63 protein-coding genes and 1 tRNA gene (2 of these 64 cut by a window edge) are annotated in these 53,298 nt (G+C 63.8%); 34 read left to right on the top strand and 30 right to left on the bottom strand.

All coding sequences use genetic code 11. From position 1 onward, the window contains the following. A protein-coding gene (locus AC0L2O_RS01915) for an SOS response-associated peptidase (protein ID WP_473368487.1) crosses the window boundary here: on the top strand, nucleotides 1-673 show its 3' portion. The gene continues 86 nt to the left of window position 1, outside the view; 673 of the gene's 759 nt are visible here — the last part of the coding sequence; its start codon lies beyond the left edge, outside the window; the stop codon is at nucleotides 671-673. Between the two features lie 106 nt (nucleotides 674-779). Here AC0L2O_RS01915 and AC0L2O_RS01910 read toward each other — a convergent pair whose 3' ends face one another. The 6 genes from AC0L2O_RS01910 to AC0L2O_RS01885 form a co-directional block, all read right to left on the bottom strand. After that, nucleotides 780-1,973 (bottom strand): CaiB/BaiF CoA transferase family protein, encoded by a 1,194-nt coding sequence (locus AC0L2O_RS01910; RefSeq protein WP_473368486.1) that lies wholly within the window; start codon nucleotides 1,971-1,973, stop codon nucleotides 780-782. Nucleotides 1,974-2,009: 36 nt separating this feature from the next. After that, entirely contained in the window at nucleotides 2,010-2,939 is a 930-nt protein-coding gene (locus AC0L2O_RS01905; protein ID WP_409189905.1) for a glycine/sarcosine/betaine reductase selenoprotein B family protein, read from the bottom strand. Between the two features lie 159 nt (nucleotides 2,940-3,098). After that, nucleotides 3,099-3,680 (bottom strand): NUDIX hydrolase, encoded by a 582-nt coding sequence (locus tag AC0L2O_RS01900; RefSeq protein WP_369725804.1) that lies wholly within the window; start codon nucleotides 3,678-3,680, stop codon nucleotides 3,099-3,101. 9 nt (nucleotides 3,681-3,689) lie between these two features. Then, the gene (locus AC0L2O_RS01895; RefSeq protein ID WP_369725803.1) at nucleotides 3,690-4,136 is read right to left on the bottom strand and encodes a GNAT family acetyltransferase; all 447 of its coding nucleotides are present in this window, start codon (nucleotides 4,134-4,136) and stop codon (nucleotides 3,690-3,692) included. Between the two features lie 8 nt (nucleotides 4,137-4,144). Further along, a complete protein-coding gene (locus AC0L2O_RS01890; RefSeq protein WP_473368485.1) occupies nucleotides 4,145-5,572 on the bottom strand; it encodes an FAD-binding oxidoreductase in 1,428 nt (475 codons plus the stop codon). Nucleotides 5,573-5,588: 16 nt separating this feature from the next. After that, complete coding sequence (locus AC0L2O_RS01885; RefSeq protein ID WP_369725801.1) at nucleotides 5,589-6,578, bottom strand: L-threonylcarbamoyladenylate synthase; 990 nt, start codon at nucleotides 6,576-6,578, stop codon at nucleotides 5,589-5,591. A 68-nt stretch (nucleotides 6,579-6,646) separates the two neighbouring features. On the opposite strand from AC0L2O_RS01885, the gene AC0L2O_RS01880 reads away from it, so the two are divergent. After that, nucleotides 6,647-6,723: transfer RNA gene (locus tag AC0L2O_RS01880), tRNA-Pro, on the top strand. Nucleotides 6,724-6,954: 231 nt separating this feature from the next. Here the strand turns inward: AC0L2O_RS01880 and AC0L2O_RS01875 are convergent. The 4 genes from AC0L2O_RS01875 to AC0L2O_RS01860 all read right to left on the bottom strand — a co-directional run bounded on the left by AC0L2O_RS01875 (nucleotide 6,955) and on the right by AC0L2O_RS01860 (nucleotide 8,298). After that, nucleotides 6,955-7,104 (bottom strand): hypothetical protein, encoded by a 150-nt coding sequence (locus AC0L2O_RS01875; RefSeq protein WP_473368484.1) that lies wholly within the window; start codon nucleotides 7,102-7,104, stop codon nucleotides 6,955-6,957. Between the two features lie 88 nt (nucleotides 7,105-7,192). Beyond that, on the bottom strand, nucleotides 7,193-7,417 hold the full coding sequence (locus AC0L2O_RS01870; RefSeq protein ID WP_473368483.1) for a hypothetical protein: 225 nt from the start codon (nucleotides 7,415-7,417) through the stop codon (nucleotides 7,193-7,195). Nucleotides 7,418-7,595: 178 nt separating this feature from the next. Continuing rightward, nucleotides 7,596-7,856, bottom strand: a complete 261-nt coding sequence (locus tag AC0L2O_RS01865) for a hypothetical protein (protein WP_369725798.1) — start codon at nucleotides 7,854-7,856, stop codon at nucleotides 7,596-7,598. Between the two features lie 115 nt (nucleotides 7,857-7,971). Further along, nucleotides 7,972-8,298, bottom strand: a complete 327-nt coding sequence (locus AC0L2O_RS01860; RefSeq protein ID WP_473368482.1) for a hypothetical protein — start codon at nucleotides 8,296-8,298, stop codon at nucleotides 7,972-7,974. A gap of 276 nt (nucleotides 8,299-8,574) precedes the next feature. On the opposite strand from AC0L2O_RS01860, the gene AC0L2O_RS01855 reads away from it, so the two are divergent. The 6 genes from AC0L2O_RS01855 (at nucleotide 8,575) to AC0L2O_RS01830 (ending at nucleotide 13,106) form a co-directional block, all read left to right on the top strand. Beyond that, nucleotides 8,575-9,009: a hypothetical protein gene (locus tag AC0L2O_RS01855; RefSeq protein ID WP_369725795.1), complete on the top strand. Its 435-nt coding sequence runs from the start codon at nucleotides 8,575-8,577 to the stop codon at nucleotides 9,007-9,009. A gap of 191 nt (nucleotides 9,010-9,200) precedes the next feature. Continuing rightward, entirely contained in the window at nucleotides 9,201-10,160 is a 960-nt protein-coding gene (locus AC0L2O_RS01850; protein ID WP_473368481.1) for an N-carbamoyl-D-amino-acid hydrolase, read from the top strand. 230 nt (nucleotides 10,161-10,390) lie between these two features. Further along, nucleotides 10,391-10,945, top strand: coding sequence for a TetR/AcrR family transcriptional regulator (locus AC0L2O_RS01845; RefSeq protein ID WP_473368480.1), 555 nt, complete (start codon nucleotides 10,391-10,393; stop codon nucleotides 10,943-10,945). Nucleotides 10,946-11,011: 66 nt separating this feature from the next. Further along, nucleotides 11,012-12,205 carry an MFS transporter gene (locus AC0L2O_RS01840; protein WP_473368479.1) on the top strand — a complete coding sequence of 398 codons (1,194 nt, stop codon included), beginning with the start codon at nucleotides 11,012-11,014 and terminating at the stop codon, nucleotides 12,203-12,205. A 135-nt stretch (nucleotides 12,206-12,340) separates the two neighbouring features. Then, nucleotides 12,341-12,760, top strand: a complete 420-nt coding sequence (locus AC0L2O_RS01835; protein ID WP_473368478.1) for a DUF4118 domain-containing protein — start codon at nucleotides 12,341-12,343, stop codon at nucleotides 12,758-12,760. A gap of 136 nt (nucleotides 12,761-12,896) precedes the next feature. After that, nucleotides 12,897-13,106, top strand: coding sequence for a hypothetical protein (locus AC0L2O_RS01830; protein ID WP_369725790.1), 210 nt, complete (start codon nucleotides 12,897-12,899; stop codon nucleotides 13,104-13,106). 217 nt (nucleotides 13,107-13,323) lie between these two features. Here AC0L2O_RS01830 and AC0L2O_RS01825 read toward each other — a convergent pair whose 3' ends face one another. After that, on the bottom strand, nucleotides 13,324-14,301 hold the full coding sequence (locus tag AC0L2O_RS01825; RefSeq protein WP_473368666.1) for a LysR family transcriptional regulator: 978 nt from the start codon (nucleotides 14,299-14,301) through the stop codon (nucleotides 13,324-13,326). 117 nt (nucleotides 14,302-14,418) lie between these two features. Between AC0L2O_RS01825 and AC0L2O_RS01820 the strand changes: the two genes are divergently transcribed. The 11 genes from AC0L2O_RS01820 (at nucleotide 14,419) to AC0L2O_RS01770 (ending at nucleotide 26,021) form a co-directional block, all read left to right on the top strand. Continuing rightward, nucleotides 14,419-15,456 carry a class 1 fructose-bisphosphatase gene (locus tag AC0L2O_RS01820; RefSeq protein ID WP_473368477.1) on the top strand — a complete coding sequence of 346 codons (1,038 nt, stop codon included), beginning with the start codon at nucleotides 14,419-14,421 and terminating at the stop codon, nucleotides 15,454-15,456. Nucleotides 15,457-15,469: 13 nt separating this feature from the next. Further along, entirely contained in the window at nucleotides 15,470-16,345 is an 876-nt protein-coding gene (locus AC0L2O_RS01815) for a phosphoribulokinase (RefSeq protein WP_473368476.1), read from the top strand. Nucleotides 16,346-16,361: 16 nt separating this feature from the next. After that, nucleotides 16,362-18,383, top strand: coding sequence for a transketolase (tkt, locus tag AC0L2O_RS01810; RefSeq protein WP_473368475.1), 2,022 nt, complete (start codon nucleotides 16,362-16,364; stop codon nucleotides 18,381-18,383). 13 nt (nucleotides 18,384-18,396) lie between these two features. Further along, nucleotides 18,397-19,476 carry a class II fructose-bisphosphate aldolase gene (gene fba, locus AC0L2O_RS01805; protein WP_473368474.1) on the top strand — a complete coding sequence of 360 codons (1,080 nt, stop codon included), beginning with the start codon at nucleotides 18,397-18,399 and terminating at the stop codon, nucleotides 19,474-19,476. A 31-nt stretch (nucleotides 19,477-19,507) separates the two neighbouring features. Beyond that, a complete protein-coding gene (locus AC0L2O_RS01800; RefSeq protein WP_473368473.1) occupies nucleotides 19,508-20,968 on the top strand; it encodes a form I ribulose bisphosphate carboxylase large subunit in 1,461 nt (486 codons plus the stop codon). Nucleotides 20,969-20,979: 11 nt separating this feature from the next. Further along, nucleotides 20,980-21,387, top strand: coding sequence for a ribulose bisphosphate carboxylase small subunit (locus AC0L2O_RS01795; protein ID WP_473368472.1), 408 nt, complete (start codon nucleotides 20,980-20,982; stop codon nucleotides 21,385-21,387). A gap of 97 nt (nucleotides 21,388-21,484) precedes the next feature. Continuing rightward, nucleotides 21,485-22,417, top strand: coding sequence for a CbbX protein (gene cbbX, locus AC0L2O_RS01790; RefSeq protein WP_473368471.1), 933 nt, complete (start codon nucleotides 21,485-21,487; stop codon nucleotides 22,415-22,417). Next, nucleotides 22,414-23,151, top strand: coding sequence for a ribulose-phosphate 3-epimerase (gene rpe, locus AC0L2O_RS01785; protein ID WP_473368470.1), 738 nt, complete (start codon nucleotides 22,414-22,416; stop codon nucleotides 23,149-23,151). Before cbbX ends, rpe begins: the two co-directional genes overlap by 4 nt. Before the next feature lie 277 nt (nucleotides 23,152-23,428). Continuing rightward, on the top strand, nucleotides 23,429-23,641 hold the full coding sequence (locus tag AC0L2O_RS01780; protein ID WP_369725783.1) for a hypothetical protein: 213 nt from the start codon (nucleotides 23,429-23,431) through the stop codon (nucleotides 23,639-23,641). 209 nt (nucleotides 23,642-23,850) lie between these two features. Next, nucleotides 23,851-25,389: a Do family serine endopeptidase gene (locus AC0L2O_RS01775; RefSeq protein ID WP_473368469.1), complete on the top strand. Its 1,539-nt coding sequence runs from the start codon at nucleotides 23,851-23,853 to the stop codon at nucleotides 25,387-25,389. Between the two features lie 269 nt (nucleotides 25,390-25,658). Next, nucleotides 25,659-26,021 (top strand): hypothetical protein, encoded by a 363-nt coding sequence (locus AC0L2O_RS01770; RefSeq protein ID WP_369725782.1) that lies wholly within the window; start codon nucleotides 25,659-25,661, stop codon nucleotides 26,019-26,021. 9 nt (nucleotides 26,022-26,030) lie between these two features. Here AC0L2O_RS01770 and AC0L2O_RS01765 read toward each other — a convergent pair whose 3' ends face one another. After that, the gene (locus AC0L2O_RS01765) at nucleotides 26,031-26,342 is read right to left on the bottom strand and encodes a DUF6496 domain-containing protein (protein ID WP_409189886.1); all 312 of its coding nucleotides are present in this window, start codon (nucleotides 26,340-26,342) and stop codon (nucleotides 26,031-26,033) included. Between the two features lie 84 nt (nucleotides 26,343-26,426). Next, a complete protein-coding gene (locus AC0L2O_RS01760; RefSeq protein WP_473368468.1) occupies nucleotides 26,427-26,621 on the bottom strand; it encodes a DUF3072 domain-containing protein in 195 nt (64 codons plus the stop codon). 115 nt (nucleotides 26,622-26,736) lie between these two features. Between AC0L2O_RS01760 and AC0L2O_RS01755 the strand changes: the two genes are divergently transcribed. Together AC0L2O_RS01755 and AC0L2O_RS01750 are read left to right on the top strand one after the other, a co-directional pair. Continuing rightward, complete coding sequence (locus AC0L2O_RS01755; RefSeq protein ID WP_473368665.1) at nucleotides 26,737-26,958, top strand: hypothetical protein; 222 nt, start codon at nucleotides 26,737-26,739, stop codon at nucleotides 26,956-26,958. Nucleotides 26,959-27,006: 48 nt separating this feature from the next. Beyond that, complete coding sequence (locus AC0L2O_RS01750; protein ID WP_473368467.1) at nucleotides 27,007-27,177, top strand: hypothetical protein; 171 nt, start codon at nucleotides 27,007-27,009, stop codon at nucleotides 27,175-27,177. 117 nt (nucleotides 27,178-27,294) lie between these two features. On the opposite strand, the gene AC0L2O_RS01745 is transcribed toward AC0L2O_RS01750, so the two are convergent. Then, the gene (locus tag AC0L2O_RS01745) at nucleotides 27,295-27,531 is read right to left on the bottom strand and encodes a hypothetical protein (protein ID WP_409189884.1); all 237 of its coding nucleotides are present in this window, start codon (nucleotides 27,529-27,531) and stop codon (nucleotides 27,295-27,297) included. Nucleotides 27,532-27,623: 92 nt separating this feature from the next. Continuing rightward, nucleotides 27,624-27,881, bottom strand: a complete 258-nt coding sequence (locus tag AC0L2O_RS01740; RefSeq protein WP_369725778.1) for a hypothetical protein — start codon at nucleotides 27,879-27,881, stop codon at nucleotides 27,624-27,626. 36 nt (nucleotides 27,882-27,917) lie between these two features. Here AC0L2O_RS01740 and AC0L2O_RS01735 point away from each other — a divergent pair, with 36 nt between their 5' ends. After that, the gene (locus AC0L2O_RS01735) at nucleotides 27,918-28,244 is read left to right on the top strand and encodes a hypothetical protein (RefSeq protein WP_473368466.1); all 327 of its coding nucleotides are present in this window, start codon (nucleotides 27,918-27,920) and stop codon (nucleotides 28,242-28,244) included. Here the strand turns inward: AC0L2O_RS01735 and AC0L2O_RS01730 are convergent. Together AC0L2O_RS01730 and AC0L2O_RS01725 are read right to left on the bottom strand one after the other, a co-directional pair. Beyond that, nucleotides 28,241-29,734 (bottom strand): HWE histidine kinase domain-containing protein, encoded by a 1,494-nt coding sequence (locus AC0L2O_RS01730; RefSeq protein ID WP_473368465.1) that lies wholly within the window; start codon nucleotides 29,732-29,734, stop codon nucleotides 28,241-28,243. The two genes, AC0L2O_RS01735 and AC0L2O_RS01730, sit on opposite strands and share 4 nt — an antisense overlap. A gap of 13 nt (nucleotides 29,735-29,747) precedes the next feature. After that, a complete protein-coding gene (locus AC0L2O_RS01725; protein ID WP_473368464.1) occupies nucleotides 29,748-36,041 on the bottom strand; it encodes a HAMP domain-containing protein in 6,294 nt (2,097 codons plus the stop codon). Between the two features lie 285 nt (nucleotides 36,042-36,326). Here AC0L2O_RS01725 and AC0L2O_RS01720 point away from each other — a divergent pair, with 285 nt between their 5' ends. Then, nucleotides 36,327-36,617, top strand: a complete 291-nt coding sequence (locus AC0L2O_RS01720) for a hypothetical protein (RefSeq protein ID WP_409189881.1) — start codon at nucleotides 36,327-36,329, stop codon at nucleotides 36,615-36,617. Nucleotides 36,618-36,622: 5 nt separating this feature from the next. Here the strand turns inward: AC0L2O_RS01720 and AC0L2O_RS01715 are convergent, their stop codons facing one another. Then, on the bottom strand, nucleotides 36,623-37,135 hold the full coding sequence (locus AC0L2O_RS01715; RefSeq protein WP_369725773.1) for a DUF4142 domain-containing protein: 513 nt from the start codon (nucleotides 37,133-37,135) through the stop codon (nucleotides 36,623-36,625). 95 nt (nucleotides 37,136-37,230) lie between these two features. Here AC0L2O_RS01715 and AC0L2O_RS01710 point away from each other — a divergent pair, with 95 nt between their 5' ends. Both AC0L2O_RS01710 and AC0L2O_RS01705 read left to right on the top strand, forming a co-directional pair. After that, nucleotides 37,231-37,425, top strand: a complete 195-nt coding sequence (locus AC0L2O_RS01710; protein WP_369725772.1) for a hypothetical protein — start codon at nucleotides 37,231-37,233, stop codon at nucleotides 37,423-37,425. Nucleotides 37,426-37,752: 327 nt separating this feature from the next. Beyond that, nucleotides 37,753-37,959: a hypothetical protein gene (locus tag AC0L2O_RS01705; RefSeq protein WP_369725771.1), complete on the top strand. Its 207-nt coding sequence runs from the start codon at nucleotides 37,753-37,755 to the stop codon at nucleotides 37,957-37,959. Nucleotides 37,960-38,154: 195 nt separating this feature from the next. Here the strand turns inward: AC0L2O_RS01705 and AC0L2O_RS01700 are convergent, their stop codons facing one another. Beyond that, complete coding sequence (locus AC0L2O_RS01700; protein ID WP_409189880.1) at nucleotides 38,155-38,415, bottom strand: hypothetical protein; 261 nt, start codon at nucleotides 38,413-38,415, stop codon at nucleotides 38,155-38,157. Between the two features lie 178 nt (nucleotides 38,416-38,593). Between AC0L2O_RS01700 and AC0L2O_RS01695 the strand changes: the two genes are divergently transcribed. Next, nucleotides 38,594-38,752: a hypothetical protein gene (locus tag AC0L2O_RS01695; RefSeq protein ID WP_369725769.1), complete on the top strand. Its 159-nt coding sequence runs from the start codon at nucleotides 38,594-38,596 to the stop codon at nucleotides 38,750-38,752. Nucleotides 38,753-38,782: 30 nt separating this feature from the next. On the opposite strand, the gene AC0L2O_RS01690 is transcribed toward AC0L2O_RS01695, so the two are convergent. The 7 genes from AC0L2O_RS01690 to AC0L2O_RS01660 form a co-directional block, all read right to left on the bottom strand. After that, nucleotides 38,783-39,268, bottom strand: a complete 486-nt coding sequence (locus tag AC0L2O_RS01690) for a DUF3147 family protein (protein ID WP_369725768.1) — start codon at nucleotides 39,266-39,268, stop codon at nucleotides 38,783-38,785. After that, on the bottom strand, nucleotides 39,268-39,615 hold the full coding sequence (locus AC0L2O_RS01685) for a DUF3147 family protein (RefSeq protein WP_369725767.1): 348 nt from the start codon (nucleotides 39,613-39,615) through the stop codon (nucleotides 39,268-39,270). The genes AC0L2O_RS01690 and AC0L2O_RS01685 overlap by 1 nt, the downstream gene beginning before the upstream one ends. Further along, nucleotides 39,612-40,199, bottom strand: a complete 588-nt coding sequence (locus tag AC0L2O_RS01680; RefSeq protein WP_473368463.1) for a phosphatase PAP2 family protein — start codon at nucleotides 40,197-40,199, stop codon at nucleotides 39,612-39,614. Before AC0L2O_RS01680 ends, AC0L2O_RS01685 begins: the two co-directional genes overlap by 4 nt. 90 nt (nucleotides 40,200-40,289) lie before the next feature. Continuing rightward, nucleotides 40,290-41,291, bottom strand: coding sequence for an SDR family oxidoreductase (locus tag AC0L2O_RS01675; RefSeq protein ID WP_369725765.1), 1,002 nt, complete (start codon nucleotides 41,289-41,291; stop codon nucleotides 40,290-40,292). Nucleotides 41,292-41,401: 110 nt separating this feature from the next. Continuing rightward, nucleotides 41,402-41,953: a DUF4142 domain-containing protein gene (locus tag AC0L2O_RS01670; protein ID WP_473368462.1), complete on the bottom strand. Its 552-nt coding sequence runs from the start codon at nucleotides 41,951-41,953 to the stop codon at nucleotides 41,402-41,404. A 90-nt stretch (nucleotides 41,954-42,043) separates the two neighbouring features. Next, a complete protein-coding gene (locus tag AC0L2O_RS01665; RefSeq protein WP_369725763.1) occupies nucleotides 42,044-42,271 on the bottom strand; it encodes a hypothetical protein in 228 nt (75 codons plus the stop codon). Nucleotides 42,272-42,332: 61 nt separating this feature from the next. Then, nucleotides 42,333-42,551: a hypothetical protein gene (locus tag AC0L2O_RS01660; protein ID WP_409189878.1), complete on the bottom strand. Its 219-nt coding sequence runs from the start codon at nucleotides 42,549-42,551 to the stop codon at nucleotides 42,333-42,335. Nucleotides 42,552-42,694: 143 nt separating this feature from the next. Between AC0L2O_RS01660 and AC0L2O_RS01655 the strand changes: the two genes are divergently transcribed. The 5 genes from AC0L2O_RS01655 (at nucleotide 42,695) to AC0L2O_RS01635 (ending at nucleotide 47,653) form a co-directional block, all read left to right on the top strand. Beyond that, entirely contained in the window at nucleotides 42,695-43,069 is a 375-nt protein-coding gene (locus tag AC0L2O_RS01655) for a PRC-barrel domain-containing protein (protein WP_369726497.1), read from the top strand. Between the two features lie 198 nt (nucleotides 43,070-43,267). Then, nucleotides 43,268-44,428: an HlyD family secretion protein gene (locus AC0L2O_RS01650; protein ID WP_473368461.1), complete on the top strand. Its 1,161-nt coding sequence runs from the start codon at nucleotides 43,268-43,270 to the stop codon at nucleotides 44,426-44,428. Further along, nucleotides 44,425-46,044: a DHA2 family efflux MFS transporter permease subunit gene (locus AC0L2O_RS01645; RefSeq protein ID WP_409189876.1), complete on the top strand. Its 1,620-nt coding sequence runs from the start codon at nucleotides 44,425-44,427 to the stop codon at nucleotides 46,042-46,044. The genes AC0L2O_RS01650 and AC0L2O_RS01645 overlap by 4 nt, the downstream gene beginning before the upstream one ends. 178 nt (nucleotides 46,045-46,222) lie before the next feature. Beyond that, nucleotides 46,223-46,642 (top strand): hypothetical protein, encoded by a 420-nt coding sequence (locus AC0L2O_RS01640; protein ID WP_473368460.1) that lies wholly within the window; start codon nucleotides 46,223-46,225, stop codon nucleotides 46,640-46,642. A 192-nt stretch (nucleotides 46,643-46,834) separates the two neighbouring features. Continuing rightward, nucleotides 46,835-47,653, top strand: coding sequence for an aldo/keto reductase (locus AC0L2O_RS01635; protein ID WP_473368459.1), 819 nt, complete (start codon nucleotides 46,835-46,837; stop codon nucleotides 47,651-47,653). A gap of 72 nt (nucleotides 47,654-47,725) precedes the next feature. On the opposite strand, the gene AC0L2O_RS01630 is transcribed toward AC0L2O_RS01635, so the two are convergent. Then, entirely contained in the window at nucleotides 47,726-47,947 is a 222-nt protein-coding gene (locus AC0L2O_RS01630) for a hypothetical protein (RefSeq protein WP_369725759.1), read from the bottom strand. 94 nt (nucleotides 47,948-48,041) lie between these two features. Continuing rightward, a complete protein-coding gene (locus AC0L2O_RS01625; protein ID WP_369726496.1) occupies nucleotides 48,042-48,482 on the bottom strand; it encodes a hypothetical protein in 441 nt (146 codons plus the stop codon). Nucleotides 48,483-48,652: 170 nt separating this feature from the next. Between AC0L2O_RS01625 and AC0L2O_RS01620 the strand changes: the two genes are divergently transcribed. Then, nucleotides 48,653-48,925 (top strand): helix-turn-helix domain-containing protein, encoded by a 273-nt coding sequence (locus tag AC0L2O_RS01620; RefSeq protein WP_409192963.1) that lies wholly within the window; start codon nucleotides 48,653-48,655, stop codon nucleotides 48,923-48,925. A 2-nt stretch (nucleotides 48,926-48,927) separates the two neighbouring features. On the opposite strand, the gene AC0L2O_RS01615 is transcribed toward AC0L2O_RS01620, so the two are convergent. Both AC0L2O_RS01615 and AC0L2O_RS01610 read right to left on the bottom strand, forming a co-directional pair. Further along, entirely contained in the window at nucleotides 48,928-50,163 is a 1,236-nt protein-coding gene (locus AC0L2O_RS01615; RefSeq protein WP_473368458.1) for an aminotransferase-like domain-containing protein, read from the bottom strand. A 64-nt stretch (nucleotides 50,164-50,227) separates the two neighbouring features. After that, entirely contained in the window at nucleotides 50,228-50,755 is a 528-nt protein-coding gene (locus AC0L2O_RS01610; RefSeq protein ID WP_473368457.1) for a DUF3124 domain-containing protein, read from the bottom strand. Nucleotides 50,756-51,103: 348 nt separating this feature from the next. On the opposite strand from AC0L2O_RS01610, the gene ribB reads away from it, so the two are divergent. Both ribB and AC0L2O_RS01600 read left to right on the top strand, forming a co-directional pair. Next, a complete protein-coding gene (ribB, locus tag AC0L2O_RS01605) occupies nucleotides 51,104-52,180 on the top strand; it encodes a 3,4-dihydroxy-2-butanone-4-phosphate synthase (protein WP_369725756.1) in 1,077 nt (358 codons plus the stop codon). A 128-nt stretch (nucleotides 52,181-52,308) separates the two neighbouring features. Then, nucleotides 52,309-53,298, top strand: partial view of an acyl-CoA dehydrogenase gene (locus AC0L2O_RS01600; RefSeq protein WP_473368456.1) — the 5' portion only. It continues 225 nt past the right edge of the window; only the first 990 of its 1,215 coding nucleotides appear in the window; it begins with the start codon at nucleotides 52,309-52,311; its stop codon lies off the right edge, out of view.

The raw sequence follows: 53,298 nt of genomic DNA, 5'->3' as shown, positions 1-53,298 counted from the left end.
GTACAATGTGGCCCCGACACAACCGATTCCAGTCGTGCTGATCGAGAACGGCGCTCGCCATTTCCGCCTGATGCGCTGGGGCTTGCTGCCGACCTGGGTCAAGGATCCCCGCGGCTTTACCTTGCTGATCAACGCCCGCTCCGAGACGGTGCTGGACAAGCCCGCGTTCAAGAACGCCATTCGCCGGCGCCGCGGCGTGATCCCGGCCGACGGCTATTACGAGTGGAACGCCGTCGACGGCCGCAAGCAGCCCTTCTTCATCCATCGCGCCGACGGCGCGCCGCTCGGCTTCGCTGCGATTTTCGAGACTTGGGCCGGGCCGAACGGCGAGGAGGTCGACACGGTCGCAATCGTCACGGCGGCGGCGAGCGAGGATCTCGCCGCGCTGCATGACCGCGTGCCCGTGACCATCAGCCCGCGCGATCTCGAACGTTGGCTCGACACCCGCGGCGACGAGATCGATGCGGTCCTGCCGCTGATGACCGCGCCGCGCATCGGCGAATTCGCCTGGCACCCCGTGTCCACCCGCGTCAACCGTGTCGCGAATGACGACGAGCAGCTATTGCTGCCGATCAGCGCGGAGGAGATGGAGGTCGAGGCGTTGAAGCCGAAGAAGGTGATGCGCAAGGCGGCAGCCGGTTCGGCGGATGACGGGCAGGGGTCGCTGTTTTAGTCGTGGCCACAGAGCACCGTGTCGTCCGGGACAAGCGAGCTCCAACGCGAAGCCTTGTCAGAGCGAGAGCAGATCCGGGACGACGTTGGAGTTTGTCGCGCCGCCCTCACACGATCTCCCTTGCCCTCAGCTCCGCAATGTCCGCCGCATCAAACCCCAGCTCGGCCAGCACCGCGTCCGTATCCGCACCCAACTCCGGCGCCATCCGGTCCAGCCTGCCGCCGCCATGCGCGAGCTTGAATCCGCTGCCGGCAAAGCGCAGGCGACCGTAGGGGGTGTCCAGCTCCTGGATCGCACCGCGCGCCTTGATCTGCGGATGCTCGATGACCTCCTCGATCTTCCAGATGCTGGCGCAGGGCGCGCCGGAATCTTCCAAAATCGTCTCCCATTCGCGCGCTGGCCTTGCCGCGAGCGCTTCCTCGATGATGGCGCGCAGAGCCGGCTCGTTCTCGTTGCGCGAGAACCAGTCGGCAAAGCGCGGATCGGACAGCGTGTCCTCGCGGCCGAGCGCGGACATCAGCGCGCGATACTGCTTCTCGTTGTTGACGGCGAGCAGGATGTAACCGTCGCCGGCCTTGAAGAGATTGGCGGTGGTCTTGCGGCTCACCGCCTGATTGCCGGACAGCTGCTGGCGGTGGCCGGCGACCGACCAATCGGCGATTTGCCCCGATAGAAACGCCATCGTGGCTTCCAGCATCGAGACGTCAATGAGCTGGCCCTTGCCGGTGCGGTCGCGCTGGTACAGCGCGCTCGATACGCCGAACGCGGCGGTGGCGCCCGACAGCACGTCGCACACCGCAAAGCCCGCGCGCGTCGGCCCGGTCTCGGGATGGCCTGTGATCGCCATGATGCCGGACAACGCCTGCATCTTGCCGTCATAGCCGGGCCGCAGGCGATCCGGGCCGGTCTGGCCGAAGCCGGACACCGCGCAGTAGATCAGCTTCGGGTTGACCGCGGACAGCGCCTCATAGCCGATGCCGAGCTTGTCCATCACGCCGGGGCGGAAGTTCTCCATGACGACGTCGACCTGCGCGGCCAGCCTCTTCACGACGGCGATCGCATCGGGCTTTTGCAGGTCGAGCGTCAGGCTGCGCTTGTTGCCGTTGATGGCCTGGAAGGCAGGGGCGAGCCCGCGTTCGGCCCATTCGCGCGACAGCGGCGTGCGGCGCATATCCTCGCCCTCGCGCCGTTCGACCTTGATGACGTCGGCACCGAGCAATGCAAGCTGGTAACTCGCATAGGGGCCGGCCAGCACTTGCGTGAAATCCAGGATCTTCACGCCCTCGAACGGTCGCGTCACGTCTCTCTCCCCGATGTTGTTTGTTGCTGGAGGACGTCAGGCGGCGCGATTGCCGCGCGCGATCTCCTTCTGCTTGTCGAATTCGGCGCGCCGCCGCGCCAGCTCTTCCGGGCTCATCTGCGCGACATTGTTGTAGTCGAGCTTCCAGGAGGCGTCCTCGCTCCAGCGCAGCGGCGATTGCATGGTGGTCTGCGGGCCGCTCGCGGCCTCCAGCAGTTTTAGCGCCAGCTCCAATGTCTGCGCCTGCGAGGCGAGATCGTGCGGCTTGCCGGCGGAATTGCCGAGCGGGAAGTCCGAGAACAGGAACCGCGGCACGGCGGCATGCTCGATGATGTCCTTGGCGCAGCCCATCACTACGGTCGGAATTCCATGGGCCTCGAGATGCCGCGCCACCAGCGCCGTGGTTTGGTGGCACACCGGGCAGTTCGGCACCAGCACGGCGGCGTCGACCTTGTCAGCAAGGCAGCGCGCCAGGATTTCCGGCGCGTCGATATCGAGCGTGACGCGGTGGCTTCGATTGGTCGGCGCGCCGAAGAAGCGCGGGGCCACTTCGCCGATGCGCCCGGCGGCGGAGGCTTTCAGGAGCTGCGGCAGCGGAAACCAGGTGCCGTTGTCCGTGGCCGTGGTGTGCTTGCGATCGTAGCCGATGTGCGAGATACGAAGGTCGTGCTGTTTCGCGGTGTCGCCGTCATAGACCTGGTAGAATTTGGCGCCGCCATTATACGCCGCGCCGGGTCCCTGGTCGCCCTTGGCCGGATCGTATGGCGCAGCCGTGGTGATGAGGGTGATCCTGGATTGCGAAAGCTTCTTCGTCAGCGGCTGGAACGGCGCCTCGGTGTAATGCGCCCAGCGATACGGCGTGGTGTAGCCGATCGCCGCATAATAGTCGCGCGTGCGCTGCATGTAGGGGACGGGGGCGTCGTAGTCGGGCGCAAAGCCGAATTCATCGTCGCGCGGAGCGGACATGGGCGCGTCTCCTGGTTTGTCGAGTCCAGATTAGAGATAGTCGGTGGCTAGCTCAACAGCGGGCGTTGCGGCGCAGGTCAGAATTGCAGGCATATTAGAGCGGATTGCGTTGGTTTTTCCCTTCTCCCACGGGGGGAGAAGGGAAGAAGGCAGCTGCGCCTACCGAAACAGATGCAGCGCTGCGTATTGCAGCAGCATGATCGCCTTGGCGTCGATAATGCGTCCGTCGGCGATCATGGCGAGCGCTTCGTCGATGCCGAGCTCGATCACCTCGATGTCCTCGCCCTCATGCTCCAGGCCGCCGCCGTCGCTGACCCGCATCTCCGGCTCGTATTCGGCGACGAAGAAATGCAGCTTCTCGGTGATGGCGCCGGGGCTCATGAACGCCTCGAACACCTTGTGGACGTGGTGCAGGCGATAGCCGGTTTCCTCCTCGGCTTCGGCGCGGATGCGCACCTCGGGAGAAGCATCGTCCAGCACGCCGGCGGCGGCTTCGATCAGCAGATCGTCGTAGCCGCGGATAAACACCGGCAGCCGGAACTGGCGCACCAGGATCACCGTGCGCCCGACGCGGTTGTAAGGCAGCACGGCTGCGGCGTTGTCGCGCTCATAGGTTTCGCGGTGCTGCGTCTGCCATTCGCCATTGGCGCGCCGGTAGTCGAACGTCGTCTCTTTCAGTGGTGTCCAGTTGTCCGAGAGCACGCGGACGTCCTTGATGCGGACGCGGTCGGAAATGGTCATGGCTCGATCTCAGTTGTTGGGAGTGGTATCGCGGCCGTCGAGCCACTTCTGGAACATCACCGAGGTGGATTCCTCGAATCCGAGCGAGACGTAGAACGCATTGGCCTGCTCGTTGCCGCGCCGGACCAGGAGCTGCAGCTTGGCAATCCCGGCCTGGCGCAGCCAGTCTTCCACCGCCGCCATGAGCACGCGGCCGTAGCCGCGCTTGCGGCAGTCGGGATCGACCGCGACGTAGTACACCCAGCCGCGATGGCCGTCATGGCCGACCATGGCGGTCGCGACGATGGCGCCGGCCTCGCGTCCGACCATGATGGTGGAATTGTCGCGTCGCCGCGCCAGTGCGATGTCGGCATGCGGATCGTTCCAGGGCCGCGTCAGGCCGCAGCGCTGCCACAGCGCGACGACAGGCTCGACGTCGACATCGGTGATCTCCTCGATCGTCAGGGCAGAGGACATAGACACGTTCACAGCACTTTCCCCGGGTTCATGATTCCAAGCGGATCGAGCATCGCCTTGATCGACCGCATCAGCTCGATCGCGGTCTTGTCCTTGACGTCAGGCAGCTCGTCGCGCTTGAGCACGCCGATGCCGTGCTCGGCCGAGATCGAGCCGCCCATGCGCAGCACGATCGCGAACACGACGGCATTCATCTCGTGCCAGCGCGCCAGGTAATCCGCGGTGTTGGCGCCAATGGGCTGGCTGACATTGTAGTGCAGATTGCCGTCGCCGAGATGGCCGAACGGCACCGGCCGTGCGCCGGGGATCAGCTTGACCACGGCGGCATTGGCCTCCGCGATGAAGGCGGGTACGGCAGCGACCGGCACGGAGATGTCGTGCTTGATCGAGCCGCCCTCCGGCTTCTGCGCCGACGACATCTCGTCGCGCAGCTTCCAGAATGCGGCGCGCTGGCTGAGATTGGCCGCTATCACGGCGTCGTCGACGATCTCGTCTTCCATCGCGCGGGACAGGATGGTCTCCAGCGGCGCGCGGGCATCATCGCCGGCTGAGGACAATTCCATCAGCACGTACCAGGGATGCTTCGCCTGAAGCGGATCGCGCACGTCGATGCCGTGGCGGATCGAGAAATCGACCGCCATCTCCGACAGCAGCTCGAAGCTGGTCAGCGCATTGGCGGCCTCGCTTTGCGCGATCGTGAGCAGGCTCAAGGCCGCCTCCGGCGACTTCAGCCCGGCGAAGGCGGTCTCGATCGCCCGCGGCTTCGGAAACAGTTTCAGCGTCGCCGCCGTGATGATGCCGAGCGTGCCTTCCGCGCCGATGAAGAGGTTGTGCAAATTGTAGCCGGTGTTGTCCTTCTTCAGTTTCGACAGCGCGTTGAGCACGCGCCCGTCGGCCAGCACGACCTCTAACCCCAGCGCCATCTCGCGCGCGACGCCGTAGGCGAGCGCGGCGGTGCCGCCGGCATTGGTCGAGAGATTGCCGCCGATCGTGCAGCTGCCTTCGGCGCCGAGCGACAGCGGAAACAGCCGGTCGACGTCTGCCGCCTTCTGCTGCGCGACTTGCAGCACCACGCCGGCCTCGCAGGTCATGGTATTCGAGGCGACGTCGATTTCGCGGATCTTGTCGAGGCGGCGCAGCGACACCAGGACCTCGCCATTGTGCGGCGTCTGGCCGCCGACGAGGCCGGTATTGCCGCCCTGGGGCACCAGCGCGATTGCATGCTCCGAGGCGAGCTTGCAGATCGCGGCGACTTCCGCCGTCGAGCCTGGACGCAGCACCAGCGGCGAGCGGCCGTGGAACAAATTGCGCTCCTCGGTGACATAGGCCTCGATGTCGGCCGCATCGGTGATCGCATGCTTCTCGCCGACGATCTTGCGGAATTGTTCGATCAGCCCGGGCTCAACCGGAGGGGTGGCAGTCTTGTTGATGTTCATGTCCTCGTCTCTTGATTCACCGCGCAACCGCAGCCCGCCGCAGCCGGTCGTTGATTGCCTCGCCCAAAGCTTCCTCGGGGATCGGCATCACCGCGATCGCCCGCGGGCTCTTCGCATCGAGCGCCCGAAGATAGCCGAACAGATTGGCGGCGGCTTCATCGAGATCAGCCGTGGGCGACAAATTCATGACACTCGAAGCAGCGTCCAGGCCGGTTGGAAGCGCGGGGCCGAACGCCAGCAGCGCTTCGCCCGGGGCGATGTCGCGCACATTGAGCCGCACGGTCGCGCGCGGCGCGTAATGCGACGCAAGCATGCCCGGCGCCAGCGGCTGGCTGTTGTCGCTCTCCGCTTCCGCAGGCGGTCGCGCCAAGGCAGCGCCGAGCACGGCCTCGATCCGCTCGCGTGAAAGTCCGCCGGGACGCAGCAGCATTGGCGCGTCGAAGCAGCCGACGATGGTTGATTCGACGCCGACCTCGACCGGTCCGCCATCGACGATCAGGTCGATCCGCCCCGAAAGGTCGCTTTCGACATGGGCAGCGAGCGTCGGCGAGACGTGGCCGGAGATATTTGCGGACGGCGCCACCACCGCCCCGCCAAAGGCGCGCAGGATCGCCTGCGCCATCGGGTGCGCCGGGATGCGGATCGCGACCGTATCGAGGCCCGCGGTGGCGAGCTCGGCCACCGGGCAGCCCTCCGTCTTCGGCACCACCAGCGTCAGCGGCCCCGGCCAGAACGCCTCCGCAAGCCGCAAAGCGCGCGCGTCGAACCGGCCGATCGCCTGCGCGGCCGCGAGGTCGGCGACGTGCGCGATCAGCGGATTGAACGCCGGCCGGCCCTTGGCGGCATAGAGATGGGCGATCGCCGTCGCATTGGCGGCGTCCGCTCCGAGTCCATAGACCGTCTCGGTCGGGAACGCGACCAGCCCGCCGGCCGCCAGCCTCCGGGCGGCCATCTCGGCGGCGGCCGGGCCAGCCGGCAGAATCAGCGTTTCAAGCCTCGTTTTCACTGGGACGAAATTCCTCAAATCGGCCGCTTGCGGTGCGCCAAACCCAACGCTATAAGCCGGCCTCTTGTCGGAGTGTGGCTCAGCCCGGTAGAGCACTGCGTTCGGGACGCAGGGGTCGCAGGTTCGAATCCTGCCACTCCGACCATTATCTCAAAAGTTGACGTTTTCCAGAGGCTTGGCGGACTAGCCGCCAGCGCCTCGGGAGCGCCTTTTTGCAACGATTTTCGAGACGGGTCCACGGCCGATTTGGCCGGGCAGGGCAGCCTGTCGTGGCGGCATGGCTATTCGCAGAGCGATGGCGCAGGCCGCAGCTCGAAGGAGACGACAACCCGCTTCGCTTTGATCCGGCCGTGCACGCCGTAGCTTGAATCGAAGCTCAGGGTCGTATCCTCGCTATTGGTGCGGACGAAATATCTCGGCGAAGCTCCAGCTCCTGCAGTGTCGCATCATGGAATGTAGGCCCATCTTTGAACCAGGAGCACAACGCTTCCCCGCCTTCCAGATCGGCGATCGTCGCTTTGGTCATCAGTCGACTCTCCTGCAACAACTGCGGTGTCTCGACGGACAACTAAATGCGTTGTTTGGGTCGTTACAACTCCGATCACCAACCCCACCTACTTCCGCAGCAATTCGCTCAGCGCCTCCGTTGCCTCGGCGCAGCGGATATCGTCGATCTCTCGCGACAGGCTGAGCGCGCTCGATCTCAGTTCTTCGACCTTGGAGCTCTCGGGATGATGGCTTTCGAGCTGGCTGAGGCGCTTGTTGAGATCGTCCAGTCTGGATTGGAGCTGCCCGATGCTGGCCGCCCCATTCACTTTCCAAACGCGTTGTGCACGCATCGTCGTTCCCCTGGTAGTCTCACGGCGTTGTGAGCGGGGTTCGTGGCTGGAATGGGAGTTTCTTTTGTCCAGCTTCAGACCGTGGGGAACCGTTGCATATTGGCAACGCAAATCTGCCCCGCCGCCCTATGCCTGGCAGCGGAGCACGTCGCGTTGCCAGCCCGTCAGTACCATTGCATCAGGCGGCACGTGACCATTCGAGCGATTGTTTCTCAAGGCGGTTTTCCAGGATCGTGATGCTCATCCGGATATTGTCGCGCCGGGCCCTCAGGTTCAGCGCGAGCATCGGGTAGGCAAGGTTCTTCGGGTCGGAGATTCCCGCCTTCCGCTCTTCCTCCAAAATGTCGGCGTCGAGCATTTGCGTCCGCCAGCGCAGATCGGAAATCAGCGCGTGGAGCTGTGTCGGGATAGTCGCCTCAAAACGGGACGTCGCCTGCATGTCATCGCCTCACTGTGAGACAGACCCACTGCGGGTCTGAGCAATTGACGGCAACTCAGCAAGGAGGATGCCAGCGCGTCGGCTGATGCAGCAAGCCGCCGTTCGGCCGGGTCCGTCACCGCCGCGCCACCACCACACCCGCAAGGAACGCAACCATGAGCGCCGGCAGCGGTGCCTCGCGGACCATGCCGCGGACGATCTCGGGCCAGCGTCGATCGGTCTCGCGCGCCCGGGACCTGATTTCACCCGCCGATTCGATGCCCCAGTCCGATGCGAGCTCGGCGATCTCGCCCGAGGCCAATCTCTCGCCGTCGCGAATCCGGAAGACAGCGGTGCTTGATCGGTCGCGTGGCTCCAGCGCCATCCACGTCGCAATCGCCGTGCGCAGCGTCATCTCGCCATAACCTTGCAGTCTGACCAATTCCTCGGGGTCAGATGTCATGCGAACCTCTCCTCAGACCGCAAAATGATGCGCGGCGCCAAAGGCGGCGATCGCGCAGAGAACCAGCGCCGAGATTGCGCCGGTGACGCCACGCGCCAGACGCGCTCGTGTCAGATGTCTCGCCATGTTCGTCTCCTCCGCTCTTCGCCTCCTGGAACAATTGAGCCCGAGGCATCTGGTTCCTCGCCAGCCAAATTGCCTCCATGCGGAGCCGGAACGATTGCCACTCCTTCCCGTTGCCGCAGGGGCCTCGATGACGAGGCGATCGAGGCACCCATGCCGCTCATCCGCTACTTCGTCTTTGTCGGCGGCGCTTTGCTCGCGCTCCTGTTCGTTGCAGACCGCTACATGGACAGTCCGGTGAGTGCGGCCGCCGGGATGGGCCCGGACGTCTCGATAGCGCGCATTCATTCCGCGCAGACATGGCCGGAGAAGATCGTCTTCGACACCAGCGTGCGGCAAATTTCACTGTCCAGGACGGTCTCGGATGTGCCGCCGTCCGCGCCGGTCGCGACGGTGGCACCGGCCACGCAGGACAGTACGCGCCAGGCTTTTGCGATGGTGACGCAACCTGCCCCGGAGCTGAAGCAGGCCGTGCCGGCCGTTCCCAACAAGCGCGTCGCGGAGCGGCACCGTCGGCGCCAACCGTCGCGCTTGGCGGCGCGCGGCCCGCCGATGTTCTTCAACGAGCCCTTCTCGGCGGGATGGTAAGTCGCACTCCGTGGCAATCCGAACGGCCGCCGCGTGGGCCCGCTATATCACAGTTTGTCGTCATGGCTTGCTGCGCGGCGCAAGGCCTGCCGCGTAGCTGGGCATCCGTGCCGGCCAGCGAGGCTATGCCCACGGCGCCACGCGCGATAGGCTTGGCTCGGATACGATGCGGGGAAGCGAAGGGCAGACGCGTGGCGAGATTTGTCAATGTTGCAGCCGGCCAGCTGGGTCCGATTGCGAGAGCCGAGACGAGAACTGAGGTCGTGGCGCGGCTGATGGCGTTGATGCGCCAAGCCAAGGCCAATGGCTGCGATCTGATCGTCTATCCTGAGCTCGCACTCACCACGTTCTTTCCGCGCTGGTACTTCGAGGACCAGGCCGAGATCGACGGCTTTTTCGAGCGCGAGATGCCTGGCGCGGAGACGCAAGCCCTGTTCGACCTCGGGCGCGAGATCGGCATCGGCTTCTATCTCGGTTATGCCGAGCTGACGGTCGAGGCCGGAGTTACCCGCCGCTTCAATACCTCCATCCTGGTCGACAAGAGCGGCACCATCCTCTCCAAATACCGCAAGGTCCATCTGCCCGGCCATGCCGAGCACGAGCCCTGGCGCACGTTTCAGCATCTGGAAAAGCGTTATTTCGAGCCCGGCACCGGCTTCGGTGTGATCGACGTCTTCGGCGGCGTGATGGGGATGGCGATCTGCAATGATCGCCGCTGGAGCGAGACCTATCGGGTGATGGGACTCCAGGGCGTCGAAATGGTGCTGATCGGCTACAACACCCCGGTGCACAACCCCCCGGCGCCCGAGCATGACGACCTCTCGCTGTTCCATAACTATCTGGTCATGCAGGCCGGCGCCTATCAGAACGGCACCTTCGTGGTCGGAGTCGCCAAGGCCGGCGTCGAGGAGGGCGTGGACCACATCGGCGGCAGCTGCATCATCGCGCCCTCGGGTGAAATCATGGCTGCCTGCACGACGAAAGGCGACGAGATCGCACTGGCGCGCTGCGATCTCGATCTCTGCAATTCCTACAAGCGCACCACCTTCAATTTCGACGTCCATCGCCAGCCGCGCGCCTACGGACTGATCGTGGAGCGCAAGGGCGTGAGCATCATGGCGGACGGAACGCCGGTGCGGTCGAAGCGGTGATCTCGACCTTGTAGCCCGGATGGAGCACAGCGCAATCCGGGACGTCTGTTGGCGAGGTTCGCGGCGGCCCCGAAGCAGCCCAGAGTCTTTCCGCGGAGGAATTCTGGAGCCCCATCACAACCACGTGTCTTTATTCGGGAACGATCATTCCCTATTGTCCCGCAATGCAAAAAGCTACTCGAAAGTCCAAGCCTGTTGCCCATTCACCCGGTCGGCCCCGCGAGTTCGACATGGACACTGCCCTGGACGGGGCGGTCAGGGTGTTTTGCGAGCGCGGTTATCATGCCACGTCGATCGGCGATCTGACCGCCGCGATGCGGCTTGCCACCGGCAGCGTCTATAAGGCCTTTCGGGACAAGCATGCCGTATTCCTGGCCGCGTTCGAGCGCTACATCGCGGTGCGCGGTGAGCAGACTCGTAGCGCGGCTGCGCGCGGGGCAAACGGCCGTGAGCAGCTGCGCAACGTGCTGCTGTCCTATCTCGATCACTCCCAGGGCAGCGAGGGCCGCCGCGGCTGCATCGTGGTCGGCAGCGCGGTCGAGCTGTCGGCGGTCGATCCGGTGATCCGCACGCGCGTCACTGCGCAACTGAGGAGCAACGAGACCTTCATCGCCGGCCTCATTCGCGAAGGGCAGGCCGATGGTTCGATTCCTGGCCATATCGACGCCGATGACACCGCGCGCCTGATGATCTGCCTGACGCAGGGCCTGCGCGTGGCCGGCAAGGCGCGCCTGCCGCTCGATGGCGAGCGGCTGGTCGGCGTCGCGATGAAGCTGCTCGCCTGAATTTTTGTCAAATTAGGAAATGATCATTTCCTATCTGTGGAGACTTGAAGTGCCGGAGAATCTGGAATGACGATGAATGCCACCATCGATGCCGCGCCCGAGCCGGATGCGGTGTCGCAGCGACTGACCTTCGTGCTTGCCGCGGCCTGTGGCATGGTCGCCGCCAACATCTATTATGCCCAGCCACTGATCGCGCCCATCAGCGCCGCGCTCGGCCTCTCGCATGCCGCGGCCGGGTTGATCGTTACCATGACCCAGATCGGCTACGGCACGGGCCTGCTTTTCATCGTGCCGCTTGGCGATCTCGTCGAGAACCGCGCGCTGATCTGCACCGTCATCACGCTCGGCGCGGCAGCCCTGCTTGCGGCCGCCTTTGCGACCCATGCGCTGCCGTTCCTGATTGCCGCGCTGTTCATCGGACTTGGTTCGGTGGCGGTGCAGATTATCATTCCCTATGCGGCGCATCTTGCGCCGGAAGCCATTCGCGGCCGCGTTGTCGGCAACGTTTCGACCGGCTTGATGCTCGGCATCATGCTGGCGCGCCCGGTGTCGAGCTTCGTCACCGCGGTCCTGTCCTGGCATGCCATCTTCTTCGCCTCCGCCGCGCTCATGATCGTGCTCGCAGCAGTGCTCTGGATGACACTGCCGAAGCGCAAGCCGGTCGCGCGCATGCATTATGGTGCGCTGTTGATGTCGATGCCGCATCTGGCGCTCGCTACGCCGCTGCTGCGGCGCCGCGCGCTCTACCAGGCGGGGCTGTTTGGCGCCTTCACTCTGTTCTGGACGGTAGTACCACTCCAGTTCGCGACTGAATTCGGCTTCAGCCAACAGGGCATCGCGCTGTATGCGCTCGCCGGCGTCGCTGGTGTGTTCTCCGCTCCGATCGCGGGACGGCTCGCTGATAGCGGCCATAGCCGCATCGCCACGATCGTTGCGATGATGCTGGTGGCCGCGGGCTTCCTGGTGACGCATATCGGCGCGGCAGGATCGGAGCTCAATCTCGCTTGTCTCGTGATCGCCGCGATCGCCATCGATTTCGGCGTGCAGGGCAACGTCGTGCTCGGATTCCGCGCCATTTTCCTGCTCGGGCACGAGCATCGCAGCCGTCTCAACGGCCTGTACATGACGACGTTCTTCGCCGCCGGTGCGGCGGGCTCTGCGCTCGGCACCTGGGCGTTCGTGCAGGGCGGCTGGACCCTCGCCTCCAGCATCGGCCTGGCGCTTCCCGTCGCCGCCTTGCTCTATGCCGCTACCGAATAATAGCGGTGTCGTCCGATGTTGCGTTGCGGCGGGTTTACCAAGCCCGCGGCCAAGCTATTTCCGTCTCGCGATTTCGGTGCGGCTGTAGTACTTTGGTCGCAATCGGGCTTGGTGAACAGGCGGCAGGGGAGGCCCATGAGGCGTGCGGGACTGTTTGGCGTACCGCGGGTACGGCCATGGTCGTGGCAGGCATTTCTGCTCGGCTTTGCAATCGTGGCGGCCTCGGCCGCAGTTCAGGGCGTCTGCGTCGCGCTAGGCGCAAAGCTTTATTTTGCGGCGTTCATTCCCAGTATCTTCCTGGTCGGAATTCTGGCCGGCGCGCCCGCGGCTGCATTCGCTTTGCTGCTCATCATTCCGCTGGTGTGGTGGGCATTCATGCCGCCGTTCTTCGAGTTCAGTGCGTTGACCAGCGCCCATACAGATTCCATCAACCTGTTCTTCCTGCTTGCCGTGCTCCTGATCGGCCTCGCCGATCTCTGCCGCGAGACGATTGCGATCATCCGCCGCGGCGGGCTGAAGCCTTCCGGCAAGAGCGCGGCAACGAATCCGCAATAGATGGCGGCACGACAGGCCTCGCGTTGCGCAGCCGCAACAGTCCGGCAACCATCGGCGCGCTTCCCGCGCGCCGCTAACGTTTCGAAAAAGATTTGACCGCAAATTCCCCCACGGGAAGGACGAGGGAGTTTTCGACATGAACGGCCAAATGAACGGTCACGCCATCTTTGAGAACGTGCGCCGCTACCGCGGTATCGCATCGCTCTATCGCCAGACCGCAGCATTTCGGCCGCGCCAGAGCTGGTCGCTGCTGGAGCAGGCGAACCAATGGGAGGCGCGAGCGCTGATGGAACTGGAAGCCTATTTCGCCAGCCGGGCGGATCATGCCGTCCAGCTTGCTGCCTGATCGTTAACCATCGGCGTTCCAGCTCGATTCGGTGCCACTACGGAATTGCCTCGGTGTCCACGTGTGCTAGCAACGCGCCGAACGAGATCTCTCACGTCAGCCGGGGGCCAACAATGATCACCTTTAATCGCATCTTCACAACCGAGCGCCTGCTCCAGATCATTGTCATTCTGGCCGCAACGGTCGCCATGAAGCTCATGGCCTGAACGCTAACAGTCTATCGTCCGACGAGTTCGGGCATATCGGGCAGATAATTCGCGCCCTCCGAGCCCAGAAAATCGAACATCGCCTGCGCCGGCGGCAGAAGCACCTTGTCGCTGCGGCGGATCACGTACCATTGCCGGACGATAGGCAAGCCGGCGACGTCGAGCACGACGAGCCGGCCTTCGGCGAGCTCATGCGCGACCGTGTGCGCCGAGATGAAGGCGATGCCGAGCCCGGCGATCACCGCCTGCTTGATGGTCTCGTTGCTGCTCATCTCCATGCCGATGATCGGCTCCAGGTCCGACTTCTGGAACATGCCCTCCATCAGCGTGCGGGTGCCTGACCCCGGCTCGCGCGTGAGGAAAGTCTCGTGCACAAGATCGGTCAGGCTGAGGCCGGAGTCCTTCTCGAGCCAGTGCCCCTTACGCGCAATGATGATGTGGGGATTGCGCCCGAGCTGACGGACGTCGACGCTGACATCGGCCGGTGGCCGACCCATTACCGCGAAATCGAGATCGTAACCGTGCATGGCGTCGCGGATCTCCTCGCGATTGCCGACGGTCAGCTTGATCTCGATCTTCGAAAAGCGCTTGGAGAACGCCGCGATCGCGTGCGGCACGAAATACTTGGCGGTCGAGACTGCGCCCAGATGCACGGTGCCTCCGGTGCGCCCTGCAAGGAGGTCGAGCGCACCCTGGCAGTCGGCGATTGCAGCCTCGACACGTTCGGCCAATGACAGCACCTCCTTGCCCGCTTCCGTCAGCAGCATGCCGTCGCCGGTCCGTTGCACCAGCGGCAGCCCGGCGAGATCCTGAAGCTGTCGCAGTTGCTGCGTCACCGCCGGCTGCGTCAGCCCGAGTTGGGTCGAAGCTGCGGTGACGCTGCCCTTGGCCGAGAGCGCCGCAAGCGAACGCAATTGCCGGATCGTCAAATGCCGGAGCTGGGTCGCCGCATGGCTAGGACTATTATAAGGAAATTTTTTGGCATCCATCATGAATAGAAATTTTCCTTATTAAGCCGGCACTGTCAATCTCCTCGTACTGGGACCGACCGCACCGAACCTCCGCCGAGGGAATTGGATGCGGCGCCCGCAAGGGGATGGACGCAGATGACCGGGCAACTCAGGCTGGACGACCACCTTCAACGGTATTCCGAGACGGCGGCGCATGCGCTGGCAGTAGCGGCCGCGGTCGATGCCATCGCCGCAGCCGCGATCGAGATCGCCGAGCTCATCGGCACCGGGAATCTCGCGGACGCCTCGGGCCTGACCACGAGCCGCAACAGCGACGGCGATCTCCAACGCAATCTCGACGTCCAGGCGGATGCAATCCTGCGCCGTTGCCTCGGCAAGCTGCCGATTGCGGCACTGGCGTCGGAAGAGATGCACGAGCCGCAGATCAGCGATCGCGCGGCAAAAATCTGCGTCGCTATCGATCCGCTCGACGGCTCTTCCAACATCGACATCAACATGACGGTCGGCACGATCTTCTCGATTCTGCCGGCGCCCGACGATCTCGCGCTCGCCTTCCATCAGCGCGGCTCGGCCCAACTTGCCGCGGGCTTTGTCACCTACGGTCCGCAGACTTCGCTGGTGCTGACGCTCGGCGACGGCGTCGACATCTTCACGCTCGACCGCAAGTCCGGTTGCTTCCGTCTGGCGCGCAGCAGCGTGCAGATTTCCGAGGTGTGCGACGAGTTCGCTATCAACGCCTCCAACCGCCGGCACTGGGATCCGCCGGTGCGCGCCTTCGTCGACGAATGCCTCGCCGGCGTCGATGGGCTCGCCAACCACAATTTCAACATGCGCTGGATCGGCTCGCTGGTCGCGGAGGCCTATCGCATCCTCACGCGCGGCGGCGTGTTCCTCTATCCGTCCGACGCGCGCCCTGGCTATGGCGACGGTCGTTTGCGGCTCACCTACGAGGCCCATCCAATGGCGATGATCATCGAGCAGGCCGGCGGCTCCGCCTCGACAGGGCGCGAGCGCATCCTCGACCTATCGGCGGAGAGCCTGCACCAGCGCGTGCCGCTGATCATGGGATCGAGCAACGAGGTGAGGCGCGTCGCGGAACTGCACTGCGATCCGCTGCTCGCCGCCAGCATCTCCGCGCCGCTGTTCGCGCGGCGCGGCTTCTTCCGGCTGTGATGGGAGGCGATTCATGTCCAGGAAACACCCGATCATCTCCATCACCGGCTCTTCGGGCGCCGGCACGACCTCGGTCAAGAAGACGTTCGAGCAGATATTCTTCCGCGAACGCGTCAACGCCGTCTACATCGAGGGCGACGCTTTCCATCGCTACGACCGCACCGAGATGCGCACGCAGATGGCCAAGGAGGCTGACTGCGGCAACAAGCATTTCAGCCATTTCAGCCCCGAGACCAATCTGTTCGAAGAGCTGGAGCGGGCGTTCCGCGACTATGGCGAGACCGGTACAGCGGTCACGCGGCACTACGTGCACGACGCCGAGGAAGCCGCGCTGCATGGCGCGGCTCCCGGCACCTTCACCGAATGGGAGCGGCTCCCGGAAAATTCGGACCTGCTGTTCTACGAAGGCCTGCACGGCGCCGTGGTCACGGATAAGGTCAATGTCGCGCGTTATGCCGACCTCAAGATCGGCGTCGTGCCCGTCATCAATCTCGAATGGATCCAGAAGCTGCACCGCGACCGCAGCGCGCGCGGTTATTCGACCGAGGCCGTCACCGACACCATCCTGCGACGCATGCCGGATTACATCCACTACATCTGCCCGCAATTCACCGACACCGACATCAATTTTCAGCGCGTGCCGACGGTGGATACGTCGAATCCGTTCATCGCGCGCTGGATCCCGACGCCGGACGAATCGATGGTCGTGATCCGCTTCAAGAATCCGCGCGGCATCGACTTCCCCTATCTGCTCTCGATGCTGCCGCACAGTTTCATGTCACGCGCGAACTCGATCGTGTGTCCCGGCGCCAAGCTCGATCTCGCGATGCAGCTGATCCTGACGCCGCTGATCATGCAGCTGATCGAGCGCAAGCGAAACCTGAAGTGAAGAAGGGCAGGATCCGATGAACATCTCCGTCCACGCCGAAGCCGACCTTACCGCGGTCACGCACAACGATCTCGCCAACGCCGTCCGCTTTCTCGCGGTCGATGCCATCGAGACCTCGCAGTCAGGCCATCCCGGCCTGCCCATGGGCATGGCCGACGTCGCGACCGTACTGTTCTCGCGTTTCCTGAAATTCGACCCGGCTCATCCGAACTGGCCGGACCGCGACCGTTTCGTCCTGTCGGCGGGCCACGGCTCGATGCTGCTCTATGCGCTGCTGTATCTGACCGGCGGCGATATCAGTCTCGACGATATCAAGGCGTTCCGGCAATGGGGCTCGAAGACGCCGGGTCATCCCGAATACGGGCACACGCCGGGTGTTGAGACCACGACGGGGCCGCTGGGGCAGGGGATCGCAACCGCCGTCGGCATGGCGCTCGCCGAGCGCATGGCCAATGCGCGGCATGGTGACGGCCTTGTTGATCACTTCACCTATGTGATCGCCGGCGACGGCTGCCTGATGGAAGGCCTCAGCCAGGAGGCGATCTCGCTCGCTGGCCATCTTCAGCTCGGTCGTTTGATTGTCCTGTTCGACGACAATGGCATTTCCATCGACGGGCCGACCTCACTTGCAACCTGTGATGATCAACTCGCACGCTTCGCCGCCTCCGGCTGGTCGGTGCGCCGTGTCGACGGGCACGATCCCGAAGCAGTTGCGCAGGCGATTGCCGAGGAGCGTGAGAGCGCAAGACCGTCGCTGATCGCCTGCCGCACCATCATTGGCTACGGCGCGCCGGATCGTCAGGGCACTGAGAAGGCGCATGGCGCGCCGCTCGGCGCCGAGCAGACGGCGGCAGCGCGCAGGACGCTCGGCTGGGACTATCAGCCGTTCGTGGTGGCCAGCCCGATCCTGAAGGCATGGCGGATGATCGGGCAGCGTGGGCAAGTGGGACGTCTTGCATGGCTCGATCGCTACGAATGTGCGACGCCCGAGCAGCGTGACCTCTTCATCGAGGGTAAGACCGTTGCCCTGCCGGGAGCCTTTGCCCAGGCCGCGGCGAAATTACGCGAGCGCTTTGCCACCGAGCGTCCGAAGCTCGCGACGCGGCAGGCCTCGCAGCAAGTGCTCGACGGCATTGCCGGAACAATTCCTGGACTCATCGGCGGCTCCGCGGACTTGACTCATTCGAACCTGACGCACGCGAAACCACAGACTCCCATCACGCGCGGACATTTCGCGGGGGACTACATCCATTACGGTATCCGCGAGCACGGCATGGCCGCGGCGATGAACGGCATCGCGCTGCATGGTGGCTTCATCCCCTATGGCGGCACCTTCCTCGCCTTCTCCGACTACAGCCGACCGGCCATCCGTCTTGCGGCCTTGATGCGGCTGCGCGTCATTCATGTGATGACCCACGACTCCATCGGGCTTGGCGAGGACGGCCCGACGCATCAGCCCGTGGAGCATCTCGCGGCGCTGCGCGTCATTCCGAACCTCCTGGTGTTCCGTCCGGCCGATGCCGTCGAGACGCTGGAAGCCTGGGATTGCGCGCTCGAATCCGAGCATCGACCCTCCGTCTTGTGCCTATCGCGGCAGGCGCTGCCAACGTTCCGCAGCGATGCCCGCGGTCGAAACCGCGTCGCGCGGGGCGCCTATCTCATCGTCTCGCCGGATGGCGGCCGCGACGTGACGCTGATCGCGACCGGTTCGGAAGTGTCGATCGCCCTTGAAGCCGCCCGTCTGCTCGCGACCGAGCACGTCCGTGCTGCCGTGGTGTCCGCACCCTGCTTTGCATTGTTCGACGAGCAACCGGACGACTACCGCGCCGCCGTGCTCGGTACCGCGCCGCGCGTCGGCATCGAAGCGGCGGTCGTTGGGGATTGGCATCGCTGGATCGGTATCGACGGCGAGTTCGTGGGCATGCGCGGCTTCGGCGCCTCGGCGCCCGCGTCCGTGCTCTACCGCGAATTCGGCATCACGTCGCAGGCCATCGCGGAAGCTGCAAGGCGGGCGATTATGCGTACCGGCAAGCAATAAGAGGAGGAATTTTGTGGCCCGTATCACCCTTCGCCAACTGCTCGACCACGCCGCCACCCATGGCTACGCGGTACCGGCGTTCAACATCAACAACATGGAGCAGGGCATCGCGATCATGCAGGCAGCGGCCGAGGTCGACGCACCCGTCATCATCCAGGCCTCGCGCGGCGCGCGCAGCTATGCCGGCGATCTCATGCTCTCGCACATGATCGACGCGCTGGAGCGGACCTATCCGGACATCCCGCTCTGCATGCATCAGGACCACGGCAACGACGAAGCGACTTGCGCCAGCGCCATCGCTCACGGCTTCACCTCGGTGATGATGGACGGCTCACTCAAGGCCGATGCCAGGACGGCGGCGGACTACGACTACAACGTCGCGATCACGCGCCGGGTCGTCGATCTCGCTCATTGGGTTGGCGCTTCCGTTGAAGGTGAACTCGGCGTGCTCGGCTCGCTCGAGCATGGTGGCGGCGAGCAGGAGGACGGCCATGGCGTCGAGGGCAAGGTCAGTCACGACCAGCTGCTCACCGATCCTGATCAGGCCGTCGATTTCGTTCGTGCAACAAAAGTCGATGCGCTCGCGATCGCGATGGGCACCTCGCACGGCGCCTACAAATTCAGCCGCAAGCCGGATGGCGACATTTTGGCGATGCGGGTGGTCGAGGAAATCCACCGCCGGCTGCCCAATACGCATCTTGTCATGCACGGCTCGTCCTCGGTGCCGCAGCCACTCCAGGACATGTTCAACCAGTTCGGCGGCGACATGCCGCAGACCTGGGGCGTGCCGGTCGAGGAGATCGTTCGCGGCATCAAGAGTGGCGTCCGCAAGGTCAATATCGATACCGACTGCCGTCTGGCGATGACCGCGGTATTCCGCAAGGTGGCCGCGCAGGTGCGCTCCGAGTTCGACCCGCGCAAATTCCTCAAACCCGCGATGGATGCGATGCGCGAGCTCTGCCGTGAACGTCTCGAGCAGTTCGGCACGGCGGGTCACGCCAGCGGGATCAAGGTCGTTCCGTTGAGCGAGATGGCGCGGCGTTATCGCACCGGCGAGCTCGATCCGACCACCCACGAGCCAGTCGCCGCCTAGTCATACAGAGAGAGAAGAGCAGGAGAGAGCCATGAATGCACACGCAGGAACGGTCCGCGGCAAAGAGCGCTATCGCTCGGGAGTGATGGAATACAAGCGCATGGGCTATTGGGAGCCCGACTATGTGCCGAAGGACACCGACGTCATCGCGCTGTTTCGCGTCACCCCGCAGGACGGCGTCGATCCGATCGAAGCGTCCGCGGCGGTTGCCGGCGAATCCTCGACTGCGACCTGGACGGTGGTGTGGACTGACCGTCTGACGGCGGCGGAGAAATATCGCGCGAAGTGCTACCGCGTCGATCCGGTGCCGGGTTCGCCGGGCTCCTATTTCGCCTATATCGCCTATGACCTCGACCTGTTCGAACCCGGCTCGATCGCCAACCTCTCGGCCTCGATCATCGGAAACGTGTTCGGATTCAAGCCGCTGAAGGCGCTACGCCTGGAGGACATGCGCTTCCCGGTGGCCTATGTGAAGACGTTCCAGGGGCCGGCGACCGGCATCGTGGTCGAGCGCGAAAGGCTCGACAAGTTCGGCCGGCCGCTGCTCGGCGCGACGGTGAAACCGAAACTCGGCCTCTCCGGCCGCAACTACGGTCGTGTCGTCTATGAAGCACTCAAGGGCGGGCTCGACTTCACCAAGGACGACGAGAATATCAACTCGCAGCCCTTCATGCATTGGCGCGATCGCTTCCTCTACTGCATGGAAGCGGTCAACCGAGCGCAGGCAGCCTCTGGCGAGGCGAAGGGGACCTATCTGAACATCACCGCCGGGACGATGGAGGACATGTACGAGCGCGCGGAATTTGCCAAGGAGCTCGGATCGTGCATCGTCATGATCGACCTCGTGATCGGCTACACCGCGATCCAGTCGATGGCGAAATGGGCGCGCCGCAACGACATGATCCTGCATCTGCACCGCGCCGGCCACTCGACCTACACACGGCAGAAGAGCCATGGCGTGTCGTTTCGCGTCATCGCCAAATGGATGCGGCTTGCCGGTGTCGACCACATCCACGCCGGCACGGTCGTCGGCAAGCTCGAGGGTGATCCAAACACCACGCGTGGCTATTACGACGTCTGCCGCGAGGACTTCAATCCGGTGAAGCTCGAGCACGGCCTGTTCTTCGACCAGTCCTGGGCGAGTCTCAATAAGATGATGCCGGTAGCATCGGGCGGTATTCATGCTGGCCAGATGCACCAGTTGCTCGATCTGCTCGGCGAGGACGTCGTGCTGCAATTCGGCGGCGGCACGATCGGTCACCCGATGGGGATAGCAGCCGGTGCGATCGCCAACCGCGTCGCGTTGGAGGCGATGATTCTGGCCCGCAACGAGGGACGCGACTACGTCCATGAGGGGCCGGAGATTCTGGCCAGAGCGGCCGAAACCTGCACGCCGTTGAAGGCCGCGCTCGAAGTCTGGAAGGACGTGAGCTTCAACTATCAATCCACCGATACGCCGGACTTCGTGCCGATCGCACTCGAAACCGTTTGAGGAGACGCACTATGAAACTCACTCAGGGCTGCTTTTCGTTCCTGCCCGATCTGACCGACGATCAGATCACCAAGCAGGTGCAGTACTGTCTTGCAAACGGCTGGGCGGTGAACATCGAATTCACCGATGATCCGCATCCCCGCAACACTTACTGGGAGATGTGGGGCCTGCCGATGTTCGATCTCCAGGATGCGGCTGGCGTGATGATGGAACTCGCCGAGTGCCGCCGGGTGTACGGCGAACGTTACATCCGCATCAGCGGCTTCGATTCCAGCCATGGCTGGGAGTCGGTGCGGATCTCGTTCCTGGTGAACCGCCCGCCGCAAGAGACTGAGTTCGAGCTGGTGCGACAGGAGGTTGGTGGGCGCGCAATCCGGTATAGCACTGTACGCAAGCCGACGGCCCACGCCTCGCAATAACCATTCCTCTCCGCGCGGAGCACTCCCTGCTCCCTATCCTTGGCGGACAACTGCTTCGCCGCTTCCCGGCGGCGAAGCCCTTTTCTTCGAGGTGCTGATGCTCGATGTTATCCATGCGACGACCGCCGAAGGCGGCGAGACCAATTTCGATCTTCGCAAGGAAGCTGAAGCTGCCGGGATCACCGGCACGCTGCAACAGCTCGAACAGGAGTTGATCGGCCTGAGGCCGGTCAAGAACCGCGTCCGGCAGATCGCGTCACTGCTGCTGGTCGAACGCATGCGGCAGCGCGCGGGTCTGGCCTCGGCACCGCCGACGCTGCATATGTCGTTCACCGGCAATCCCGGCACCGGCAAGACCACCGTGGCGCTGCGCATGGCCAAGATCCTGCATGGTCTCGGCTTCGTGCGGCGCGGACAGGTCATCTCGGTGACGCGCGACGATCTCGTCGGCCAGTATATCGGCCACACCGCGCCCAAGACGAAGGAGATCCTGAAGAAGGCAATGGGCGGCGTGCTCTTCATCGACGAGGCCTATTACCTGCACCGGCCGGACAACGAGCGCGATTATGGCCAGGAGGCGATCGAGATCCTGCTTCAGGTCATGGAAAACCAGCGCGAAGACCTCGTCGTCATCCTGGCCGGGTATGGCGAGCGGATGACGAGCTTCTTTGCTTCCAATCCCGGCTTCCGCTCGCGCATCGCTCACCACATCGATTTCCCCGACTATGCGGAATCCGAGCTGCTCGTCATAGCCGAGCTGATGTTCAGGGAACGCGGATATCGCTTCGCGGCTGCGGCACGCGAGGCGTTCGAAAGATACATCGCGTTGCGCCGGACCCAGCCGTTCTTCTCCAATGCGCGCTCGATCCGCAACGCTGTCGATCGCATTCGGCTGCGGCAGGCCGATCGCCTGGTCTCCGATCTCGATCGCATGCTCGATGTCGCCGACCTCGAAACCATTGATCCGGCCGATGTCCTGACGAGCCGCGTGTTCAGCGGCGGGGCCGATGTGCGGAGTGCAAAGCCATGACACCAGACATCCTCATCGCTCCTTCCATTCTGGCGGCGGATTTCGCGCGCCTCGGCGAGGAAATCAAGGCGATCGACGGGGCCGGCGCCGACTGGATTCATTGCGACGTCATGGACGGGCATTTCGTGCCGAACATCAGTTATGGCGCTGATATCATTAAGGCGATCCGGCCGCTGACGAAGCGGATTTTTGACGTACACCTCATGATCGCGCCGGCCGATGCTTATCTCGAAACGTTCGCGAAGGCGGGGGCCGATGTCATCACGGTTCACGCGGAGGCCGGTCCGCATCTCGATCGCTCGCTTCAGGCGATCCATATGCTCGGCAAGAAGGCCGGCGTCAGCCTGTGTCCGGCCACGCCCGAGAGCGTGATCGAATATGTACTCGATCGTATCGATCTCGTGCTGGTGATGACGGTCAATCCGGGCTTCGGTGGCCAGTCCTTCCTCACTTCGCAACTGGGGAAGATCACTCGCATTCGGAGCATGATCGGCGGCCGCCAGATCCGACTCGAGGTCGATGGCGGGGTCACGCGCGACAATGCCGCGGCCGTTGCCGCAGCTGGCGCCGATACGCTTGTGGCGGGCTCCGCCGTGTTTCGCGGCAGCAGCAGCGCCGACTACGCCAGCAACATCGCGGCCATTCGCATCGCCGCCGAGTCCGGCCGGGTAACAAAAGTGCAAGATAATTCCGCGCAATCGCTCCATGCGGGTGCCACCGCGCGGATCCGATAAACTAATTGAACGGTATCGTGATCTGATCGGTATGAGCGCGGAACCTCGCGGGTTACGCTTGGAGCTCATGCCTTGGCGCCCATGCTTTGGAGCCCATGCCCTTGCGAGGCAGGTTCCACGTGCAAAGCCCGAGTCATTGGAACTAAAGTGGGCGAGCGCATTTCTCAAAAGTTAACTGCAATCAAGCGCGCTGTGCAGGCAGCAAATGTTTTGCACAACCGCCATCGGCCTGACGCAAATCAGGGCAATAAGCCTTGTGAACGCGAGGGAGGGTCTCATGGAGAACGTACGTCGCTACCGCGCGCTGGCGTCCCTCTGCCGTCAGCAGGCGGCCTACCGGCCGCTCCAGACCTGGGAGCTCCTCGGCCAGGCCGAACATTTCGAACATCTCGCCGAGATCGAGCTCAAGGCGCACTTCGCCGCGTGCAATGCGAAGGGCGAGGACGACGCTATCGGAGCAGCGGCATGGGAAACCCCCGCCGCGGCGTGACAGAGCTCTTATACGCGCCCTCGGGAGTGCGAGATCAAAGTCCGACAGTCTGAAGTGCATCGACGCGCCGCCGTCGCTCGAAGATTTTTTGCCTGCGGCCGCTCGTCGCATTTCTTTGCCAAGAATTAATCGCGTGGACGGGACACCGTAAGGTGCAAGGACCCATGTTGGATGCAGGGCGACCCCTCACCCAACATGGAGATTTCGACATGAACGATCGCGTCAATTCCGACACCACCACGTCCCGCAAGATTCTGAGGCCGCGCCGGCTGGCGCTGCTCGGCACCGTGGCCGCGCTGGGCGTCGCCGTGCTCGCCGCGTCTCCCATTTCTTCGCCGTTCAATGTGAACTCCCTCATTGCGCCGGCGCAGGCCTCTGAGGTGGCCGCGACGCCGCCGGGATTCGGCGATCTCGTCGCCAAGGTCAAACCCGCCGTCATCTCGGTGCGGGTGAAGATCGACGAGGACAACGACAAGAGCGCGATGCTGCAACAGAACCGGATGGATTCTGACGAGCAGACGCCGTTCGACCAGTTCTCGCGGCAATTCGGCTTCCCCCGCGGCATGAACGGCATGCCGCGCCAGCGTCATCAGGTGATCACGGGCGAGGGCTCCGGTTTCTTCATCTCCGCTGACGGCTATGCCGTCACCAACAACCACGTCGTCGACCACGCTCAATCGGTGCAGGTGACGACCGACGACGGCACGATCTACACCGCCAAGGTGGTCGGCACCGATCCCAAGACCGATCTCGCGCTGATCAAGGTCGAAGGCAAGAAGGACTTCCCGTTCGTCAAATTCTCCGACCAGAAGGCGCGGATCGGCGATTGGGTGGTCGCGGTCGGCAATCCCTTCGGTCTCGGCGGCACGGTGACTGCGGGTATCGTCTCGGCCAGCGGCCGTGACATCGGTAACGGTCCCTACGACGACTTCATCCAGATCGACGCCCCCATCAACAAGGGCAATTCCGGCGGTCCTGCCTTCGACATGAACGGCAACGTCATCGGCGTGAACACCGCGATCTTCTCGCCGTCCGGCGGCTCCGTCGGCATCGGCTTCGACATTCCGGCCTCGACCGCAAAGCTCGTCGTCGCACAGTTGAAGGACAAGGGTGCGGTCACCCGCGGCTGGCTCGGCGTACAGGTCCAGCCGGTGACCGCGGATATCGCCGACAGCCTCGGCCTCAAGGCGGCGCGTGGTGCGATCGTCGACAATCCGCAGGACGGCAGCCCGGCGGCGAAGGCCGGCATCGAGGCCGGTGACGTCATCACCGCCGTCAATGGTACTGCGGTCAAGGACTCCCGCGATCTCGCCCGCACCATTGCCACCCTGGCGCCAGGCAGCTCAGTGAAACTCGACGTCTTCCATAAAGGCGAGAGCAAGACGATAACGCTCGCGCTTGGCGAGCTGCCGAACGAGCGGCAGGCCCAAGGTAAGGCCGACGACGGCAAGACGCAGCCGGACGCCGGCACGCCGCGGCTCGGACTCAGCCTTGCGCCCGCGGGTGATGTCCAAGGCGCCGCCGGCCAGAAAGGTCTCGTGGTGACCGAAGTCGATCCCGAGGGACCGGCCGCGCAGCACGGTATCCAGACCGGCGACGTCATCCTGAACGTCGGCGGCAAGCCGGTCGCCAATGTCGGCGATGTCCGGTCCGAACTGGCGCAGGCCAAATCGTCCGGCAAAAAGAGCGTGCTGTTGCAGGTGAAGAGCGCGGAGGCGACCCGGTTCGTCGCAGTGCCGCTCGCGTAAGTCTCGCGACTTCGACCGCAAATTCAAAAGGCGGCCTGCGGGCCGCCTTTTTTCGTGTGCGCTGACATACCCACAGGTAGCCGATAACATTCTCGTTAACGGCAGCAATGGTGACGGGTTCGTCCGAAAAAGCCGCGTTCGCTGTTCACACTCGGGAGTCGCGTGTTGCACTTTGGCGTGGAAGCGCCAGAGCCTGTCGGAAGAGTGGAACTTCGGACCGTCCGGCTGCTTTGGAACCCGCCGGTGGTTCGCATTTGATCGGTGCCAAGATGGGTCGATTGAAGCTCTCGCTGATGAGTGCGCTGCTCGTGGCGCCCCTGGTATTATCTATCGGAAGTGCGATGGGTCGCGACGACGGCCGCTACGCCGATTCGCCGCTCAAGCCTTGGTTCGACAGTCTGCGCAGCCATCTCGGTCCGTGCTGCTCGGACGCCGACGGCGTTGCGGTCGCCGATCCCGATTGGGAATCGCACAACGGCCACTACCAAGTGCGCCTCGACGGGCAGTGGGTCGAAGTCCCCGACGAAGCCGTCATCACCGAGCCAAACCGCGCCGGCCGCACCATGGTGTGGCCGGTCAAGACGGCGTTTGGCATCTCGATCCGCTGCTTCATGCCGGGCAGCATGATCTGAGGCTGGTCTCTACGACCGCTTGGCGGATTTACGTTTGGAGCTTTTCTTCGATCTTTTGCTCGAACTTTTCCTCGAACTCTTCTTGGCCGTCTTCTTGGTCTTCTTGGCTGTTTTCCGCTTCGACGCCTTCTTCGGGACCTTCTTGCCCTTCTTGCGCGCTTCGGACAGGCCGATTGCGATCGCCTGCTTGCGGCTCTTCACGCGTCCGCCACGACCGCCCGGTCCGCTCTTCGCGGTACCCTTCTTGTAACGGCGCATCTCGCGCTCGACATCCTTGCCGGCGCTGCGCGAGTAACGGCGCTTCTTTGCCTTGCGTGCCATCAAGTTTCTCCCTTCGGTCGAGAGAACTGCTCGAAGCAGGCATGGTTCCGAAACGCGCCGCAACGCGCGAACGCGCCAAGCAAGCTAGAAGGAATTCGCCAGCTCGATTTCCGCCTCCAGCAGCTGGATGCGTCGCGCGGCTTCACCGGAGGACAGATATCGATCGTATTGCGTGGGCTGGTAGGCCTCCTCACTCAGCCGCTTCAGCCTCAGCCCCTGCGCCCGGGTCATCTGATCCATGAAAAAAACCCTGGCGTCGTATTGACCCTGAACCTGCATGTCCGCTCTCCATACGGAATTGGTGACTTGACTATATGTTCTTATTTTGTTCTAACAAGTCATGGACAACAGAATTAATGAAATTCGACGTAAAATCAGCGCCTTGAGGCTGGAAATGGCCCACGTCGAGGCGTCTGTGCGCGATCTCGTCAACCGCGATCGCGACTGCACCGAGCAAGCCCTCGCGCAGATGGATCTGCGCCGGAAAATCAACCTGCTGATCGGCGAATGGAAGGCAGCCGGGGGCGGCGAGGTGTTGCCCGATATCGGCAACCGGGTGCGTCTGCGTTCAGGGATGATCGAGAGCAAGCCGACACGCGCGGCTCTGCGTCGCTGAGATATTGAGAGGGAATCATCAGAGGCGTTCAGCGGATGGAGGCACGTCGTGGACGAAGACCCGGACGCCTACCGGATTCTGAAACTGCGCGCCGAGATCCTCGAACTGGGCTTCGCGATCCGTCAATTGCGGCGTGAGGGCCTCGACGACGCCGCGGCCCAGCTCCTGATCTCGCGTAAGCGGGCGCGGCTTGACCAGCTCGTGAAGACACTTTCGTAAGTCGCGCCTTAACTTCACTTGAGATGCGGCGCAGCTCGCGGAGCAGGCCAATCCCCCGTTCGCGCATCAAAGCAAAAGGCCCCGCGATCGCGGGGCCTTTCCTGGAGTTCGGCGAGCCTACTTGGTGTTGGTCGTGCCCTTATTCGTCATGCTGCCGCCTTGGTCGGAGCCGGGACCAGAGCCGCCTTGGCCGGAGGCGTCAGGGGCCCTTGACTTGGTATTGGCTCCCGTCGTCTGCGAAGACGACATCGAGGATGGGTGTTTCGATTTGTGCGACTTGGCCTGCGCGGCGAACGGCGCGGCGGCAAGGCCGGTTGCCAACATCACGGCGAGGGCGAGCTTGGTGGTCTTCATGCGGGGGACTCCTGAGTTGAATTGACGCAGGCACCCAACCGCTATCTGCGGCAGGAGTTCCAAGGAACCACTCAGGCGTTTTCACCCGGACCTCAAAATTCCTTGTCTTCGGAAATGATGAACACGACGCCTGTGAGCGCTGCGCCGATCGAAAACGTCGTCACCAGCGTGATGACAAAGACGAAAACCGCCTGGCGTCCGCCATGGTTCAGCAGGCTGGCGACCGCTGGATTGAACAGAATAAGTGCAAGACCGAAACCAAGGCCGAGCGCGGCACCCATCATCGCATGCGTCATCAGCTTGATGAGGCCGGTGGGAGAGATCAGGCTTGGCGACTTTTTTGCCCGCATGGAACTGCCGCTCGCTTTGGCATGCAAACGCGCGCAATGATCCAGGGTTCCATCCCGGATGAAGGAATTGTCATGAGTCGCTTCAGGCGACGTTCATGCTCGCTTTGCGAGAATGACGCCACCAACACGGGAATATTCGATATGGGCAAGGTTGTCTTTCTTTATCGCTCGCTGGCATATCGCAACGCGGCCGCCGACATGCTGCGCAAGGCGCGCAAGCTGCCGCGCGGCGCGGAGCGAAGCGCGGCCCTTCGCTACGCGACGGCGTTACGCGATCTCGCGCAAACGGAAGCATGGCTTGAGGGGCGCATCGCCGTTGACCCTCGGCCGACAGAGCAGAGGGAAGCAGTCGCTTCGCGCTAACCCAACGCGCGTTGTAGCTCAGGAAAGGTGTTGGGGTCGAACCTGTCCTGTGCTGCCGACACGGCCGCAGATTTTGGCATCAGGGGCACTTCGAGCCGGCACAACAGGCCTTCCGCGCGCCAATCAAATTGCGCTCGTCCGCCGAGCTGCGATTCGACACTCGCCAGCAGGCTCCTTGTGCCAAAGCCGCGCGATTTCGGCGTCATGACTGCTGGGCCGCCGGATTCCTCCCACGTCAAAATGAGGAGGTCGTTCTCGGACTGCCAGCCGATTGCAAGCCGTCCTGATCGTGTCGAGAGCGCACCATATTTTGCCGAATTGGTGAAGAGCTCGTGCAGAGCAAGTGCCAGTGTCTGTGCCGTGGTGGGCAGCAACTGCACCTGGGGACCTGCCAGCTTGACCTGGCCGCCAAGCGAATAGGGCGCAAGCTCCTCGTCGATCAGCTTGGACAACTCGGCGCCTTGCCAGCTCGACAGCGACAGGATCGTGTGCACGCGCGCGAGTGCGTTGATGCGCCCCTCGACGGCGCTGACATAGGCTTGGACCCCGTCGGCGCGGGTGAGGCGCACGATCGACTGCGCCAGTGCCAGCGCGTTCTTGGCGCGATGGTCGACTTCCCGTGCCAGCAGAGTCTGTCGCTCTTCGGCGCGCTTACGTTCCGTGATGTCGACGGTGACGCCGCTGACCCGCACCACGCGTCCGCTCTCGTCCACCGTCGCGGCCGCCGTGCCGACGCACCAGCGAATCTCGCCATCGGGCCGGCCGATGCGGAATTCCGCCTCATACGCGAGCGCGCCGCTATTGAGCGCGGCGATCGCCCGACGGAACTGATCGACATCGTCGGGATGCAGCAAAGCCTGGATGTTTGCCGAAGTGACGTTGAAGGTCTCCGGCGTCACCCCGAAGATGCGGTACTGGCCTTCGTCCCACATCCAGTCGCCGTTGATCCAGTCCCAGTCCCAGGACCCCATCTTGCCGGCCGCGATCGCCATGCTGCGGCGCTGTTCGCTTTCGCGCAGTTTTGCGGTGGAGTTCTCCAGTTCCGCGGTACGCGCGCGGACGCGGTCCTCGAGCTCCTGGTTCAGCCGTTCGAGCTGGCGCGTCTTGCGGTAGAGTTCGGCGAACACCTTGATCTTGGCACGCAGCACCTCTGGCACGACCGGCACCGGAACGTAGTCGACGGCGCCCATCTCGTAGCCGCGCAGCCGGTCGATGTCGCTGACCTGGATTGCCGAGATGAAGATCATTGCTGTTTTCTGGAACCGCGGATGCTCGCGGATCATCGCCGCGAGCTCAAAACCGTCGAGTTCGGGCATGCAGACATCGACCAGGATCACCGCGATCTCGGTCTTGAGCAGTACCTCCAGCGCCTCGCGCCCCGACGAAGCGATCACGAGATTCTCGCCGAGTTCCTTCAGGATGACCTCGTAGGCGAGCAGCTTGGCCGGCTGGTCGTCGACGAGGAGGATGTTGACCTTTTGGTGGTCCATTCTCGGATCCCGCTCAGCGGTGCAGCCACATGCGGATTGCAAGCAGCAATTGATCGGTGTTGACGGGTTTGGCGAGGTAGTCGGACGCGCCGGCTTCCAGACATTTCTCGCGGTCGCCCTTCATCGCCTTCGCTGTCAGCGCGATGATCGGCAGGCGCAAGAAGGCCGGGTTCTCCCTGATCACGCCGATGGTCTGATAGCCATCCATCTGCGGCATCATGATGTCCATCAGCACGATGGCGATTTCCGGGTTGGACTCGACCAGCGTCACCGCTTCGCGGCCGGTGGTCGCCGTCAGAACCTTCATGCCGCGCCGCTCCAGCACGCTCGACAGCGCGAAGATGTTGCGGGCGTCGTCGTCGACGAGCAACGCGGTCTTGCCGATCAGGTCCTCGTCGGAGCTGTTCAGTTTCTCCAGCATGCGCTGCTTCTCGATCGGAAGTTCGGTGATCACGCGATGCAGGAACAATGCAGTCTCGTCGAGCAGGCGTTCCGGCGATTCCACACCCTTGACCACGATGCTGCGCGCCATCGTGTGGAGTTCCGCATCCTCCTCGGCCGACAGTTCGCGGCCGGTGAACACGACCACCGGAATGTTCGACAGCGCTTCGTCGTGGCGGATCTGGTCGAGCACCTCGAAGCCGCTCATATCGGGCAGCCGCAGGTCGAGCACCACGCAATCGCACGGCGCCTCGCGCAGCATCGAAAGTGCGCCGGCGCCGGTATCGGTGGTCACGATCTCGATGTCGTCGTGATGCAGGAGCTCCCGGATCGAGAGCTGCTCGGCCTCGTTGTCCTCGACGATCAACAGCCGCTTGCGCCGCGGCCTGGCATATTCCTTGATTTGCGACAGCGCAGCCGAAACACCCTCCGTGGTGGTCGGCTTGTTGACGAAGGAGAAGGCGCCGCGCGCCAGCGCATGCTGGCGGTCCTCGTCGAGCGTGATGATCTGCACGGGAATGTGGCGCGTCAGCGGATTGTGCTTGAGCTGGCTCAGCACTGTCCAGCCGAGCATGTCGGGCAGGAACACGTCGAGCGAAACGGCTCTTGGCTGATACTGCTTGGCAAGCTCGAGCGCTTCCGCGCCACGCGAGGCGACCAGGACCTTGAATCCCTTGTCGCGCGCGAGATCGACCAGAATCCGCGCATAATGTGGGTCGTCCTCGACGATCAGGAGGATACTGTCGCCGGGGTCGAGCTTGAGCCGATCGTCCGGCAACTGCTCGACGACGCGCTCGGGCGTCGTCGCTGCCGGCTGCAGTGCCGGCGGCTGGCTGTATTGCTGCTGCGGCGCGGCGCGCGGCGCGAGCGTCGGGCCGGAATATTTCAGCGGCAGATAGAGCGTGAAGGACGAGCCCTTGCCGGGCAAGCTGCGCAGGTGGATCTCGCCGCCAAGCAGGCTCGCGAGCTCGCGGCTGATCGCAAGACCGAGGCCGGTGCCACCATATTTGCGGCTGGTGCCGGCGTCGGCCTGCTGGAACGCCTCGAAGATCAGCTTCTGCTTCTCGAGCGGAATCCCGATGCCGGTGTCGGAAACTTCGAACGCGATCACGGCCGGCGCGGAATTCAGCACAGGATGATCCGTCCCCCAGCCGCCGACCGCGGCGGCGACCTTGAGCCGCACTTCGCCTTCGGCGGTGAATTTGAAGGCGTTGGACAGCAGGTTCTTCAGGACCTGTTGCAGCCGCTTGGAATCGGTGACGATGCTGCGCGCGAGGTTCGGATCGACGTCGATCTTGAACGACAAATTGCGATTTTCAGCCTCGTGCCGGAACGGCCGCCCCACCGTCTCCAGCAGGTTCGCGGTCAGGATTTCCTCGGCGTCGACCGTCACCGTGCCGGATTCGATCTTGGAGAGATCGAGGATGTCGCTGATGAGGTTGAGCAGATCGGTGCCGGCGCCATGGATGGTGCGGGCGAATTCGACCTGCTTGCCCGTGAGATTGCCGTCCGGATTGTCGCTGAGCTGCTGGCCGAGGATCAGGATCGAGTTCAGCGGCGTGCGCAGCTCGTGGCTCATATTGGCGAGGAATTCGGACTTGTACTTCGAGGTCAATGCGAGCTCGGTGGCCTTTTCCTCCAGCGCGCGGCGGGCCTGCTCGATTTCCTGGTTCTTGCGCTCGACCTCGACGTTACGCTCGGCGAGCTGCTGAGCCTTCTGCTCGAGCTGGTCGTTGGTCTGCTGCAATTCGCGCTGCTGGGTCTGAAGCTCGCCGGCGAGCTGCTGCGATTGCTTGAGCAGACCCTCCGTCTGCATCGTCGCTTCGATCGAATTGAGCACGATGCCGATGGAGTCGGTGAGCTGCTCCAGAAACGTCATCTGCGAGGTCGTGAACGAGGTCAGCGAGGCAAGCTCGATCACCGCCTTGACCTGGCCCTCGAACAGCACCGGCAGCACCACGAGGTTCTTCGGCGCGACGCGGAGCAGCGCCGAATTGATCGGCACCACGTCGCTGGGAATGTCCGCCACGACGCGCGGGCGCCGGTCGAGGGCACATTGGCCGATCAGGCCGTCACCCAATGGAAGCACGCGCGGATAGGGGTAGAGGCCGTCGCCGGCATAGGAGGCAAGCAGCAGCAGCCGGGGACTGTCCTCGCTCTCGACCTGGTAGATTACGCCGGTGTGCGCGTTCACCAGCGGCGAAAGCTCGGTCAGCAGCAGTCGGCCGACGGTGGCGAGATCGCGCTGACCCTGAAGCATGTTGGTGAATTTCGCGAGGTTGGTCTTCAGCCAGTCCTGTTCGGTGTTCACGTCCGTGGTCAGACGGAGGTTCGTGATCATCGTGTTGATGTTGTCCTTCAACTCCGCGACTTCACCGCGGGCCTCGACCTGGATCGACCGCGTCAGATCGCCCTTGGTCACGGCGGTCGCGACTTCCGCGATGGCGCGCACCTGCGAGGTGAGATTGGCCGCCAGCAGGTTGACGTTGCCGGTCAGATCCTTCCAGGTGCCGGCCGCACCGGGCACGTCGGCCTGTCCGCCGAGCCGCCCCTCGACGCCGACCTCGCGCGCCACCGACGTCACCTGGTCGGCAAACGTCGCGAGCGTCTCGGTCATGTTGTTGATGGTGTCGGCCAGCGCCGCCACCTCGCCCTTCGATTTCACGGTAAGATTCTGCTTGAGGTCGCCGTTGGCAACTGCGGTCACGACCTTGACGATGCCGCGGACCTGCTCGGTGAGGTTTGCCGCCATGAAGTTGACGGTGTCGGTGAGATCCTTCCAGGTGCCGGCGACGCCGGGCACCTGGGCCTGGCCGCCGAGTTCGCCTTCGGTGCCGACCTCGCGGGCGACGCGCGTCACTTCGCCGGCGAAGGCGTTGAGCTGGTCCACCATGGTGTTGATGGTGTTCTTCAGCTCGAGGATCTCGCCCTTCACATCGACGGTGATCTTGCGGGACAAGTCGCCGCGCGCAACGGCCGTGGTGACTTCGGCGATGTTGCGGACTTGGGTCGTGAGGTTTGCGGCGAGCAGGTTGACGTTGTCGGTGAGGTCCTTCCAGGTGCCGCCGACGCCGGGCACGACGGCCTGACCGCCGAGCCGTCCTTCGGTGCCGACCTCGCGAGCCACGCGCGTCACTTCGGCGGCAAAGGAGCGGAGCTGCTCGACCATGGTGTTCAAGGTGTCCTTGAGCAGCAGGATCTCGCCGCGCACGTCCACCGTGATCTTCTTCGACAGATCGCCGCCGGCAATTGCGGTGGCGACCTCGGCGATGTTGCGGACCTGGGCCGTCAGGTTCGAGGCCATGAAGTTGACGTTGTCGGTGAGGTCCTTCCAGGTGCCGGCAACGCCTGGCACTTCGGCCTGGCCGCCGAGCTTGCCTTCCGTGCCGACCTCGCGCGCCACGCGCGTCACCTCGCCGGCGAAGGCGTTGAGCTGGTCGACCATGGTGTTGATGGTGTTCTTCAGTTCGAGGATCTCGCCCTTCACGTCGACGGTGATCTTGCGGGACAAGTCGCCGCGGGCAACGGCCGTGGTGACTTCGGCGATGTTGCGAACCTGGGCGGTCAGATTACCCGCCATCGAGTTCACGGAGTCCGTCAGATCCTTCCACGTGCCGGCAACGCCGGGCACGTTGGCCTGACCACCCAGGCGTCCCTCGGTGCCGACCTCGCGCGCGACGCGCGTCACCTCGCCCGCGAAGCGGTTGAGCTGGTCGACCATCGTGTTCAGGGTGTCTTTCAGTTGAAGGATCTCACCGCGGACGTCCACCGTGATCTTGCGCGACAGGTCGCCGCCGGCAATCGCGGTCGCGACCTCGGCGATGTTGCGGACCTGGGCGGTGAGGTTGCCCGCCATCGAGTTGACGTTGTCGGTGAGGTCCTTCCAGGTGCCGGCGACGCCTGGCACTTGCGCCTGGCCACCCAGCTTGCCTTCGGTACCCACCTCGCGCGCCACGCGCGTCACCTCGCCGGCGAACGCATTGAGCTGATCCACCATGGTGTTGAGCGTTTCCTTCAGCTGAAGGATTTCGCCCGATACGTTGACGGTGATCTTCTTCGACAGGTCGCCCTTGGCGACCGCGGTCGCGACTTCGGCGATGTTACGCACCTGACCCGTCAGGTTCGAGGCCATCGAGTTGACGCTGTCCGTCAAGTCCTTCCAGGTGCCGGCCACGCCGCGCACCTGAGCCTGGCCGCCCAACTTGCCTTCGGTGCCGACTTCGCGCGCGACGCGCGTGACCTCGCCGGCGAACGCGTTGAGCTGGTCCACCATCGTGTTGATGGTATCCTTCAGCTCCAGAATCTCGCCGCGCACGTCTACGGTGATCTTCTTCGACAAATCGCCGCCGGCGACTGCAGTGGTCACCTCGGCGATGTTGCGGACCTGGGCTGTCAGGTTCGACGCCATCGAATTGACGCTCTCGGTCAGGTCCTTCCAGGTGCCGGCGACGCCGAGCACGTTGGCTTGGCCGCCGAGCCGGCCTTCGGTGCCGACCTCGCGCGCGACGCGCGTGACTTCGCCGGCGAAGGCGTTGAGCTGGTCGACCATGGTGTTGAGCGTTTCCTTCAGCTGAAGGATCTCGCCCGAGACGTTCACCGTGATCTTCTTGGAGAGATCGCCGCCGGCGATCGCGGTGGCGACGTCGGCGATGTTGCGGACCTGCGCGGTCAGGTTGGACGCCATGAAGTTGACGTTGTCGGTGAGATCCTTCCAGGTGCCGGCCACGCCGGGCACCTGGGCCTGGCCGCCGAGCTTGCCCTCGGTGCCGACCTCGCGCGCGACGCGCGTCACCTCGGAGGCGAAGGAGTTGAGCTGGTCCACCATGGTGTTGATGGTGTCCTTCAGCTCCAGGATCTCGCCGCGGACGTCCACCGTGATCTTGCGCGACAGGTCGCCACGCGCCACGGCGGTGGTGACGTTGGCGATGTTGCGCACCTGCGCGGTGAGGTTGCCGCACATCGCGTTGACGGAGTCGGTCAAGTCCTTCCAGGTGCCGGCGACGCCGGGCACGATCGCCTGGCCGCCGAGCTTGCCATCGGTGCCGACCTCGCGCGCCACGCGCGTCACTTCGGAGGCGAATGAGCGGAGCTGGTCCACCATCGTGTTGATGGCTTCCTTGAGCTGAAGGATCTCGCCGCGAACGTCGACGGTGATCTTCTTGGACAAGTCGCCGTTGGCGACCGCGATCGTGACCTCGGCGATGTTGCGAACCTGGTTGGTCAGGTTGTTCGCCATCGAGTTGACGCTCTCGGTCAGGTCCTTCCAGACGCCGGTCACTTCCGGCACCTGGGCCTGGCCGCCGAGCTTGCCCTCGGTGCCGACCTCGCGCGCGACGCGTGTCACCTCGGAGGTGAACACGCCAAGCTGCTTGATCATCGTGTTGACGATGGTGGCCGATTGCAGGAATTCTCCGCGGAGCGGACGGCCGTCGACGTCGAGCTTGACGGTCTGGAGCAGGTCGCCTTGCGCCACCGCTGCGACCGCGCGCGTCACCTCGCGCGTCGGCCACAACAGATCGTCGATGAGGGTGTTGACGGAGCCTTCCATGTCGGCCCAGGAGCCGCTCGCCAGCCCGAACTTGACGCGCTGCCGGGTCTTGCCTTCGCGCCCGACGACCTGGCCGACCAGCTCGAGCTGCTGGGCCATGCGCTGGTTGGCCGCGATGATTTCGTTAAACGTGTCCGCGATCTTGCCGTCGATGCCGAGATAATCGCCGCTCATCCGCAACGAAAAGTCGCCGCTGCGCATGGCTTGCAGCGCGAGCAGCAATTCCGGCCGGGAGTCCGGCTCTGACGCACCGTTGTTTTTCGGCTTTGGGATGCGACGACCGGACCGTGATGCAGTTCCGGGATCGAGGTCGCTCATATGATTCCCCCGCGGCGTCGGCCGAATCCACGCCAAGACGCAATGACTTAAAATAGAGCGTCAGCCAAATTCGAAATCAAGCGCCAAGGTTGGAGCGCGCGAAAATGGAACCTGCCTTGCTCAGCCCGGTACAAACAACATCGGCGGGTGCAATCGGTTCCATTCGGTTCCGGATAATTTTTGGGCCGCCCGGACGCTGCTCATGGTGCTCCCGAATTGCCCGCAATCCGTCCGGGAACAGAGCACTCGAAGTGCCGTTAGCCCGCGAACGATCGGAGAGCGCTCATGAAGGCCGGACTTACATTTGTTATGGTCACGTTGTTCATCACTGGATCGGCCCATGCGCAAGGAGCGCCGAGTGGGCGCGGTGCCGTGACCGGCGATCCCGCCGCAAGTTCTGCGACCCCGCGTGCGCAGCAGCCGACCACGGGGGCTGCGGCCAAATCGAGCCGGAGTGGCAGCGGCACCTCGACCTCGGGCGGCAAGGATGACAATGGCGACGCCGGCCGGGACAAGATGTCCGGGAGCGACCACACCGTGCGGCCGGAGACCCAGCAGCATCCGGACAAAAAATAGGACAGCTACTTGTCGGCCATGGTGCGCTCGGCGTCCTTCAACTGGGCGCGCAATCTCGGCAATTGGTCCTTCGCGAAAGCGGCGAGCGCGGCGTTGTCGGGCGCCTTCAGATAGCGCTCGAGCATGCCGATCGCGGAGTCGTATTCGGGGATCTGCGCGGCATAAAAGCTTCTGACATAGGTCGGCCCGTCCGCACTCTCGGGCTCGGCAACGCTCGCTCCGGCGGATGTTGCTTTGCCGATTCGCGGCTCGGCGCCAATCCTGTCCTGGATCTCCTTCAGCGCCTTGTCGCGCTTGGCGGCTTCTTCGGCGCGCAGAGCGGCAAGGTTCTTGACCTCCGCATTTCCCTTCAGATCGGTGCTCTCCAACAGGCCCTGCTGGAAGCGGCTCAGGGCATAGAGGCCGCCGATGACGTCGGTCGCAGTCGGCGTGCGATCGCCCTGTATCTGCTCACCCGGGCTGTCGGCGAGCGCTGCGGTGCTGATGAACGCCAGGATTATCGCGACAAGAATTCGCATAAGCACCAATGACGTTTGGGACGCGAAGTTCCCGCAAATGTTACGATCCCGTAAGAGCGGTTGCGCAATGTTGGCTCGGTGCCCACATCTTGCTTATGAAACAGTCTGATATTTTCCGGGACAACGCCGATAACTGCCTGCAGCTCGCCGAGCGCGCCAAAGGCCAGCCTACCTACAAGCGCTATTCGCGTATGGCGGAAGCTTGGAGGGCGCTCGCGAACGAGCAGGACTGGCTGGACGGCGAAATCCCGCCGGTCATGGTCCGCGGCCGCCAAAAGCAGGACGCCTGACGCTCTCGTTTTCGTGAATCTGCGTGTGAGACGCGTCACGGTATGCGCGCACCAATTAACGATGATACAGGGATAGTCGATCGCGTTGGTTTTCGATCCAGCAGGAGGTTTGCAATGGCTCCACGTCTGGCACTTCTTTCTCTCATTCTCGCTTTCGGCGTCTCTGTCGCGTTCGCGACGGTGACGACGGTGCGGCAAGTGCATCAGGGGAATGCATCAGTCGCGGTGCACGCTGTGCATAGCTAGCGCCCCAGCCTTTCGCACGCGCCGGAACATTCGGCGCTCCGGTGCGTAAGCGCTTTGAGACATCAGAGGCGAGAGGACAGCATGGCGCATTCCGACCAGGGCATCGTCAAGGACCAAAGGGCAGAGGAGCAGCCGCGCGATAAGCGGCGTGCCCAGACCGTGCACAAGACCGATCCCAAGGGCTCGCCGTCGCGCGAAGCGACGCGCGATCCCGAGTTGAACGACAACAGCAAGACGCCGGGCTCAGGCATGACACCGGACGATTCCGGCGCCGCCCCGAGCGGCTAGAGCATCGACCCGGAAAAAGCGCGAGCGGTTCTTCGAAAGCTCAAACCGCGGGGCCTTTGCGCGAGGAACGAATCGTCTGGCGAAACGTCGACAGATTGCTTCCGGTTGTCATGCCCCCGGTGCGCCGGAAGCAATCTCCAAGGACGGCCCTGGCACCCACCGTGTCGGGGCCGTTCCGCGATGAGAGGCTGGGAATCACTCCGTGCCCTCGCCGTCGGCCTTTGCCGGCGTGTGTCCCGCAGGACCGCGGCCAAATACGCCATACTCGCTTGATTTGACGCCGGCGGAGGAGCCGAGCTCGGTCTCGATCCCCGCTGCTGCGAGCCCGAATTTGAGCAACTCGCGAACCGCCGCGGCGCGCGTCGGCATGCGGTGTTTGAACCGGAAATCGTCGATTGCGGCCAGCTCTTCCGGCGAAAGCATCACTTGGAGGCGCTCGGCGCGAAGGTCGTTCATGGTTCCCAGCACGCAAATTGAGCAAGTTGCGTAGTTTACTCAACTCGCCAACTTGCCGCGAGTTCCACAGCAACCTCAAGAAGCGTCAGTTGAGCGAGATAGTCGATGCAAATCAGTAAGATAATGCTTTGAAACGTTTCGCGCGGAGACGCATTTTAAAGGGGAAGGGAGACGTACCATGACGGACGAGGTCAGGTTACCCCGCAAGCTTTCTGACGAGGCCGAAGCGCAGAAGCCCGTGCGTCCGAGCCATCAGAAGGTAATTGAGCAAGTCGAGCGCTGGGCCAATAGCTCCGGCTTGCAGCCCCCGAGGACAGAAGATGCGAAGACGGTCTGAGCCTCACCACCTTCGAGCAACCCTCTGAGCTTACGACAGGGAGCCCCGGCTTCCTGTTGATCGGACACGGTGTTCGGCCCGGGGATGGCGAGAGACGGCGCGAAGCTTTCGCCTCAGCCACCACGCTGACACCGACACCACGGCCCAAGCCACGATGGCGAGGGCGAACGCGCCGATGATGCTCGCTTCCGCTGTCACGGAAAACACAACGGCGAACGCAACGAGGCCGATACTGCCGAGGCCGGCACCTGCGGCATCGAGCGCCGCGGCCTGCTGGCCGCGTCTGCGCCCGGACAGACCGGCCTTCTCCTTGGAACGGCGTTCATGGCTCTCGACCAGCGTTGCGCTGGCGCAGAAGATCGCGGGAAGCGCGAGAAAGAGGCCGCCGACCGACGCTCCAAAGCGCGCGCCGAGAGCCCCGGCGAGGACGGTCGCCAGTCCGCCGAGTACAAAGCGGATTCCATACTCGTACCATTGTGTCCGCTTCAGCGCCGATGGTGACATCTTGACCAGCATCAGGCCGCACCTCCGAAACCTGCAAGCAGTCCAAAGGCGACCGCAAGCCACACGGCCGAAGCGAGGATGGTGGCCGGCAATGCGTTCAGAGAGTATCGCATCAGCAGGTGGCAGACCGCGACGCTGTAGCAGCCGAGGGCGACGGCACCATAGATCATGGTCCAGCTTTCGGCGGCGGCATAATGAGATCCGTGCTGGACGACGACAATGCCAAGCGTCGCCAGCGCCACAGAAGGGGCGGCGCCGAGCAGGCCTGCAAAGCTCTTCGGCCTGAGCATGTCCCCGAGGATCGCGAACGCGGAGACGATCACGCCGCCGGCAATGAAGCGCACGACATATTCGGTCATGACCGTGCCTGTGACTTGTGCTGCCGGCTGCGCGGCCTTGCCAGCGTCCAGGGCCTGAGCAGTCTCTCCACGGCAGCGCCGAGCGCGAAGCCTGCCACCACGTCGCTCGTCCAATGCGCGAGCACCGCAATCCGTGTCAGTGAAAGCGCGACCGCAACCGAGCGCACCAGCCGGCGCGGCGTTGGCGGCAGCAGGCCGGCGGCCGAGGCAATTGCGCCCATGTGGACGGCGTGACCGGAGGGGAAGGCATCGCGCGCCCGCCCAGAAACAGGGGCGCCATTTTGATGTCCGCGCACCGTCAACCGGTCCGGCCTGGTCTGATCGAACACCGATTTCAGAACATGCGGCAGCAAGGCCGTCGCCACTGAAACAGTCAGAACGTGGTTGGCGATGCGGCGCTGCCGTCGCGGTTGCAGAAGGTGGGCAGAGAGCCACCCGGCCGCCACCAGCGCGAGCAGCACGTGCTCGTCAGCGCCCCAGGTCAGAGTCTCTGCGGCGTGCTCAATGCCTGGATTGGTGTGCGCCGCGATTTGGTTCGCGACCGCCGTGTCTATTCGGGTGGGTTTGACCTCTATGAATGCCATCGTTCTCCGGCGAGATGTCCTTCATGACGCTTTGTAAAGCTTTGATGACAATGAAGGTTCCTCGCTGGTGCGGCGCTGCCCCGACGACGATTACGGATTCCCGGCGCCGCCGGAGGCGCCATACACTTGGCCGGTGGCATAGCTGGCGTCAGCGGCTGCGAGCTGGACGTAAATCGAGGCGAGCTCGGCGGGCTGGCCGGGGCGGCCGAGCGGTGTCACGCCGCCGAACTTTTCGAGCTTGTCCATCGTGGCGCCGCCGGAGACCTGGAGCGGCGTCCAGATCGGCCCCGGAGCGACGCCGTTGACCCGAATGCCCTTCGAACCAAGTTGCTTGGCCAGCGACTTCACGTAGTTCATCGTCGCCGCCTTGGTCTGCGCGTAGTCGTAGAGATCGGGCGAGGGGTCGTAGGCCTGTTCGGAGGTCGTGCCGATGATGCATGAGCCCGGCTTCAGATGCGGCAGCGCGGCCTTGATGATCCAGAATGGTGCGTAGATGTTGGTCTTCATGGTCGCGTCGAAATCTTCGGATGTGACATCGAGGATGGAAGCCCGCGTCTGCTGCCGCGCTGCGTTGCTGACGATGATGTCGAGACCACCCAGCTCCTGCACGACCTGGTCGACGAGCCTCTTGCAGAACGCCTCATCCTTGAGATCGCCGGGAATGGCGAGGCCGTTGCGTCCCTCCTTCTTGATCAGCGCGATCACCTCCTGCGCATCCGGCTCCTCAGCCGGCAGATAGTTGATGGCGACATCGGCGCCCTCGCGGGCATAGGCAATCGCGGCGGCGCGGCCCATTCCGGAATCGCCACCGGTGATCAGCGCCTTGCGGCCGGCCAGCCGGCCCGAGCCCCTGTAGCTGGTCTCGCCATGGTCCGGCCGCGGCTCCATCTTGCCGGCAAGCCCGGGCCACGGCTGCGACTGCTTCTTGAACGGCGGCTTCGGATAGCGCGTGACGGGATCGATCAGGTCCTGCTCGGGCATGGACGTATTTCCTTTCGCTGTTGAAGGGGCCAGCGAAGCAGCAGCAAGCGTTGCGCTCGCCGCGTGGACGACGTGCCGGCGGGACATCGAGGTTTTGGTTTGATCAGCCATGACGGTCTCCCAAAAACGTTGCGCTTCAACGTGCAGGGACCGAGATCGTTGCTAGGTCGAGGAGGACGCCGCGATGCCGGCGTCCTCAGAAGATTCTTTGCTGCAAACTTCTACTTGGACTGTCCGACGTTCGGAGCCCTGCCGAGCTCTTTGGCCATGTCGAGATGATGCCTCAGCGTCGGCAACGTCTTGCCGGCCCAGTTCTTCAGTTCGGCATTGTCGCCGCCATTGGCATAGCGCTCGAACAGAGAGACCGCGTCTTCATGCGCGCTGACCTGATAAGAGTTGTAATCCGAGCTGAAATCCTTGCCGTTGGCGCTCTTGAGCTTGTCGAGCTTGCTCTGGTGCGAGCTGTCGAGCGACGTCGGCACGGTGGCTTGGGCCTTGCCGTTGCCGACCAGGCCCTTGAGTTCGGTGCTGGTCTTGGTGTGGTCGGTCACCATCTGCTGCGCGAAGGATTTTTCTTGCGCGTTGCCCTTCTGCTCGGCGAGCTTGCTCGACTCGATCTCGAACATGTCGCTGATGGCGACTTCCTTGACAAAGTCGGCGGTGGTCGGTGCGACGCCGAGCGTTGAATTCACGCCGGTCTTCTCGCCGAGTGACTGGGCGAGCGCGGGGCCTGCGAGGAGCACGCAAGCGAAAGCGACGATGGTTTTTTTCATGGTTCGGTCCCTCTGACTGACGGCGCAGCCGAAAGGCCGCGCGAACGTTCGCGCCGACCAACCCGCAGCAGGAGCCGAGGTTCCAAGCGGTTAGTCCGTCGGATTCCTGCCGGTGCGGGGATTGATGGGATCGGTCGCCTTGCGCCGGAGCCGCTCCGGCAGGAACGGCTCGGCGGACGTGGCGGACGCATCGGCGCGCACGTCCGCATGATGCTGCGCCCGCTCATGCGGCGTCCGGTTGTCGTCGACCTTGCGCCTCACGTCGAGGCCACCGACGGGATCGTTGACGCCGTGCTGGATATCGCGGAAATCGCTCATGGTTCACCTCATTCCTTTCCGGGCAGGATCGATTCGAACACCTGCCGTGCCGCTCCCTTGATCACCCCGGCTTCATCACCCCGGCTTCGTTCGGATACCCCTTCAACAGAGCAAGCGAGCAGTTCTTGGCTTGCTGCAGCGTGATGTGCGGCGGCAGTGGCGGCACCTCGGGATCGGTTTTCACCTCGCCGGTGATGCCGTCGGCCGGATAACCAAAGATGTGGCGCACGCCCCCCTGATGCAGACGCTGGACGACGAAATCGGAGACGGTCTGAGACATCGCGGGGCTCCGGGTTCGAGGTGCGAAAGTCAGAGAACCGCGCCTTTCGCGCTATTGTTCCAGAGGAGTGGAGGAACGCGCTTCCGGAACGATCAAGTCCGCGTCCGGTTGGTCCACACATCGGCTGAGTGGAGAGAATCGAGATGTTGAATCAAGGCGAACTGGATCGAGCCGAAATGGGACGGCTGATCGGCAGCGACAAGGTCGAGGGAACATCGGTTTACGGCGCGGATCGCAACAAGATCGGATCCATCGAACGTGTGATGATCGACAAGACCAGCGGCAGGGTGTCGTACGCGGTGCTTGGTTTTGGCGGATTCCTAGGGCTCGGCAACGATCACTATCCCTTGCCTTGGCAGGCGTTGAAATACGACACGGAGCTCGGTGGATATGTCACCGGCATTACCGCCAAGGAGCTGGAGGGCGCGCCGAAATACGGCGAAAGGAGCGACTGGAACTGGGGTGATGACGCCGCACTGCGCAGCATCAACGCCTATTATGGTGTTCCCGTCCCGTAGGCGCTTTCCAAGACGAGATCCGACTAATCAGTGAGCGCGGCATTCGCGTGCCGCGCTTCTTGTTGTGCAGAGCATTCACAATTGTGAGTGGTGCTCTGTCATGCCGGAACCATGGTTTGACGCTGCGGTTAGGCCCCGGTGTGCGAGGTGGCTGTGGCCTCTCTGCCGTCGGGTTCAATCCCCAGAAAGGTGTTCACCGTGGATGCTCAGACACGGGAGCGTGGGCCGTCCGCGGAGCAACCGCAGAGGGCGAAGGAAGCTCCAAAAACGTCTCCCGATCAGCCCCGCGACGACAAGCGACAATCGGAGCAGCCGGCCAAGGCGCCATCGTTGCGCGAGCGGCTTCGCGCACACTGGCTGCTGACAAGCATCGGGGCCATCGTGCTGATCGCTGCGCTCGTTGGCGGTCTGCTGTACTGGCTCGAAGTTCGCCACTACGAGTCGACCGACGATGCCTTCGTCGCGGCCCGCAGCTTTTCCGTGGCCCCGAAGGTTGGTGGCTACGTAACCGACATCCCCGTCAGCGACAACCAGCATGTCAACGCGGGCGATCTCCTCGCCAGGATTGACGAGCGGGACTATCGGATCGCGAGCGAGCAGGCGGCTGCACAGGTTGCGGTCTCGAAGGCCAACATCGCCAATGTCGAGGCGCAGATCGTTTCCCAGCAGGAGCAGATCAAGCAGGCCCAGGCTCAACTCGAACAGGCGCAGGCCCAGCTCCAGTTCTCGCAGGAGGAGTTTTCGCGAGCCGAAGACCTTGTCGAGAAAGGCGCGGGCACGGTGCAGCGCCAGCAGCAGACTCGCTCCGACCTTCAAGCTCAACAGGCCAACACCGCGCGTGCCAAGACGGCGGTCGTCGCGGCGCAGCTCGGAATCAAGACGCTGCAAGCCCAGCTCGAAGGCGCCAAGGCGCAGCTCGAACAATCGCAGGCGCAGCTCGATCAGGCGAACTTGAACCTGCAATACACCAGCGTCGTCGCGGCGCAGTCCGGACGCGTCGTCAAGCTCAGCGGCGCCAAGGGCAGCTTCGTGACCGCAGGGCAAAGCCTGATGATGTTCGTGCCCGACGACGTCTGGATCATCGCGAACTACAAGGAGACCCAGCTCAACGATATGCGGCCGGGCCAGCCGGTCGACATTCGCATCGACGCCTATCCCGGCCGCAAGCTCACCGGGCATGTCGATTCCGTGCAGCCGGGCTCGGGCACGGCGTTCAGCCTGCTGCCGGCGGAGAACGCCACCGGCAACTACGTCAAGGTGGTGCAGCGCGTGCCGGTGAAGATCGTGGTCGACAACTGGCCGGACGATCTGCCGGTCGGTCCCGGCATGTCGGTCGTGCCCTGGACCCGGGTGCGATGACCGACGTCGCGGCAGGCGGAGCCTCCGCGGGAGGCTGGTCGCCGGAGCGATCGGCGGCCGGCGGGCACAATCCCTATCTGATCGCCTTCGTCGTTTCGATCGCGACTTTCATGGAGGTGCTCGACACCACCATCGCCAACGTCGCGCTGCGCCATATCGCCGGCGGGCTTGCGGTCGGCATCGACGAGAGCACCTATGTCATCACCAGCTATCTCGTCGCCAACGCCATCGTGCTGTCGATCTCCGGCTGGCTCTCGACCGTGATCGGCCGCAAGCGCTTCTACATGATCTGCGTCGCGACCTTCACGGTGGCCTCGCTGCTGTGCGGGTTCGCCTGGAATCTGCAAGCCCTGGTGCTGTTCCGCATCCTGCAAGGCCTCGGCGGCGGCGGCATGGCGACCAGCGAGCAGGCGATCCTGGCGGATTCCTTTCCGCCGCAGAAGCGTGGCCAAGCCTTTGCAATCTACGGCGTGGCCGTCGTCGTCGCGCCCGTGATCGGTCCGACGCTCGGCGGCTGGATCACCGATACCTATACCTGGCATTGGGTGTTTTTGATCAATGTTCCGATGGGACTGCTCTCCCTGTTCCTGGTCGGCACACTGGTGAAAGAGCCGTCCGGCGCGGAGGAGGAGAGGGAGAAGCTGCTCAGCAAAGGGCTGCGTGTCGACTATATCGGCTTCCTGCTCGTCGCGATCGGGCTCGGCTCGCTCGAATACGTGCTCGACGAGGGACAGCGCAACGACTGGTTCGGCTCGAACACGATCGTCACCTTCGCGGTGCTTTCGGCCGTCTCGCTGATTGCGCTGATCCCGTGGGAGCTGACCCGCGAGGATCCCATCGTCGACCTGCGTCTGCTCGGTCGCCGCCAGTTCGCGGCCTGTTTCCTGGTCATGCTCGGCACCGGCGCGGTGCTGATTTCCACGACGCAGATGCTGCCGCAACTGCTTCAGACTGAGCTAAACTACACGGCGTTGCTAGCTGGCCTTGCCTTGTCGCCCGGCGGCATCGCGACGCTGATGCTGATGCCGGTGGTCGGCCGCCTCGTCGGCAGCGTGCAGCCGAAATATCTCATCATGTTCGGAGCCGCAGTGGTCGCGTTCTCGATGTGGCATCTGACCGGGCTGAACGGCGACATCACCTACAGCTATGCGGCGCTGTCGCGCATCTTCCTCGCGATTGGCCTTCCCTTCCTGTTCCTGCCGGTGACGACCGCGTCCTATGACGGCGTGCCGCCGGACAAAACCAACCAGGCCTCCGCGCTGATCAACGTTGCCCGCAACATCGGCGGCTCCATGGGCGTCGCATTGGCGCAAACGGTTTTGGCGCAACGCCAGCAATTCCATCAGAGCCGGCTGATCGAGCACGCCGCGCCGTCCGACCTCGGTTACCAGCAGACCATCGACACCATGACGCGCTTTTTCGAGGCGCAGGGCTCGAATGCGAGCGATGCTGCCTCGCAGGCCGTCGCCTGGGTTGGCCGCACCTTGCAACAACAGGTCGATTTCCTCGCCTATATCGACGTGTTCTGGACCCTGGCCGTCATCGCCGTGCTGATGATCCCGACGGCGGCAGTGCTGCGTCCGATCGACCTCAGTGCGCCGGCGCGGGGGCATTGACGGGTAGATCATCCGTAGCCGCCTAATGGGGTTCCTGGACGGAACGGGTGCAGTGCGGAAGGTCGCATGACACCGCCAAACTTCTTAACCACGGCGGCAATCGACCGCTGGAATTGCGCGCGAGCCCGCCTAGATAGGGGTAAATTACCTGTTTGATAATCAGTTTCAGGAGGCGGCCGTGGTCCTGAAGAGCGTTCATTCTGCCGTTGCCCTTGCTCTCGTGCTCGCATGGAGCGGCCTGGCACACGCTGACGGCTACAAGCCTGACGAATATTTTGGCCTCGATCTTTCCAAGGCGGTGCTGTCGCCGAAGCGGCTCGGGCCGGAGACGCAGTTCGCACCCGTCGCGCTCGAAGCGAAGGGCGGCAACGAGGCGCAGGCGCGCATTGAGCCCATGGACGTGCCGAAGAAGGTTGCTGCGAAGCGCGTGCACGTGCCGGAGCCGAAGGTCGCGCATGCCAAGCCGGCACAGCGGCGCGGCGCCGCCCGCACCAAGCTTGCCCATCGCCACGGCAATCCGCTTGATGCGCAGGCGATGGACACCCGCATCCAGACGTGGCCGTGCCGGTCCGGCGGCATCTGCAACTGGAAAAACTAGACGCGTCGCGTGGCTGCCCGGGACAAGCTCGGGCTCACGGCGGCAAAGCACCTAACCCGATCTTGATTTGGTCGGACGCGACCCACGCGTTATGCTGAGCGTTCCCGCCACCGCTTTTCCATCACCGAAGAGTCTGCTCACGCGGCATCGCCGCGCGCTTCCGGTGGGCACAAATACCTCAGGAGTTTGCTCATGAACGATCTGAAGACACAGGGCATCAGCGTGCCCAAGCTCGGTCTCGGCACCTTTCGCATGCAGGGCGATGCCTGCCGTGCCGCGGTCGAGAGCGCGCTGTCGATCGGCTATCGCCACATCGACACCGCCGAAATGTACGCCAACGAGGAAGCGATCGGGGCCGCGCTCGCCGCTGCTGGCGTGCCGCGCGGCGAGCTGCATGTCACGACAAAGGTCTGGCACGAGAATCTGGCGCCGGACGCGATTCGCCGCGCTTTCGATGCCAGCCTGGGCAAGCTCAGGCTCGACCACGTCGATCTCTATCTGGTGCACTGGCCGTCCAGGACGGCGAACTGGGGCGCGGTGTTCGAGACCTTGATCAAGCTGAAGGAGGAGGGGCGCACGCGGGCCATTGGCGTTGCCAATTTCACCACGGCGCTGCTCAAGACGGTGATCGAGGATATCAAGGCACCGATCGCCTGCAACCAGATCGAATATCACGCGATGCTCGATCAATCGAAGGTGCTGGCCTATCTCACGGCCAAATCGATTCCTCTGGTCGCCTATTGCCCGCTCGCGCAGGGACGCGTCGCATCCGATCCGGTGCTGGGCGAGATCGGCGCGAAGCACAACGCCAGCGCCGCGCAGGTGGCGTTGAAATGGCTGCTCGACCAAAACGGCGTCGCCGCCATCCCGAAGGCGTCACGCCGCGAAAGCCAGCAGGCCAATCTCGATGCGCTGAAGATCACGCTCGACAATGCCGATCGCAGCAAGATCGCGGCACTGCCGAAGGACAGGCGCTGCGTTAATCCTGGCTTCGCGCCAGCGTGGGACTAGCCATCGAGATACTCTTTCTCCGACGCAAAGAAATGGCCCCGCGAGGGGCCATTTCCATGTTTGCGTTGCGCATTAGTCCCAGTGATGGCCATGACCGCGCTTGATCACCACGACCCGGTCGTGATGGTGCCAGCCACGATGCCAGCCGTTGTCACGATGCTCGCGGAATTCGGCGCGAGCGCCGTAGCCGCGGTCATGGTCGCCTCTGACCACCATCGTTTCGGCACTCGCCACGGTCGGTGCAACGATCGCAAGCGCGCCGAGAGCTGCAATCACGTAACCAAGTTTCGTCATGATGTCCTCCTCCAAGTAATGCAAAGGAGAACGGCGCATGCATAGGAACGTTCCGCAAGAATTGCTGGAGAATTCTGAATGGATGTTCAGGTGGCTAGTCGCAACGTCGCTGGGGCGGAGTCGGCGCGCCGGTCGCGACGTATTTGCCGTCCCTGATCGTGTACTCGCCGCGCTCGCTTCGATTATAGATCGCGCGCAGGCTGCCATCTTTCGAGAGCAGCAATCCGAATTCGCGCGTCTGATGCAGCGAGGGGAAGAACACCATCAGATTGAGCAGCCCTTCCGCGTTGACCGTGGCGGACACGACCTCGCTCTCGTCTTTGGCTTCGCCGAAATTGCGCCGGTACATCACCCGGCCGTCCTTGTTGATCTCGTAGGTGAGCAGCGCGCCCGTGTTGCGGCCTGGCGGCAGTGCGCAGTCGACCGACCATGAGCCGAGCAGGCCCCATCCCTCCACTGTCGCCGCAAGCGACTCGGCCCGGGTCACCGACGCAAACGCAATCCACAGCAGCGCAGCCGTCATCCAGCGGCTCATATAAGGCATCATGTTTCCGGTAAGCCCCGCCCCGAACAATTCCAAAGTGTAGCATCCCGTCGGCAATCGTCCACGGCAGCGGCCGATCGCGCGCGAATTTGATCCGCGTCAATGAGGCCGGCCCGATCCCCGGTAGGATGGCGGCTCCGCAAGGCGAATTGGATGGACCGATGCTGAATCAAGTGGTGGATTTCGCGGGCGAAGTGCTGCCGGGAAGCTGTGCCGTGCCGCCTTATTCCGAGACGGCGTTCCTGGCCGAGCTGGGCGAACGCTTGAGGTCCTCGCGCATGCGTTGCGACCTGTCACGGCGCGAGCTTGCCCGCCGGTCCGGGATTTCGGAGCGCTACATCGCCCAGATCGAGGCCGGCAAGGGCAATGTGTCGATCGTCCTGTTGCTGCGCCTGGCCTCGGCCATTCACGGCAGTCAAAAGCAGGCAGCCTGAAGCTAGGCCGGCGCCTTCTCCACATTGGCGCTGCGGGCCGGCACGCCAAACTCCTTGCGGCAGATCTCCGCCAGCACGGCGACGCCCTCGCGGATCTGCTGATGCGAGGGGCTCGCAAAGCACAGCCGCAGTCGCGATCTGGAACGGTTTTTGTCGGTCGACCATTCCGGCCCCGGATTGATCGAGACGCCGGCGGCGAGCGCAGCTTGATACAGTTTTAGCGTATCGACCTGATCGGGCAGCTTGACCCACAGGAAGATGCCGCCTTTTGGCTCCTCGAACTCGGCAGCGGTCCCGAACTGCTCGTTCAGCGCTTCCATCAGCGTGTCGAGCTTGGTGCGCAGCGCCTTCGCCAGCGCCGGCACGTGGGTGGCGAAGTGCGGCTGGCAATAGGTGGCAAGCACCATCTGCTCCAGCGCACCGGAGCCGGCATCGGTCTTCAGCGCCAGCATCCGCGACATCACCTCCCAGGGCGCGACGATGAAGCCGACGCGCAGTGCCGGCGCGATCGACTTCGAGAACGAGCCGATATGGATCACGCCGCCGTTCGGGCTCATCGCGTGGATCGCCGGCGGTCGCTGTCCTGACCAGACGAGGTCCGCATAGCAATCGTCCTCGAAGATCGGGACGCCGTATTCGCTCGATAGCCGCAGCAATTCGGCACGCCGGCTTTCCGGCATGACGCTGCCGGTCGGGTTCTGCACGGTGGGGATCGTGTAGATGTATTTTGGCCGGATGCCGCGGCGCTTCAGGTCAGCCAGCGTCGCGGCCAACGCGTCCATGCGCATGCCGTCTTTGTCGAGGGGAATACCGATGGTCTCGACCCCAAGTCGCGTCAGTCGTTCAAGCGATCCGTGATAGGTCTCCTGCTCGACGATCACGGTGTCACCGCGCGCCAGCAGCGCGCTATTGACGAGGTCGAGCGCCTGCAACGAGCCCGAGACGATCATGACATCGTCGACTGTGCAGCTGATGCCAGCATCGCGCTTCAGCTTGCCGACGAGGAATTCGCGCAGCGGCAGGTAGCCCTGCGGGCCGTGTGCAAGCCCGTAAGTCGCAAGCGTCCGGCCTTCGCGGCGCAGGGCCAGAGTGGCCGCCTCGATCAGGTCGTCGAGCGGGAGCTGCTCGGAATCGTTGTTGCCGCCCACAAAGCTGTATTTGGCGAGACCCTTCCAGCGCGCAGAAGGGGCCGGCAGCCCCGCAGGAAACAGCGGCGCGAAATCGAAGCTGGACGTCATGGAGCGTTCCTCGTTCATTTTTGTCGCCCTGCCGGCTTTGCGCCGGTCAGTGGTACTTTCTTGCTTACTTCTTGCCGGCCGTCCGAGTCGGACGTCCCTGGCTGATGAAAGCGTAATGCGCATTGGCGACGCCGCCAACCATCAAGGCTTCGACCACCGGCTCGGCGATCTCGCTGGCAGCGGCCCAGTCGACGATGAAATTGGCCCCGGTCCCGCCGCGCACGTCGTCGGTCGGAATGAAGATCGAAACTGTGGCCAACGGTTTCAGCGCGACCGGCGCCTTCAGATAGCTCTCGACCTGTTTGCCGGTGGTGTCGAAATAGGCGATGCGCTTGACCACCAGCGCCTGGGTCTCGGAGGCGTTGTGGATGCTCAGCGTCACCGAGAAATCGACCCGCAGCTTGCCCTGGCTCATTGCGACGCTGGAATAAGCCGGCACGTAGAACCCGCCGGAGACGGCCAGCTCCTCCCTGGGCATCGCGGTGAGGGAATCGGCAGAACTCTGCTCGACATCGACTTTCGGCTGCGCCAGCGCGGGCAGGGCGGACGCGAGCGGGCATAGCAGCGTTGCGATGGCGAGGCCTGCCAGCATGTGAGGAATTGCTCGCTTGCCGCGCCGCACCCGGTCTCTGGGCTGCGGCGAAACGGACCGATCTGGCATGCACGAGCTCATTGCCGACATCACTCTCTGGCTTCTCTTTGCCTGGATGCTGCGCCGGCTCGCGCATTTCTCCCGGCAACCGCTGATCTGGCTTACCTTATCGCCGGCTTCTGAATAGGTCCATTCGGCGCCCGCGCCTGCTATCGCCGGGTATGTTGGTTGCAAGCCTGAAAGCCTGCCCGGAAGCGGCCTCCAGGCATATGCGGCTGCGTCCAGGACACTAGCGCTTGGTCCCGAGTCCGGCTAAGCCTCCGGCCCATAACCGATAGAGATTGGGAAATGCCCGATACCGTTCAGGAAGTTTTGCAGGCCTTTGCCCGGGGCGAGCTCGTTGTCGTGACCGATGACGAGGACCGCGAGGGCGAGGGCGATTTGATCGTCGCCGCCTCATTCTGCACGGCGGAAAAGATGGCCTTCATCATCCGCCACACCTCCGGCATCGTCTGCGCGCCGATCACCACCGAGGACGCGCGCCGGCTGCGGCTCGATCCGATGGTCGCCCACAACGATTCCGCCCACACCACCGCATTCACGGTCTCGATCGACTACAAGCCCGACGGCGGCACCGGCATCTCCGCCGAGGAGCGCGCCTCGTGTTGCCGCGCGCTGTCCAATCCCAATGCCGGCGCCAACGATTTCGCCCGGCCCGGCCACATCTTCCCGTTGATCGCCAAGGACGGCGGCGTGCTGCTGCGCTCCGGCCATACCGAGGCCGCGGTCGATCTCTGCAAGCTCTCCGGCCTGCCTCCGGTCGGCGTCATCAGCGAGTTGATGAACGACGACGGCAGCGTGATGAAGGGCGAACAGGTCGCCCGCTTCGCGGCCCAGCACAAGCTGAAGCATGTCACGATTGCCGACATGATCGCCTATCGCCAGGTGCGCGAGAAGCTGATCGAGCGGGTCTCCACCTTCGTTACCGAAAGCCCGATCGGCCCCTTGCAGGGCTATGCCTATCGTTCGCCGTTCGATTCCATCGCCCACGTCGCCTTCGTCTATAACGGCGTCGGGGACGGCAAGAACGTGCTGACGCGATTCCATAAGCCGAACATCGTCAAGGACATCTTCACCGGCCACAAGCGCATGGCGGCCGTGCTCGAGCAGTTCAAGAAGGCCGGTCGCGGCGTGCTGGTTTACTTGCGCGATGGCGCGGCCGGTGTCCCCGTGGCGCCGCTGCCCGACGAGACCTCGACGGAAGCCGACCGCAACCGCCAGTGGCGTGAAGTCGGCGTCGGTGCGCAGATCCTGCGCGATCTCGGCGTCACCTCGATCCGCCATCTCACCTCCTCGGTGCACGACTACAAGGGATTGTCGGGCTTCGGCATCGAGATCGTCGCCAACGAACAGCTCGACACCTGAGATCGTCATTCCGGGTTCGCGCTGATGCGTGCCCCGGAATGACCGAAGCCAGGATGCAATTGCACTTGTTGCCGCGGCGCTTTACGTTGTCGGGCAAATTTTGACGGAACCAGACGAAAGGACGTTTCATGACCGCGCGCCCTCAGGCCAAGGACAAGCCGGCTTCGGCTTCTTTCCAGTGGGACGATCCGTTCCTGCTCGACGAGCAACTCACCGAAGACGAACGCATGGTGCGCGACACCGCGCGCGCCTACGCCCAGGACAAGCTGTTGCCGCGCGTCGGCAAGGCCTATCTCGAAGAGAAGACCGACCGCGAGATCTTCAATGAGATGGGCGAGCTCGGCCTGATCGGCATCACGTTGCCGGAAGAATATGGCTGCGCCAATGCGGGCTACGTCGCCTACGGCCTGGTTGCACGCGAGATCGAGCGGGTCGATTCCGGCTACCGCTCGATGAATTCGGTGCAATCGTCGCTGGTGATGTATCCGATCTACGCCTATGGCGACGAGAACCAGCGCAAGAAGTACCTGCCGAAGCTCGCCAGCGGCGAGTGGGTCGGCTGCTTCGGCCTGACCGAGCCCGACGCCGGCTCCGATCCGGCCGGCATGAAGACCCGCGCCGAGAAGGTCTCCGACGGCTATCGCCTGACCGGCAGCAAGATGTGGATCTCGAATGCGCCGATCGCCGACGTGTTCGTGGTCTGGGCCAAGTCGGCCGCGCACGACAATCAGATCCGCGGCTTCGTGCTGGAGAAGGGCATGAAGGGCCTCTCCGCGCCGAAGATCGGCGGCAAGCTGTCGCTTCGCGCGTCGATCACCGGTGAAGTCGTGATGGACGGGGTGGTGGTGCCCGAGGACGCGCTGCTGCCCAACGTGTCCGGCCTGAAGGGCCCGTTCGGCTGCCTCAACCGCGCCCGCTACGGCATCTCCTGGGGCGCGCTTGGCGCCGCCGAGGACTGCATGCATCGCGCCCGCCAGTACACGCTCGACCGCAAGCAGTTCGGCAAGCCGCTGGCCGCGACCCAGCTCGTGCAGAAGAAGCTCGCCGACATGCAGACCGAGATCGCGCTGGGCCTGCAGGCCTCGTTGCGCGTCGGCCGCCTGATGGACGAGGGCAAG

It is taken from the genome of Bradyrhizobium sp. Kon10 (assembly GCF_055807395.1).
The sequence above is the reverse complement of the archived record's forward strand: the minus strand, read 5'-3'. Positions and strand labels throughout refer to the sequence as shown.

Coding starts and splice junctions, on each gene's coding strand:
- AC0L2O_RS01815 (WP_473368476.1), top strand. CDS start 15,470: ATGTCCAGGAAACACCCGATCATCTCCATCACCGGCTCTTCGGGCGCC.
- AC0L2O_RS01705 (WP_369725771.1), top strand. CDS start 37,753: ATGGCGCATTCCGACCAGGGCATCGTCAAGGACCAAAGGGCAGAGGAG.
- AC0L2O_RS01745 (WP_409189884.1), bottom strand. CDS start 27,531: ATGAAGACCACCAAGCTCGCCCTCGCCGTGATGTTGGCAACCGGCCTT.
- AC0L2O_RS01665 (WP_369725763.1), bottom strand. CDS start 42,271: ATGAGCGATTTCCGCGATATCCAGCACGGCGTCAACGATCCCGTCGGT.
- AC0L2O_RS01645 (WP_409189876.1), top strand. CDS start 44,425: ATGACCGACGTCGCGGCAGGCGGAGCCTCCGCGGGAGGCTGGTCGCCG.
- cbbX (WP_473368471.1), top strand. CDS start 21,485: ATGCTCGATGTTATCCATGCGACGACCGCCGAAGGCGGCGAGACCAAT.
- AC0L2O_RS01700 (WP_409189880.1), bottom strand. CDS start 38,415: ATGAACGACCTTCGCGCCGAGCGCCTCCAAGTGATGCTTTCGCCGGAA.
- AC0L2O_RS01730 (WP_473368465.1), bottom strand. CDS start 29,734: ATGGACCACCAAAAGGTCAACATCCTCCTCGTCGACGACCAGCCGGCC.
- rpe (WP_473368470.1), top strand. CDS start 22,414: ATGACACCAGACATCCTCATCGCTCCTTCCATTCTGGCGGCGGATTTC.
- AC0L2O_RS01620 (WP_409192963.1), top strand. CDS start 48,653: ATGCTGAATCAAGTGGTGGATTTCGCGGGCGAAGTGCTGCCGGGAAGC.
- AC0L2O_RS01765 (WP_409189886.1), bottom strand. CDS start 26,342: ATGGCACGCAAGGCAAAGAAGCGCCGTTACTCGCGCAGCGCCGGCAAG.
- AC0L2O_RS01670 (WP_473368462.1), bottom strand. CDS start 41,953: ATGAAAAAAACCATCGTCGCTTTCGCTTGCGTGCTCCTCGCAGGCCCC.
- AC0L2O_RS01870 (WP_473368483.1), bottom strand. CDS start 7,417: ATGCGTGCACAACGCGTTTGGAAAGTGAATGGGGCGGCCAGCATCGGG.
- AC0L2O_RS01770 (WP_369725782.1), top strand. CDS start 25,659: ATGGGTCGATTGAAGCTCTCGCTGATGAGTGCGCTGCTCGTGGCGCCC.
- AC0L2O_RS01755 (WP_473368665.1), top strand. CDS start 26,737: ATGGCCCACGTCGAGGCGTCTGTGCGCGATCTCGTCAACCGCGATCGC.
- AC0L2O_RS01835 (WP_473368478.1), top strand. CDS start 12,341: ATGAGGCGTGCGGGACTGTTTGGCGTACCGCGGGTACGGCCATGGTCG.
- AC0L2O_RS01655 (WP_369726497.1), top strand. CDS start 42,695: ATGTTGAATCAAGGCGAACTGGATCGAGCCGAAATGGGACGGCTGATC.
- AC0L2O_RS01680 (WP_473368463.1), bottom strand. CDS start 40,199: ATGGCATTCATAGAGGTCAAACCCACCCGAATAGACACGGCGGTCGCG.
- AC0L2O_RS01660 (WP_409189878.1), bottom strand. CDS start 42,551: ATGTCTCAGACCGTCTCCGATTTCGTCGTCCAGCGTCTGCATCAGGGG.
- AC0L2O_RS01800 (WP_473368473.1), top strand. CDS start 19,508: ATGAATGCACACGCAGGAACGGTCCGCGGCAAAGAGCGCTATCGCTCG.
- AC0L2O_RS01630 (WP_369725759.1), bottom strand. CDS start 47,947: ATGACGAAACTTGGTTACGTGATTGCAGCTCTCGGCGCGCTTGCGATC.
- AC0L2O_RS01695 (WP_369725769.1), top strand. CDS start 38,594: ATGACGGACGAGGTCAGGTTACCCCGCAAGCTTTCTGACGAGGCCGAA.
- AC0L2O_RS01855 (WP_369725795.1), top strand. CDS start 8,575: ATGCCGCTCATCCGCTACTTCGTCTTTGTCGGCGGCGCTTTGCTCGCG.
- AC0L2O_RS01780 (WP_369725783.1), top strand. CDS start 23,429: ATGGAGAACGTACGTCGCTACCGCGCGCTGGCGTCCCTCTGCCGTCAG.
- AC0L2O_RS01890 (WP_473368485.1), bottom strand. CDS start 5,572: ATGAACATCAACAAGACTGCCACCCCTCCGGTTGAGCCCGGGCTGATC.
- AC0L2O_RS01795 (WP_473368472.1), top strand. CDS start 20,980: ATGAAACTCACTCAGGGCTGCTTTTCGTTCCTGCCCGATCTGACCGAC.
- AC0L2O_RS01735 (WP_473368466.1), top strand. CDS start 27,918: ATGATCCAGGGTTCCATCCCGGATGAAGGAATTGTCATGAGTCGCTTC.
- AC0L2O_RS01830 (WP_369725790.1), top strand. CDS start 12,897: ATGAACGGCCAAATGAACGGTCACGCCATCTTTGAGAACGTGCGCCGC.
- AC0L2O_RS01905 (WP_409189905.1), bottom strand. CDS start 2,939: ATGTCCGCTCCGCGCGACGATGAATTCGGCTTTGCGCCCGACTACGAC.
- AC0L2O_RS01860 (WP_473368482.1), bottom strand. CDS start 8,298: ATGACATCTGACCCCGAGGAATTGGTCAGACTGCAAGGTTATGGCGAG.
- AC0L2O_RS01725 (WP_473368464.1), bottom strand. CDS start 36,041: ATGAGCGACCTCGATCCCGGAACTGCATCACGGTCCGGTCGTCGCATC.
- AC0L2O_RS01625 (WP_369726496.1), bottom strand. CDS start 48,482: ATGAGCCGCTGGATGACGGCTGCGCTGCTGTGGATTGCGTTTGCGTCG.
- AC0L2O_RS01690 (WP_369725768.1), bottom strand. CDS start 39,268: ATGCTGGTCAAGATGTCACCATCGGCGCTGAAGCGGACACAATGGTAC.
- AC0L2O_RS01760 (WP_473368468.1), bottom strand. CDS start 26,621: ATGCAGGTTCAGGGTCAATACGACGCCAGGGTTTTTTTCATGGATCAG.
- AC0L2O_RS01685 (WP_369725767.1), bottom strand. CDS start 39,615: ATGACCGAATATGTCGTGCGCTTCATTGCCGGCGGCGTGATCGTCTCC.
- AC0L2O_RS01865 (WP_369725798.1), bottom strand. CDS start 7,856: ATGCAGGCGACGTCCCGTTTTGAGGCGACTATCCCGACACAGCTCCAC.
- AC0L2O_RS01825 (WP_473368666.1), bottom strand. CDS start 14,301: ATGGATGCCAAAAAATTTCCTTATAATAGTCCTAGCCATGCGGCGACC.
- tkt (WP_473368475.1), top strand. CDS start 16,362: ATGAACATCTCCGTCCACGCCGAAGCCGACCTTACCGCGGTCACGCAC.
- ribB (WP_369725756.1), top strand. CDS start 51,104: ATGCCCGATACCGTTCAGGAAGTTTTGCAGGCCTTTGCCCGGGGCGAG.
- AC0L2O_RS01720 (WP_409189881.1), top strand. CDS start 36,327: ATGAAGGCCGGACTTACATTTGTTATGGTCACGTTGTTCATCACTGGA.
- AC0L2O_RS01840 (WP_473368479.1), top strand. CDS start 11,012: ATGACGATGAATGCCACCATCGATGCCGCGCCCGAGCCGGATGCGGTG.
- AC0L2O_RS01710 (WP_369725772.1), top strand. CDS start 37,231: ATGAAACAGTCTGATATTTTCCGGGACAACGCCGATAACTGCCTGCAG.
- AC0L2O_RS01900 (WP_369725804.1), bottom strand. CDS start 3,680: ATGACCATTTCCGACCGCGTCCGCATCAAGGACGTCCGCGTGCTCTCG.
- AC0L2O_RS01845 (WP_473368480.1), top strand. CDS start 10,391: ATGGACACTGCCCTGGACGGGGCGGTCAGGGTGTTTTGCGAGCGCGGT.
- AC0L2O_RS01895 (WP_369725803.1), bottom strand. CDS start 4,136: ATGTCCTCTGCCCTGACGATCGAGGAGATCACCGATGTCGACGTCGAG.
- AC0L2O_RS01610 (WP_473368457.1), bottom strand. CDS start 50,755: ATGCTGGCAGGCCTCGCCATCGCAACGCTGCTATGCCCGCTCGCGTCC.
- AC0L2O_RS01740 (WP_369725778.1), bottom strand. CDS start 27,881: ATGCGGGCAAAAAAGTCGCCAAGCCTGATCTCTCCCACCGGCCTCATC.
- AC0L2O_RS01715 (WP_369725773.1), bottom strand. CDS start 37,135: ATGCGAATTCTTGTCGCGATAATCCTGGCGTTCATCAGCACCGCAGCG.
- AC0L2O_RS01675 (WP_369725765.1), bottom strand. CDS start 41,291: ATGGCTGATCAAACCAAAACCTCGATGTCCCGCCGGCACGTCGTCCAC.
- AC0L2O_RS01635 (WP_473368459.1), top strand. CDS start 46,835: ATGAACGATCTGAAGACACAGGGCATCAGCGTGCCCAAGCTCGGTCTC.
- AC0L2O_RS01775 (WP_473368469.1), top strand. CDS start 23,851: ATGAACGATCGCGTCAATTCCGACACCACCACGTCCCGCAAGATTCTG.
- AC0L2O_RS01615 (WP_473368458.1), bottom strand. CDS start 50,163: ATGACGTCCAGCTTCGATTTCGCGCCGCTGTTTCCTGCGGGGCTGCCG.
- AC0L2O_RS01875 (WP_473368484.1), bottom strand. CDS start 7,104: ATGACCAAAGCGACGATCGCCGATCTGGAAGGCGGGGAAGCGTTGTGC.
- AC0L2O_RS01820 (WP_473368477.1), top strand. CDS start 14,419: ATGACCGGGCAACTCAGGCTGGACGACCACCTTCAACGGTATTCCGAG.